We start from the raw sequence: 57,671 nt of genomic DNA, 5'->3' as shown, positions 1-57,671 counted from the left end.
ATGAGCTTGGCATTTTACGAATTGCGCACAAATTACTAACTTTGTGCAATAGAAAATATACGGAAGGTATTCCTCACCTCTCAGGAAAGGGGGGTAGTTCCACAAATATCACTTTAATATAGAAATTATAAGTTATGGAAATTGTAAAGATTGTCGGCCGTGAGATCCTCGACTCACGAGGAAACCCTACCATCGAAGTAGATATTCATCTTGCTTGTGGTGTCATCGGTAGAGCAGCTGTACCATCAGGTGCTTCGACGGGTGAAAATGAAGCTCTTGAGCTTCGTGACGGAGACAAGGGCCGTTACCTCGGCAAGGGGGTCCTCAAGGCTGTCGAAAATATCAACAACATCATCGCTCCCGAACTCATCGGCATGAGTGTCCTCGACCAACGCCTCATCGACCGAAAGATGCTTGAGCTCGATGGAACTAAGACAAAGAGCAAACTCGGTGCCAATGCCATGCTTGGCGTATCTCTCGCTGCGGCAAAGGCTGGTGCAGAGTACCTCGGCATACCTCTATACAGATACATCGGTGGCACGAACACATTTGTACTCCCCGTGCCTATGATGAACATCATCAACGGTGGCTCGCACTCTGATGCTCCTATCGCATTCCAAGAGTTTATGATCCGTCCTGTGGGTGCGGCTTCGTTCCGCGAAGGTCTTCGTATGGGTGCAGAAGTATTCCATGCCCTCAAGAAAGTGCTTCATGACCGTGGTCTCAGCACAGCCGTAGGTGACGAAGGAGGTTTCGCTCCTGCGCTCAAGGGCACAGAGGACGCCCTCGACTCTATCCTCGAAGCGATCCGCAAGGCAGGCTATGAGCCTAAGAAGGATGTAACCATCGCCCTTGACTGTGCATCGTCAGAGTTCTACAACGATGGGGTGTACGACTACTCAAAGTTCGAAGGAGCAAACGGTGCCAAGCGTTCGCGTGAAGAGCAGGTGGCTTACCTCAAGGAACTTGTCAGCAAGTATCCTATCGACTCTATCGAGGACGGTATGGACGAGGGTGACTGGGAAGGCTGGAAGATGCTCACAGATGCCATCGGTGGTCAGTGCCAGCTGGTAGGCGATGACCTCTTCGTAACCAACGTGGAGTTCCTGAAGAAAGGTATCGAACAAGGTTGTGGTAACTCGATCCTCATCAAGGTAAACCAGATCGGCACACTCTCAGAGACCCTCGATGCCATCGAGATGGCACATCGTCATGGTTACACATCGGTGACTTCGCACCGTTCGGGTGAGACCGAAGATGCAACGATCGCAGACATCGCTGTGGCGACCAACTCAGGTCAGATCAAGACGGGTTCACTCAGCCGCTCAGACCGTATGGCTAAGTACAACCAACTCCTGCGCATCGAAGAAGAACTCGGGTCTCTCGCACAATACGGCTACAAGCGAGTGAAGTAAGCAAGAGACATCGTAAGACATAGTGATCAGATGAGACGAGGAAACGCCTTCAATTTTTCGATTGAGACGTTTCCTCGTTGTATTTGTTCGAGAGGCTTTCCCGGCATTTCGCCATGAGATATACTCACACATATTAGGTATTTAGGACACGAAATAATGAGGAAGCTGTATCGATTATCATTTTTTTTGACTTACTTTGTGGATGTTGGTGTGAAGGGAAAAGGGATACTTGGCATAGGGAAAGCCGTATCCTTCCGTCCTCCTTACCCCGACATCGATAGACCCTAAATAACACATAATTTGGACAGCAACATGAATATGGAAAACGAGAAATTATTTGCTGTATTCCCTCCGGTCTCTACCCAAGAATGGATGGACAAGATCAATGCGGACCTGAAAGGAGCCGACTTTGAGAAAAAACTTGTCTGGAAGACGACCGAGGGGTTCAAAGTCAATCCCTTCTACCGAAGAGAGGATATCGCAGACCTCAAGTCCAAGGACACCTTGCCGGGAGAGTTTCCTTATATAAGGGGGATCAAGGCAAGCAACGAATGGTACGTGAGACAAGATCTTTCGATCACTGACCTCACTGAGGCCAACGCAAAGATGAAAAAGGCACTGGCTTGTGGCACAACCTCCTTCGGCCTCCACCTGAAACATGCACATATATCTAAAGAGTCTCTTCTCACCCTGCTTGATGGGATAGATGTCACGGCAGTGGAGCTCAACTTTTACTCTTGTCGTTCGGTCGTCGTCAAGCTCGCAGGCATGGTCGTAGAGACCCTGTCAGAGAAGACAAAAGACCTTGACAAATGCGTGGGTTCAATAGGCTTTGAGGTATTCAAAAAACAAATGTTGAAGGGCGTGGCGACAGACGAGTGGATCCGGATAGCCCAAGACTTGATCGTCGCAACAGCCCCTCTCAAACAATATACTTGTATCAACATCAAAGGGGTAGACATGGCTAACGCCGGGGCTTACATCCACCAAGAACTTGGCTACAGCCTTGCTGCAGGTGCTGATGTGATCGTCACCCTCGTGGAGCAATGCGGACTGTCTGTCGATGAAGTGGCTCGTAAGATCAGGTTTGACCTCGGTATCGGATCGAACTACTTCATGGAAATCGCTAAGTTCAGAGCCGCTCGCTGGCTGTGGGCACTTATCGCAAAGAACAATGGCGCATCCGATCAAACATCAAGGCTCATCATCAATGCGGAGACCAACAGATGGAACAAGACCGTCTACGATGCTTATGTCAATCTCCTCCGTACTCAGACCGAAGCCATGTCTGCAGCCATAGCAGGGGTGCACTCGTTGAATGTCTTGCCTTTCGATATTGTCTACAAGGATGCAGATGAGTTCTCTGAGCGCATCGCTCGCAACCAACAGCTCCTCCTCAAAGAGGAGTCACACTTCGACAAAGTAGTGGATCCTTCCGGTGGTTCGTACTACATAGAACATCTCACCGATGCCATAGCTCATCAAGCATGGAAGCTCTTCCTCGAAGTCGAAGACAACGGAGGCTTTGCGGCAATGGCGGACAAGGGCATCATCCAGGAGGCAATCAATAAGTCCAACACAGAGAGACACAAGGCTGTGGCGACGAGAAGAGAAGCCCTCCTCGGCACAAATATCTTCCCCAACTTCAACGAGACGGCAAACGACAGACTTGCGACATCGGATGGCAGGCACTCTTGTGGGTGTGAAAAGATGGCAAGTGTCACACCACTCGACTTGAGCCGTGGGGCTTCGGACTTTGAGGCACTCAGACTCTCTACAGAAGCTGCGACGAAGCGTCCTAAGGTATTTATGCTGACGATCGGTAATCTGGCAATGAGACTTGCAAGGTCACAGTTCTCATCCAACTTCTTCGCTTGTGCAGGCTACGAAGTCATCGATAACCTCGGCTTCAAGACTGTACAAGAGGGCGTGGATGCAGCAATGGCAGCCGGCGCAGACATCATCACGCTGTGTTCGTCAGATGATGAATATGCGGAGTTCGGTCCACAAGCCTTCGACATCATCGCAGGAAGAGTGCCTCTCGTCATCGCCGGAGCACCAGCTTGTATGGAAGAGCTTCAATCCAAAGGCATCGAACACTTCATCCATGTGAAAGTTAATGTCCTTGAAACATTGACCAAGTTTCAACAACTTCTCAATATCAAGGGCTGACTTATTTACTAACCATCAGACTATTTTCACATGAGACCAACATATAAGAACATCAACATCAACGATGGCAAGTGGGGACAACCCTCTTTGGCTGAATTCGTTGCAAAGAATAATATCGAACATAACTGGGAGACTCCCGAACAGATAAAAGTAAAGTCTGTCTATACCGAAGAAGACCTCAAGGGTATGGAGCATCTTGACTACGTGTCCGGTCTGCCTCCTTATCTCAGAGGTCCTTACAGTGGGATGTATGCCATGCGTCCTTGGACGATCCGCCAGTATGCGGGGTTCTCGACAGCAGAAGAGTCGAATGCCTTCTACCGTCGCAATCTCGCTTCGGGTCAGAAGGGACTTTCGGTAGCCTTCGACTTGGCGACACATAGAGGTTACGATGCGGATCATGAGCGTGTCGTAGGCGACGTAGGTAAGGCCGGGGTATCGATCTGTTCGCTCGAAAACATGAAAGTGCTCTTCGACGGTATTCCCCTCAACAAGATGTCTGTCTCCATGACCATGAACGGAGCTGTACTTCCCGTCCTTGCATTCTATATCAATGCAGGTCTGGAGCAAGGGGCTCAGCTGGAGGAGATGGCAGGGACGATCCAGAACGACATCCTAAAGGAATTCATGGTGCGTAACACCTACATCTACCCACCCGAATTCAGCATGCGTATCATTGCAGATATCTTCGAGTACACGTCACAGAATATGCCTAAGTTCAACTCGATCTCCATCTCCGGCTATCACATGCAAGAGGCTGGGGCGACTTGCGACATCGAGATGGCTTACACCCTCTCTGACGGTCTCGAATACCTTCGTGCAGGGATCAAGGCAGGTATCGAGGTGGACAAGTTTGCACCACGTCTATCGTTCTTCTGGGCTATCGGCATGAACCACTTCATGGAGATTGCCAAGATGAGGGCTGCACGTATGCTTTGGGCAAAGATCGTACAGAGCTTCGATGCCAAGAATCCAAAGTCTCTGGCTCTCCGTACACACTCACAGACATCAGGATGGTCGCTCACAGAGCAAGATCCATTCAACAATGTGGGTCGCACCTGTATCGAGGCTATGGCTGCCGCTCTCGGACACACCCAGTCTCTACACACCAACGCCCTCGACGAGGCTATCGCCCTCCCTACGGATTTCTCTGCACGTATCGCACGTAACACTCAGATATACATCCAAGAAGAGACCCTTGTATGTAAGGAGATCGACCCATGGGGAGGCTCTTACTATGTCGAAGCATTGACTCACGAGATCGCTCACAAGGCATGGGCGCATATCCAAGAGATCGAAAGTATGGGGGGGATGGCCAAAGCCATCGAGACCGGTCTGCCCAAGCTCCGCATCGAAGAAGCGGCGGCACGAACACAGGCTCGTATCGACTCCAACGCACAGACAATCGTAGGTGTCAACAAGTATCGCCTCGAAAAGGAAGCCCCCATCGACATCCTCGAAATCGACAATACCGCCGTACGTGAAGAGCAGATCAAGCTCCTCCAACAGCTGAGAGCCAACCGTGACGAAAACGCAGTGAAGGAAGCTCTTGCAGCCATCACCGAAAGTGTGCGCACAGGCAAGGGCAACCTCCTCGACTTGGCGGTCAAGGCCGCAAAGGTGCGGGCTTCGCTCGGAGAGATCTCAGATGCTTGCGAAGAGGTTGTAGGACGTTATAAAGCTGTAATCAGAACTATTTCAGGCGTGTATTCACAAGAGACAAAACAAGATGCCGACTTCATCCAAGCATGTAAGTTGGTCGAAGAGTTTGCGAAAAGAGAAGGTCGCCAGCCTCGTATTATGATCGCAAAAATGGGGCAGGATGGGCACGACCGTGGTGCAAAAGTCGTGGCTACGGGCTATGCGGACTGCGGCTTCGACGTAGATATGGGACCCCTCTTCCAAACCCCTGCCGAAGCTGCTCGCCAAGCGGTAGAGAACGACGTCCACATCATGGGTGTCTCCTCTCTTGCAGCAGGTCACAAGACCCTCGTACCTCAAGTGATCGAAGAGCTAAAGAAGCTCGGTCGCCCGGACATCATCGTGATCGCCGGAGGGGTCATCCCGGCCCAAGACTATGACTTCTTGTACAAGGCCGGTGTTGCAGCCATCTTCGGCCCCGGCACTTCGGTCGCAAAAGCAGCCGTCGAACTAATGAAAATCCTACTTGAGCAAGAATAACCCTCAAGCTCGAATAGTAGTTTTCCGAGAGCCTCAAAGTCTTACTCCTTTGAGGCTCTCCTTTTTGTCCTTGTCCGCCCATCCTCTCTGACATAACGGGCGTAAGGATTACCATGAGAGACCATCTGACCATCTCACTCCCAAAGCTATGAGAAACAATATTTTTTGCGACATTGCATATATGTAGAGTAAGAGAATTATTGTTTAAGGTTTTTTTTTATCTTTGTAAATGTCGTATTTCAGCCGACCTTTGATCAAAGAGGTTGCTGCATCTACACTCCTACAACTGTTCGTTTAAGTAATTCTATTATGGATAATAAAGTACAAGAGTTAGCCAACAAGATCTATCAAGAGGGCGTCCAAAAAGCGTCTTCAGAGGCAGAAGAAATCCTAACAAAGGCGCAGGCACAGAGCGAAAAAATCTTGTCTGACGCTAAAGAACAAGCAACACGTCTCGTGCAGGATGCCGAAAAGAAGGCTGCCGAGGTCAAGGAAAATGCAGAGGCCGAACTACGTCTCGGCACTAATCAGGCTATCGAAGCCCTTCGCACTCAGGTGACAGACATGATCAACGAACAAGTGATCAAGACATCGATAGACAAGGCTTTTGCAGACCCTGCGCTCCTCTATGGGATAGTAAAGGATATGGCGACCCAGTGGGCAAAAGGACAGGATGTCGTCGTGAAGACCGAAGACGCCGCAAAGTTGGAGGAGTTTTTCAAAAACGAGATCAAAGAGACTCTTGAGCATGGTATCCGTATAGATCAAGTGAGTGGCAAGGCTCACTCGTTCGAGATCATGCCTCAAAATGGCTCTTACAAAGTCGTCGTGGGTAAAGAAGCCTTTGCAGAGTACTTCAAGGACTTTTTGCGCCCCAAGCTCAGAGCGTTCTTGTTTGGCAATACTCAAGAGCAATAAACACACATCCCTATGGCTAACTATTATACCTTAGGTGCCTCCCTACCCGATCTGTTGATAGACGATACTAAGATCGACTACTCGACTGCGGAGTTTGTGGAGGAACTCAAAGGACAGGCCTCATCGTCAGACCAAAAGCAGATAGACCTCATCCTCCTCAGAGGAGACAACAGAGTGCTCGTCGCCATCCTCAAAGATCGCCCCATGCCTGCACTGTATATGCCCCTTGCCCTTGGAGAAGCTCATCTGCGCACCCTCGTGGAAGCCGTGCGTAGCGAAAGCCTCGAGGACAAGCAGGATCGCTTGCCCATCCCGGAAGGCACACCGGAATATATGGTGACTTTCGTGCGCGAGTACCTCGGGGAGAAGTATGAAAAGGGGGTGTTGTTCATCGAAGACAAGTTGGCAGAGCTGTACCAAGAGTATGTGAGAAGCAAAGCGAACACTTTCCTCAAAGGATGGTTTGAAATGAATCTCAATCTCAATAATATCTTGGCTTCACTCACAGCAAAGAAGTATGACCTCGATCCTGCCAAATACCTCGTCGGCTCCAACGAAATAGTGGAGATCATCAAATCAGGCATTTGGAGTGACATCTCGGATCTCAAGGAAGGTGAGATGATGAACGAAATCATAAAGATAGGAGAAGAGAACGAACCTATGCACAGGGAGAGACGTCTCGATGCGTTCAAGTGGAGAATGCTGGAAGAAGTCACCTTCTCGGACTCCTTCTCGATCAATGCCATGCTGGCTTATCTCCTCAAACTTCAGATACTCGAACGGTGGGTCTCACTCGATAAAGAGCAGGGCATGGCACGCTTCCGTGAGATCATTATGGGTCTGAAAAAAGAAGGAAGAGAGGAGCTTGCCGACTTTGTGCAGAGGACAAAGAAATAACAGGGTAAAGTAGCGTGCAGAAGCCGGATCATGCCACAATGCTATCTGGCTTTTGTCCATTACAGAGTCTTTATTACAGCATGGCTTCGGCGTGAAGTGAGGCGTGCAGACTTTAGAAACATTTGAAATAAAAAAACACAAGATACAATATCCAAGTAATGAAAACTAAAGGCGTCGTGAAAGGGATCGTATCGAACCTCGTCACCATCGAGGTCGACGGTCCGGTAGCACAAAATGAGATCTGTTTTGTCTCTGTACGTGGTAGGGCACTTATGGCCGAAGTCATCAAGGTCATCGGCAAGAATGCTTATGTCCAGGTCTTTGACAGTACCAGAGGAATGAAGGTCGGTGATGAAGCTACTTTTGAGCAACACATGCTCGAAGTGCAGTTGGGACCGGGGATGTTGTCGAAAAACTTCGACGGACTCCAAAATGACCTTGATAAGATGGAGGGCGTATTCCTCAAAAGAGGAGACTATACCGACCCTCTCGATAGAGAAAAGAAGTGGCACTTCGTCCCCCTTGCCAAAGAGGGAGATACTGTAGTGGCCGGCTCTTGGCTCGGAGAGGTGGATGAAAACTTCCAACCCCACCGCATCATGACGCCCTTTGCCCTCGAAGGGTCGTACAAGGTAAAGAGTATCGTGGCAGAGGGAGACTATGTCGTAGATCATGTCGTGGCAGTACTCACAGATGCACAAGGCAAAGACATTGAAGTATCGATGGTACAGCGTTGGCCGGTGAAGAAACCTATCCTCGTGCACGTAGACAAACCAAGACCATACAAACTCCTTGAAACAGGGGTGCGCATCATCGATACGATGAACCCCATCGTGGAGGGAGGTACCGGATTTATCCCCGGACCTTTCGGTACAGGTAAGACAGTCTTGCAGCACGCTATCTCCAAACAAGCAGAAGCGGATATTGTGATCATTGCCGCTTGTGGTGAACGTGCTAATGAGATTGTGGAGATCTTCAAGGAGTTTCCCGAACTCGTAGATCCTCACACCGGTCGCAAGCTCATGGAGCGTACAATCATCATTGCGAACACTTCAAATATGCCAGTGGCGGCTCGTGAGGCCTCTGTCTATACGGCGATGACAATAGCTGAATATTATCGTGCGATGGGTCTCAAGGTGCTTCTCATGGCGGACTCGACTTCTCGCTGGGCTCAAGCACTTAGAGAGATGTCCAACCGTCTGGAAGAACTTCCGGGTCCTGATGCCTTCCCGATGGACTTGTCGGCAATCATTGCCAACTTCTACGCTCGTGCCGGATATGTCCAACTCAAAAATGGTAAGACAGGATCAGTGACCTTCATCGGAACTGTTTCTCCTGCCGGTGGTAACCTCAAGGAGCCTGTGACAGAGAATACGAAGAAGGTGGCACGCTGTTTCTACGCCCTTGAGCAGGCTCGTGCCGACCGGAAGAGATATCCTGCTGTCAATCCGATTGATAGTTACTCTAAGTACTTGGAGTATCCTGAGTTCGAAGAGTACATCACCGAACTCGTGGGAGAAAATTGGATCCCCATGGTCAATGAAGCCAAGACTCGTATGCACAGAGGTAAGGAAATTGCGGAGCAGATCAACATCCTCGGTGATGATGGTGTACCCGTAGAATACCACGAGATCTTTTGGAAGTCCGAGCTCATCGACTTTGTGATCCTTCAGCAAGACGCTTTTGACGACATCGACTGTGTCACACCTCTCGAACGTCAAGAAGTGATGCTCAAGAAGGTCATAGATATCTGTAACATGAAGTTCCGCTTCGAAGAGTTCAACGAAGTCAGCGAATTCTTCAAGCGTATCATCAACATCTTGAAGCAGATGAACTATAGCGAGTTCAGGAGCGAACAGTTTGAGAAGTATGAGGCTCAGCTTGTCTCACTTCTCCAAGAGAGACTAATGGAGGAAGCTGTCGCCACTCCTGAAATGAAGTAACCTACAGAAGAGTAAAAGTTATGGCTACAAAGGCATTTCAAAAGATATATACAAAGATTTCAAAGATAACAAAGGCAACCTGTGCTCTAAATGCCCAAGGTGTGGGCTATGATGAGTTGGCAACCATAGATGGTAAGCTCGCTCAGGTCGTGAGCATCCAAGGAGATGAAGTGACCCTTCAGGTATTCGCCGGGACAGAAGATATTCGAACCAATGCCGAGGTCGTCTTCCTTGGCAAGTCCCCCTCGTTGAAAGTCAGTGAAAATCTCGCCGGACGGTTCCTTAACGCTTATGGTGATCCCATTGACGGAGGCCCTGAACTTGAAGGAGAAGAAATAGAGATCGGAGGACCTTCGGTGAACCCTGTTCGCCGCGAACAGCCATCCGAACTCATCGCTACGGGGATATCGGGCATTGACCTCAACAACACGTTGGTCACCGGACAAAAGATCCCATTCTTTGCCGATCCGGATCAACCATTCAACCAAGTCATGGCTACCGTTGCGCTCCGTGCAGAGTCGGACAAGATCATCCTTGGAGGGATGGGACTCACCAACGACGACTACCTTTACTTCAAGAACACCTTCTCCAACGCAGGTGCTCTCGACCGTATCGTGAGCTTCATCAACACGACAGAAGACCCATCCATCGAGCGTGTCCTGATCCCGGACATGGCACTTGCCGCAGCAGAGTACTTTGCGGTCGAAAAGCATGAAAAGGTGCTTGTCCTTCTTACGGACATGACCAACTATGCTGACGCTCTCGCAATCGTATCCAACAAGATGGATCAGATCCCATCGAAGGATGCTATGCCGGGGTCGCTTTACTCAGACCTTGCGAAGATCTACGAAAAGGCGGTACAATTTCCATCAGGTGGCTCTATCACCATCATTGCGGTGACAACGCTTTCGGGCGGAGACATCACTCACGCAGTACCCGACAACACCGGGTATATCACCGAAGGACAGTTGTACTTACGTCGTGACAGTGAAATAGGTAAGGTCATCGTCGACCCATTCCGAAGCCTTTCGCGCCTCAAACAACTTGTGATCGGTAAAGACACAAGAGCAGATCACCCACAAGTGATGAATGCCGCTGTACGCCTTTATGCCGATGCTGCGAATGCCCAAACTAAGTTGGAGAACGGTTTTGACCTCACAGACTACGATGAGCGTTCGCTTGCGTTTGCAAGAGAATACTCCAACAGTCTTTTGGCTATCGACGTAAATCAGAACACAACCGCTATGCTTGACACGGCGTGGAACCTCTTCGCCGACCACTTCTCTCCCGAGGAAGTGAACATCCGTCAAGAATTTGTCGACAAATATTGGCCATCCAAGTAATCCTACTCTGTCATGGCAATCAAATTTCAATACAACAAGACCTCTCTTCAGCAACAGGAGAAGCAGCTCAAGATACGTGTGCGCGCACTCCCTACTATCAAAAGTAAGGAGAGTGCCTTGCGTATGGAAGTCAAGCGAACCAAGGACAAGGCTGAGATACTTGAGCGTCAGCTGGAGGAGCACATGCAGTCCTATGACAGCATGGTAGCACTTTGGAACGAGTTCGACGCCTCACTCATCAGCGTCAAAGATGTCCGTATGTCGACACGTAAGATTGCAGGGGTACTTATCCCTGTACTCGAAGGTGTCGAGTATGATGTGCGACCGTTCAGTCTGACTGACAGTCCTTCTTGGTTCATGGAGGGGATGAGCCTCATCAGAGGTCTTGCCGAAGTGGGGATCGAAGCCGAGTTTACACGCCTAAAGCTACAATTGCTTGAGCATGCTCGGAAGAAGACCACTCAGAAGGTAAACCTCTTTGAGAAGGTTCAGATCCCCGGCTATCAAGATGCTATCCGAAAGATCAAGAGATACCTCGAAGACGAAGAATCTCTATCAAAAGCATCTCAGAAGATCATGCGTGCTAATATAGAGAAAAAAGAACAGGAGGTGCTCGACATATGATTATTAAGATGAATAAGTACTCTTTCTTGATTTTTCATAAAGAGCACTCAGATTTCCTTGTTCGGCTCAGAGACTTGGGTGTCGTTCACATACGTCAAAATAACGACACCAAGCAAGTCGAGGAGATAAAGGCTCTCCTTGCGGAGCAAAAGCAGATACGTGCCACCATCGATCGGATGAATACGATGTGGAGCAGCGCAGGTATCACGGCTGATGACCTTAAGCCCGTAAGCGAATACCTCCATGTCTCACACGACAGCTTCAGCACGGCACAGAAATATATCGAGACCATCGCGACGATTGATACAGAGATCGAGACCAACCAAAAGAAAGTCAACGAGCTCAATCAACTCAAAGGGGAACTCAAGATTTGGGGAGACTTCGATCCACAGCTCCTCAAGCGCCTTGCCGATGCAGGTCAAGAGATAAGATTTTGGAGCGTGCCTCTCCCTCAATACAAACCTGAGTGGGAAGAGCAGTACGGCGCCATCATCATCAGCGATGCCAGACGTATTGCGAGCTTTGTGACCGTCACCCCCACAGGCATGTCTCCGAAGATATCGGCTGAGAAGGTAGACCTCCCTATGCGCAGTCTATCCGACATCGAGCGAGAGATCTCTGAAATCACAGAAGAGACAGCACGTCTGAGAGAATCCCTTGTCTACCTCTCGCACGACAAGTCAGTGATGGAAAGGCATCTCTCCGAGCTCGAAGATGTCTACAACATGAGCAATGCCCTCTTGCAGGGAGAAGCCATGTTTGATGACGCCCTCATCGTCCTCGAAGGATACATTCCTGCTGAACAGTCCGAAGACCTGGAAAAAGCCCTTGATACTGAAGGATACGCTTACACACAGTTGGAAATCAAGGAAACCGATGACGTGCCGGTGAAACTCAAGAATAACTTCTTTGTTAAGGTCTTCGAGCCCATCGTCAAACTCTTCTCTCTTCCGAACTATCACGAGATAGATCCGACCCCGTTTGTAGCACCATTCTTCATGCTCTTCTTCGCCATGTGCTTTGGAGACGCAGGTTATGGACTCTTCCTACTTATCCTTTGTTCGATCTTCAAAGTGAAAGCGAAGGACAATCTGAAGCCTGTCCTCTCTCTCTTTCAGTGGTTAGGAGGAGCAGCAGCTGTCATCGGTTTTTTCTCAGGGTCGTTCTTTGGCATCGAACTCGCAAAAGTAGAAGCACTTGCGGCAGTGCGACAATTCTTCATTTCATCTGACAATATGATGATCATTGCCATTGCCGTAGGTTTGGTACAGATCATTGTCGCGAAATTTGTCGGAGCATACAAAGTCAAAGTACAGAAAGGGACAAGGCATGCTCTATCCCCTTTTGCTTGGGTCATCTTCATCATCGTGATGCTCGCCATCGTCCTCTTCGGACTGCCACAAGTCGATCTTCAGTTACCCACCTATGTCAACTACATACTTTACAGTATAGCCGGCTGTTGTGCTGTCATCATGCTATTTTTCAACAGCCCGGGTAAAAGTATCTTCTTCAACATCGGCAGCTCTCTCTGGACAGCTTACAACACAGCGTCGGGTCTCCTCGGTGACTCTCTCTCATACATCCGACTCTTTGCGATCGGACTTACGGGAGCCATACTTGGTAATGTATTCAACACCTTGGCCATCTCAATGACCGATGGGATACCGATGTATGTGCGTTGGCTTCCGATGCTGATCATCTTGCTCATTGGGCATACGATCAACTTCGGGCTTGCGATGATCGGTTCGCTCGTTCACCCTGTACGACTCATATTCGTGGAGTACTTCAACAATTCCGACTTCGAGGGTGGAGGACAAGCATATGCTCCACTGAAAAAGAATAGTCTCACACAAGATCAATAAAAACAAAACTTATAAATAACAATCAAATCTCTTATTAGAATTATGGACACAAACTTAATGTTAGCTTACTTGGGTGTTGCCCTCATGGTCATCCTTTCGGGTGTAGGTAGTAGTATCGGTATCACCATCAGTGGTAAGGCTGTCGTAGGCGGTATGAAGAAAGATCCCACACAGATGGGTAAGTATATCGGTCTTGCAGCTCTCCCATCATCTCAAGGTCTTTATGGCTTCGTAGGCTTCTTCCTCGTACAGTCAAAGATCTTTGAAGGTATGTCTACCTTGGCGGCATGGGCTATCCTCGGTGCAGGTGTTGCACTCGGCGTCCTCGCACTCATCTCAGCTATCCGTCAGTCTCAAGTATGTGCCGAAGGTATCGCAGGAGTCGCTTCAGGACACAACGTCCTTGTCCCAAGTATGGTCATGGCCGTGTTCCCAGAGCTTTATGCGATCTTGGGTCTTCTCGTTGCGATCTTGACCTTCTTGGCTCTTCCTTCTGCAGCAGTCTGATAGACAAACCATATTCGTAAAACGACTCACGAGGGTCGGTCGAAAAAACTTTCGACTGACCCTCGTGGCATTATGACGAGCCCTCAAAGCAATAAGCATACCGAAATGGATCAAAAAGGTCCTATGACTTGATGACGAAAGTCGTATGATTCGGATACTGTCCTAAAAAAGTGTGTAAGCCCCGTAGCTCTTAAATTTGTGGTAAGAACAAAAAACAAACTAAGAACAATGGAGCTTACATCATCACAAAAGTCGGCATTTATTTCGGAAATGCTGTCATCGGAGTCAGGTATTAACGAACTTATTCGTGTATTATTGAACACCTTCTCCAAGCAAGAACGTTCTCTTTTTGTCCAAGAACATAAAGGTGAACAGTGCAATGGTTTCCGTCCCCGTCGATGGCGGGGCTATGGCTGTAGCTTTGAGCTTCGCATTCCACGTACTCGTTCAGGGAATTTTCAGCCCCTGATTTTGGGCATCCTCTCCCATCAGGAAAGCGAACGCGCCCTCCTCTTCCATGAACTTTATACCCGAGGACTTTCGTGCGAAGATATTGGCACGGTGTGCGAACGCCTCTATGGTCATCACTATAGTAAACAGCAAGTCAGCTTCCTCTCCAACACGAGTAAAGCAGAGATATACGAGTGGTTAGAACGCAAATTGTCGCCCCACTATTTGGCAGTATACATTGATGCGACGTTTGCCTTTACTCGGCGAGAGGATAGTGTCTCTAAGGAGGCCTACTACACGATGCTGGGCTTGCTTCCTGATGGTAGCCGCGAGGTGCTTTGTGTGGTGAATCATCCCACAGAGGGAGCATTGAATTGGGAAGTGGAGTTGAAAGCTCTCAAAACTCGGGGCGTAGAACACATAGACCTGATTATCTCAGATGCCTTACAGGGTATTGAACGCGCTATTTGCTCGGCTTTCCCTCAGGCAGCTCATCAGTTATGTGTTGTTCATTTCAAACGACAAGCACTTAACGCCGTGTCAAAGAGGGATAAAGCTCAGATGAAGCAGGAGTTGGATGACTTATTCCCTATTCTGGATACAGGACTTACTCCCATCAAGGCATTTGAGAAATTATGTACATTTGCAGAGCGTTGGGGCAAGAATTACAGAAGTTTACTCTCTCTGTCTTCCCCTCGCAATATAGGCTACTTCACCTATCTGAGGTACCCGGAGGAGGTTCGTCGTATGATTTACTCAACGAATTGGGTGGAGCGTCTCAATCGCAACTATAAGCGCACGTTACGTATGCGTGGGGCTCTCCCCTCGGCTGATGCCGTCGTATTCCTCTTAGGATCTGTTGCCCGAGAGATGACTGAGAGAACTTATGCTAGGAGGTTGCCCTACTTTCAAGAGTGGAAGATTAAATAAATGGATAATAACAACAAAACCACAAAGTTTTTACCACAGGGGCATGCCCCTGTGGTAAAAAAGGAAAACAACTACTCTTACACACTTTTTCGGACACTACCATGATTCGTTTTCAAAGATCGTAAGACTCGTTTCCGACCCTCCAACGACTTCATTACAGGTCTTGCTGCAGCAAACCAAGATTCGAATAAAGCAGAAGAAAGATGAGAAATCGTATCGCATGGTCAAACTAGGAGAGCTAAAGCTCCATAGACGAGACCATTGAGGGGCACCGAAGCATAGTTCAAGATCAATTCGATCTAAGAAAACGTAGATTCAACATAAGGAAAAGACATTGTGTGTTATATTAGCTGAACTGCCCCCAAAAGTTCGACACAAAACTTTTGGGGGGCAGTTTATTTTTTTGTTGGGGGCTCACTGATCTGAAGCGTAGACTTTGATAACCTATTCACCAAGCATGCAAGGGCTACTGTTACCTGTTGAAAAATTTAGCAAGCAGCAATAGTTAAAAACTCGGCAGGACTTCGAGTTTTAACAAATTGACCTTGGAGAGTCAAAATATTTTTAACACCTTTGCGCCGGCTCTTGCTACCATATAAGCAAGTCTTATATGAAACACCACTATTTACTTATCAGAAAATATCCTCCAACCCTGGAAGTATGTCTGATCGTAAGCTAAAAGAATTGACCTAAAATTTGAATAATATCCGGGGAAAAAGTGCTGCTCAGGATAATCCTTGGGCTTTCTCATCTCGGTATCATGGGTATATTGTATTTGATATTAATTATATTTTCTATTTCAACACTAAAATCACATCTATGAAATGAAAACATCTGTATTCTTTTCAGGGATATTGAGTCTTTTATTACTCATATCCTCATGTCAGAAAGACAGTATTGACACTTCTTCTTGGCTCAAGATTGACGCCGATGAAGTGATACAACTGGAGTCTGGCACCAGCGAAAGGATTATCGCTGTGAATTCAAGTCAGGGGCAGTGGGCAGCCACAAGTAATGCTGACTGGCTGGAGGCTAAGCATGCCGGCGACTATCTCGTGATCAATGCAAAATCCAATGAAACCCTTAATGTACGCAAAGCTCAAATATTGGTCGTCTCCTCGGGTATCAAAAGGACTCTGCAGATAGAACAGGCTGGCTACCCCACATTAGTAGTAGAAACAGATCCCGCAGTGGTTGCTTTTGGAGAGGAGGAGGGACAGATGAGGCTCATAATCAAATCCAATGCCACCGATTGGGTCGTGCAGCAACCATCAGAAGAGTGGATAAAAGTTGTCGCTCGTCCTCGAGTAGCAGAACTTGTCGTAAAGGTCAAGGCGAATGAGACTACAAATGCTCGTACTGCTGACATCATTGTCTCAGCAGGTGGTCAAAATACTACAATCAAAGTCAAACAAGATGGTCAACTAAACTTCTACCTGCCCTTTTCGGACTGGGGTATGAGTTTTGATAATATACAGAAGAGAGAGCTTGCTCGTAAGAGTAAATTGGCAGGTACCCCCAATCCTGATGTCGGAGATAGGGGCTATACCTTCCTGAGTGTGAGCAAGTCTTTCCAGTTCATAACATACGAGTTTGAAAACTATGGTACTGATAAGTTACAAGCCACTACCCTTATAGGTGACAGGAATATCCCTTATACCAATGAATACCATGATTTTCTCGTAAGTCAAGGATTTGAGCGTATTACTCCTATGGATGGTCGTACCAAAGGTATACTCGTATATATCCATAAGGAAAAGAAGATCGACATGTCGATATATGCGATCCATGACAAAGATCTGCAGAAAGATGTATCAGTCATATTCTGTCGGCCTATAGTAGAACAACCGGCTCCGATGCCGACTCTTACTGATTTAGAGACCGGAATACTACGATTTGGCGAGGCTACAGTCCAAGATGTCGAAGCCTGGGAAAACGCCCATGGGGGTAAGTACGATGAAGAGTTTTCTAAATTGTACCGTTTACCACTCTTCTTTGTGGATGATCCATTCTATGCCAGAGGATATTTCTTCGATAATATCAGTAAGTCTCCGGATCCGGAGAAGCTTGTGGTATCAGGATATCTGTACTTCTATACAGATTACAAGCTAGGGGTATACAGACATGGAGGTATGGAGTATTTGACCAATGAATTCAAAGATTTGCTAAAGCGCGAGGGATTTGAGTTTATGTACTTCTATCCGAACAATAGGGGTTATTACTTTAAGAACACAAACAAGGAAGTAATAATCATCGTCAGAACCATAGTAATGGGGGCTCGCAGATTGATGCGGATAAACTATATCCCGATGCCGAAGACAACAAATGCGTCATTACGATCCGCTGTTCCCTCAGAATCGGAAAACAATAACAAAATAAGTACTAACATCACAAACGTAGAGCTATGAAATATTATCTGATAGTGGCTCTTATCTTAGCCACATCTCTATGTACCACTTCGTGTAGAGACGAGCAGGTGTCTCCTCCAAAGCAAGATACTGAATTGATCGTATCTCAAGATGGACTTCTGACACTTCAGGCAACTGCGACTGAGCATCGCATCTCTGTACAAACTAACATAGAAGGGTGGACCTGCATATCCAAAGCCTCTTGGCTACAAGTAAAGGCATCAGGACGTGAAATGGTACTATCCGCTTCGGCCAACATCAGCCCAGCCTCTAGAGAAACGAAGGTACAAGTTATCGCTGCTGATCAAGTGTACAGCTTCGACGTGGAACAACGTGGAACATCAGCGACTTTGGAGCTAAGCAATCAGCCCGATATGATTGATCAGCGAGGAGCAGAGATATTGGTAGATGTCAATACCAATGTAAGCACATGGTTCGTGGAGTCGAGTGAGACTTGGGTTGAGGCCATCCCAAAATATACAGACGATCAGATCTTACTCAAGATTATCGCGAATGACACTCGATACGATAGAAATGCTACTATCACTGTCACAGAGACTACATCCGGTATCAAGCAGGGATTTCAGGTTGTACAGAAAGGTATGATCTATCATATCCTTCCGTTTACAAACTATGAAGGTAGCAAGGAAGAACTTATAGAGTTCGAAACCAATCGTAAGAGTAAACTCATACAAAGACCTACGGAGTACAACCCGGTGTACAAGTTCGAGACGATCAGTCCGCTTTTCCGTAACATAGTATATACAGTAGATATAGACGAGACTATCACGAGTAGTCAGGTATTTTTCGATGCCAGGAAGATGGCTTCCGATGATGACAAGAAAGACTTCTACAAGTATCTGTCGAATGAAGGATTCGATCACGAAGGTAATGATATTTATTACTCAACAAAACACCAATCAGAGGCAGAGCTTAAATCCAACCATGTCCTTTATACATATTATCCTATAGAAAAGGGAGTCATACAGCCGATTGATGCCCTGCCACTGGAAGATATAGAGCTCAATGTCACAACAATAGATCAAATCAAGAAGTCTCAAAGTGACATGGGTAGAGAGTATGTAGCAAGTCTGTCAAAGGAAGGAAGAAGACTTGTATTTCGCTCTTCCGATGATGGTAAAGAAGAGCTACATGTATACTACTTTGCTTCCTCAGGGACATTGATTGAGGCTATTCATTACTATGAAAACATACCTAAATACATGTACACCGCAGACAACCTGAAAACTTACCTCACAAGAGAATTACGTAAGGCTATTCGTAAGGATAAGTTTAACTTCATCTATTACTCAGAGGTCAAGCTCAGATATGGCTACGTATCTTCGGATAATAAGACCGAAATGATCATAGAGCAAGTAAAGCACCCATATCCTGAAAAAGGGAAAGAATCTCCTAAGATGCTGAAGATCAAGTTTCAAGTTAATCGCAAAGTCTAACCCTATAGGATACCCAACAATATGAAACATTTACTTAAATACATCATAGCCCTGGTTGGTCTACTTACCATGGGGTTATCCGGTTGCACGAGAGACATACTTTTGGATGAGGAGAATTCTGCAGAACTCTCTCTGTCCCAAAAAGAAGTAGTTCTCAACAATAGCAATAGAGAGATCGACATCAATGTGACAACTAAAGGCTCATGGAACTGTATCACATCCTCAGACTGGCTCGAGTGTACAAAATCTGAAAACAAGATCCACTTGAAGGCGAAAGTCAATCACACAGAATACGAACGTGTGGCCACAGTCATCGTCACCATGGGTTTAGTCACAGAGCAAGTCCTTGTAAAACAGACTACGAGTACCGACAACCCCAATGGGTCAATTTACACAAGCAAAACAGAGTTTCAGATAGATCAATGGGGATCAAGATTTGTGATACCCGTGTATACCAATAGTAAGAACTGGGTGGTCTTATCTTCCGATGACTGGGTGACAGCACGTTCCAACATTGTCAAGGGTGAGATCCAAGTCACGGTAGCAGAAACAGAAGAACGCCCTGACAGATCTGCGAGTATATTAGTCAGAGATGTCAATACCGGAGACAATTTTGCAGTGAAGATTACTCAAAAAGGGATCATGTTCATCATTCTGCCATACTTGGAGTTTGGGACAAGCATAGACCCTCTCATAGACTTTGAGGTAGCTCGTAAGAGTACCGTCGTCGGGATACCCGGAGACAACTCAGGTGCTTATGGGGCTATCAATAAGGACATGTGTAAGTTTGTAACCAAGAGTAAACTCTTCACTCGTATGGAATATCGCTTCGTCGATGACAAGATGACTCAAGCCTATGCTTACAGTAATCTTTATCAGCTGGAGAGTGTATATGATGAATTTGTGGACTTTCTGATTGAGCATGGCTTTGTACCAGATGAAGGATCGGGGAGGTTCTTTAATAAGAAAATGGAGATGATGGCCGAGCTGAAGCTAAGTTACAACAGTGAGGACGTCCACATCCTGTACACTTACCTCCCTAATCAGAAGGAAGCATTTCCTACATTTGAGGAGCTACCCGGTCGTCTCTCCAATGTTCCTGGATGGGTTGACTATGACAAGGATAAAATTTATGAATGGGAAACAGCCAATGGTGGTGTCACAACCAAAAAGGATGGTGTGGTGAGTACATTCTCCAAGACTCGCACCATATATTACACATCTACCGAACCACTTGCGCCTGAAAAAAGCACCTATACTCTCAAAGCATCTGCCGATGATCAAGGACGAGAAAAGATCACAGGACTTTCACTCAAGTTCAGAGCAAGCGACACAAATAAGTTCTTCTGGGAGAAGGACGGCATTTACTATCTCACGGATGAATTTATGCAACTATGCACCAAATCCAAAATGAAATATCTGGGAAAAAGCGGAGAAGGACATATCTTCAATAACCCGGAGACCGGCAACTCATACAACATAAAAGTGGTAATGGAGTCAGGGAAGGCATCCGTCACAATGAGTGTTACACCATAATTATAACCCCAAAAGGCAATGAACAAAAAATATATTCTCTTGACACTGCTTGGAGTTTCGATGACTCTGGGTGGTTGTCGTCAGGACGATCTAGATCTTCCGGTTCAAGATCCGGAACAATTGGCAATAGAAACAATTGTGGACAATACCGAAGAAACATTACCCAATGTAATTCGTGTTCGCTTCTCTGAAGTAGAAGGAGAAAGGATAGAACATCTGCTCCAAGAACAACGAGAGTCTGCAAACAAGTCGGAAACTCACTCTATACCAATACTTGAGGAGATCAAAGCTACGCATATGGAGCGAGTTTTTCCTCATGCGGGAAAATATGAGGAACGTACCAGACGTGCCGGGTTGCATCTTTGGTATGATATCACTCTCGAGAATGAAGGCTCGGAAGCCGAACTCATGGCTGCGCGTGACAGAGCAATGGCATTGATTGAGAAGTCATCAGGTGTCACAGCTACAGAGCTTGTGTATACTCCCAAGATTCCTCAGACAAAGGCTGTAAAATTTGAGATGGGGCAAGTCAGAAGCTTGAGAAGTGCTACCACACTGCCGATGAATGATCCTATGCTACCCGGGCAATGGCACTATCATAACGATGGGAGCCTCATCAGATCCAAGGTCGGAGCCGATATCAATCTATTTGAAGCCTGGAAGAATGAGTCCGGGAAGTCAGAAGTGATCGTATCCATCGTGGACGGAGGTATCGATGTCAAGCACGAAGACCTCAAAGATAATATGTATATCAACGAGGCAGAGCTCAATGGAGTAAAAGGTAAAGACGATGATGGTAATGGGCATGTCGATGATATTTATGGCTATAACTTCTACCTTAGAGAAGGAACTATAAACCCGGTTGATCACGGGACACACGTAGCCGGGACTGTGGCTGCACGCAACAACAACGGCATCGGTGTATGTGGTGTGGCAGGCGGTAACGGTGAGATCGGCTCCGGAGTAAAGCTTATGTCCTGCCAGACATTTGATGTAGATCCCAGAGACAAGAAGTTGAAAGGTAGTGGATTTGCACAAGCCATTAAGTATGGGGCAGACAATGGAGCCGTAATCAGCCAAAACTCCTGGGGGACGCCAGGCTCAACAAGGATCCCGCTCTCCACCAAAGAAGCTATCGACTACTTCATCAAGAATGCCGGATGTGATGAGCAAGGCAATCAGTTACCTAACTCTCCGATGAAGGGTGGAGTAGTGATCTTTGCTGCGGGTAATGAAGGTACAGACTACATGGCCGCACCTGCCTCCTATAGCAAAGTAGTGTCTGTGTCTGCTATGAGTACAGACTTCCGAGTTTCTCCATATTCCAACCGCGGAGACTGGATAAGCATAATGGCTCCTGGTGGAGATATTTATCAACACAGAGGGCAAGTACTTAGCACACTTCCGAACAATGAATATGGTTACATGCAAGGCACCTCAATGGCTTGTCCTCATGTGTCTGGTATTGCAGCCCTGATTGTATCTAAGTTTGGGGGGCAGGGATTCACCGCGGACGAGCTAATCAAACGTCTCAAGACCGCCATTTCCGCCGTGGATATAAATGTGATGAACCCTGAGTATGCCGGACGTTTGGGCATAGGCTATATAGATGCTGCAGCAGCCATATCAGGAAAAGTATCCACCACTGCCCCTGAAATCGTTCGTTGGGACAAAGTCACTTCTGCTCATACAGGACTCGATCTGACTTGGTACGTAGCAGCAGATGCCGACGATCAAAAAGCATTTGGTTACAACATCTATGTGGACAAAGAGCCCTTGAGCAAAGAAAAGTTTGTCAAGGTGCATAAAGTAACAGTCCCCAAGCCCGCAGCCAAGATAGGAGATATAATAAGTTATCAATTGAAAGGTCTCAAGCCTGATACTCACTACTACTTGGCTATCGAAGCATACGACAGATGGGGTAACGTCAGCGAACCGATCTTCGAGGAGGGAAAAACTCTATCCAATCACAATCCTGTGATTACGGTCCCCGATCATCAGGCGATCCGTCTCTCCGACAATGATAGTTATGACCTCAAGCTATCCGTATCTGACCCTGACGGGCACAAATGGACTCATAAAATCGAAGGACCGTCACATGGAGTGACTGTAGAGCGCGTGAACGATCAACTCAAGCTACATTTCCGAGTTGTCGTCACACAAGGCTCATATAAGGTCAAGATTGTTGTTACTGATGAACTCGGAGGCAGAGCAGAGAAAGATATTGAGTTTGAAATATATCAAAACATGGCACCTAAGCAGATTAAATCATTTGAAAAAGCTTATCTGCCTATATCCCGAAATCCTCTGAAGATAGATCTCAGCACTTACTTCTCTGATGCAAACAAGGATATCCTCAAGTACACAGTGCGCAATATCGGTACAAGCAATGCAACAGCCATCATAGAAGATGCCATCATGACTGTCAGTGGGACAGCCCTTGGACGTACCGCTCTGGAGATTACTGCAACAGACCCCAAGGGGATGCAAGCTAAAGCCATTTTCGAGATAGAAGTGGTCAAAGACGAGCTGGTACATGTTATTTATCCGATACCGGTCAGCGCTACGTTAAACATACGTTTTGCCTCACACTTGCGTCAGGCTTTCGTTCAAATCTTCACATTATCAGGAGAAGAAGCATTGAGTCGTACAATAGCACTTCCGGAAGGCCAACCAGTCTCTCAACTAGATGTTCGTAGCTTGTCTACGGGCACTTATATCTTGCGAGTAGACGCAGAGGGTAAAGAATATCGTCAATCATTCATCAAACGCTAACATCACAAATAGTTTATGATAAAGAAATTCATATTGTTATGTCTGGGTCTCTACGCTTTGGGCACGACATTAAGTGCTCAGACACAAACCCTTCCCATTTTGGGCATGGGAAATGATATGCGCTCGGCTGGTATGGCCGGAGTAAATCCTATCCACAGCATTCATAGTAGCTTCTATTCAACCCCAACCAGCCTATTGTATGGTACCAGAAGTTTACGGTTCAGCTATCAGATAGGAGTCCGCCCTCATACAGATGCTCATCGCATCACATATCACCAAGCTTCAGCGGGATATCGCTTGGATCAATACCAAGGGTTTTACTTAGGTTGGCGTTACTTAGGAGGTATGGAGGTACCTTATATCAATGCCCAAGGTGTCACACGTGGAAGCATCCATCCACGAGACTGGGCCGTGGATTTAGGTTATACCCGTCTTTTTGGAGAGAGTTTTTCCGGTTGGGGACGTATAGGGTATCTACAATCTTACAACTCGGTGACAGCTGATGTTGTGACAGCATCTCTGGGGGCTGACTATCGTAGGCTCGGTTTTTCTGACAACTTTGGAGACTTCATGTTAGGTTTCTCTGTGGAGAATTTTGGCTCTAACGTGAAGTATGCAAAGTCTGGAGAGAGCTTCAAGCAACCCACACTCGCTAGACTTGGAAGTAGTGTAACTATCTTGAAAGGACGCAATCTCACCTTTGGAGCAGGTATCCGATATTTGTTTACAGGTAACGAAGACAAAAGGTTGATCTATAATTTCGGAGGAGAAGTATGTCCTGGAAAGATATTAAGTATTCGCAGTGGTTACATATTGTCTCCTTATGGCAATATATTGACCTTGGGGTTAGGCCTCAACTATAAAGGTATCTCACTAGATGGGGCCTATGACAAGCACAAGCTTAATGAATTTAATATGATTCGTTTAGGGCTTACTTGGTCCTTGTAGTCTAGATACACCTTTCTCGTAACCTTTTACTTTTACGTTAGCATTAAATAAAGGTTACAGTTATCGGATAATAATACATTTTACAGCACGGCATGGGGATCATCCATGCCGTGCTATTTATTTTTACAGGCTTCAATTGATAGTCATCAATATAAAGATATCCCCGAAAGCAAAAATCTTCGGGCTTAATTTCCTCATTCTACACTTCTACTATCAACTTTTTCAGTATTCCGAAAAGTAAGTCTTCTTTGTGATGAGGAAAAAAGAGTTACTCGTTGAAGTAACGTCGGGCGACACGTGGAGATAGGCGGGAGAGAATCTCATAAGGGATGGTTCCGATCTTGTCGGATATGCGTTCGATGGGTAAGGTGTCATCGAAGACCGTGATTTCTGCACCTTCGATCGCAGAAGGGGCGTCGGTGACATCGAGCATGAGGGTATCCATACAGATGTTGCCGATTGTAGGGACAAGTGTACCATCTGCCGTGCGGAAGGAGATGTTACCATTGCCGAGCTTGCGGTCTATACCATCCGCATAGCCGATCGGGATGACAGCTATACGTGAAGGACGAGACACTTTCCCCCTCCGTCCATAACCAATGGTATCTTCTGCCGGGACATTCTGCACTTGGAGGATCACGGTACGCAACCCTGCGACAGGGCGTAGTCCTTCAGCTTCGTCAGCTATGGGCGAAATTCCGTAAAGCCCGATCCCCAAGCGTACCATGTCCATGGCATGATCGGCAAATCTCGTAATACCAGCCGTATTCAGAGCATGGGTATAGAAGGGATAGGGCAACTCTGCAGAAAGTCGGTGTGAGACCCCTTGGAGCTTGGACAACTGTTGTAGAGTAAAAGCATCCTCAGTCTTGTCATCGGCCACCGCCAGATGGGTGAAGATCGAAGCCACACGTACTGAGGAGGTCTGCTGCAGCAAAGCCAAGAGGTCATCAATCATCCCGGGGTCAAGTCCCATTCGGTGCATACCGGTATCCCATTTAAGGTGTATCGGATAATGATGCTCACCAAGGGCATCCGCAACCTTGATGAAGTCTTCGAGGAGAGAGAGACTGTATATCTCGGGTTGGAGTCTGTACTCTATAAGTCGGGCAAAAGCTGAGCGTTCAGGATTCATGACCATGATAGGCATACTTATTCCCTTTTCTCTTAGAGCCTTGCCCTCATCGACGACAGCTACCGCAAGGTAATCACATCTTTGTTCCTGGAGCGTACGTGCTATCTCATAAGAGCCGACGCCATAACCAAAAGCTTTGACCATGCAGACAATGCGTGTCCCTTGAGGGACTCTCGCCTTGTAGTGATTGAAGTTGTGAACGAGGTTGCTGAGATTGACGTCGAGAATCGTCTGATGAGTCCTCTTTTCGAGCGTCCGAACGATCTTCTCGAACCTCGCAGATCTTGCCCCTTTGAGGAGGACGACCTTCCCATGCAAGTCTGTACGTGGCAAGGAGGCAATGAAGTCATCGGTACTACGATAGCACGTCGTGGGAACGGAGAAAAACTGTCTGTGCTCCTGCAGTTCGTCACCAATGGCATAGACCTCAGAGATCTCATGCCGTGCGACAAGCTCCGCCATACGAGCATAAAGAGTCGCAGGCGGAGTCCCACTCTCATGGATGTCCGACACGATGAGCACGGTAGGCCTTGCCTCAGTATTACGGCGAGTCATATAGTCGAGGGCTATGCTGAAGGAGTCGAAGTCGGAATTGTAGGTATCATTGATGAGCATCATCTCATCATTACCCTCGATGACTTCGAGACGCATAGATATGGGGTCGAGATGTGCAAACGCATCCTTGTCCGACAAGACTTCGGGACAAACTTTCTGCAAAAAAGTTATCGCCAAAAGGACATCATGTATCGAGCCCTCGTCGGTATAGGAGATGCGATAAGTCTCCTCACCCCCTCGGATGGAAAGACGAAGGAGAGTATAATCACGCTCTGTCTCGACCGAACGGACAAAGACCGGAGCACTCCGATCCTTACGACTCCAGCCGATGGCTCTTGAGAGAAGCCCCGAGTCCTCCAGTCCTTCCCGGATGAGCTCGTCATCGGCACAGTAAACTATCGTCTCTGTATCCGCAAAGAGTTTGAGCTTTTCGAGACATTTATGTCGAAGAGAAGAGAAGTTCTCCTGATGTGCCTCACCTATATTCGTGATGATCCCAAATGTAGGCGATATCATCTTCGCCAATACCTCCATCTCATTGGGAAGAGATATACCGGCCTCGATGAAAGCTATCTCGTCAGTCTGCTGTATACTCCAGAGAGAAAGCGGAACTCCTATCGAAGAGTTGTAACTCTTAGGTGAGCGTCCCACCCTCATACGAGAGTGAAGCAACTGATACAATATCTCTTTGAGTGTGGTCTTTCCATTACTTCCCGTAATCCCCACCACAGGCATCTTCAAGGATCCACGATGGGCTGTAGCTACTTGCTGCAAGGCCCTCAGCACGTCGGGCACCTCGATGAAGAAAGCCTCCGGATACTTCGCAGAATGCTGTCTCTCGGAAACGACGAAAGATCTTACCCCCTTGGCATACAGATCATCGATGTAGTCATGACCATTCCCCTTGTGCGTGACTATGGCAAAAAATAGAGTACGCTCGGGATAAGTGAGCGAACGGCTATCTGTCAGCAATATGTCTATCATCGGATCCGAGGGAAGAGTAAATGTCGCACCTAATATCGTAGCGATCGTTGATAGTGGATAAGCATTCATCGTATTTGCGCCAAAGAGGATTGTACTTGTGTGATGGACTTCTGTATCATTTCGTTGGGGCACTCTGCTCGGAAAGCCTCCAACTTCTCAAGAAGTGAAAAGTAATGAGCCCTCAGACGATCGGGATGTGTCGTCATCGGGCTATGTGCCAGGAGTTTACGAAGGGCTGACCAGCGTGTGAGGATGCTCTCTGTCGCAAGGGCATCGATATGAGTCTCGGCAAAACGCTCCATGATGTATCGTACCGCCGTGGGAGATGGGTGAACGAGGTCTTCGGCATAGAAGCGATAGTCTCGGAGCTCGTCCATCATGATCTCATACGAGGGAAAGTACCCCACCCGAGAGGACTCCTCCTGCAGGGCATCGATGGCCAAAAGGAGGACAGCCTTGCCCAGACGACTCTCATGTGCACCGTCCCGATAGTGGCAGATCGGACTGACGGTGAAGATCACTTCGCCTCCAGCCTCTTGCAGTCTTGCGACCAAAGGTTTCCAGAGAGAGACGATCTCTTCGACCGAAAGTCGGCGACGTGAGAAGTCTTTGGCCGGACGACGGTGACAGTTATTGACGACCTCCGAGGTCTTCACCTCCTCATAGATGTACGAAGTACCAAAAGTAAATACCCACACATTGATGTCCTTGAGCACATTCTTTAGATGTTCCAAGTCCTCATTGATACGACTCAGGGCAAGCCCCTTATCGTGCGAAGCATAATCCCCATGGTGCATATTGCTGTACCAAATACCATCTTGCTCGAAGAGTTCGCTCTCATCGAAAGCTTTTCCCTCCAGCACCCTCTGCAGTCCCTTTGCTATTGAGGCCGGGTTGTACATGATGCCGAAGGGAGAAGGGTGGACGGTGAAAAGGTTGTCTTGAAGGTACGCAGTGAGTTCGGACGAAAAGCACGAACCCCATAGACTGAATCTCGTCGTGTGGTCGTAGCCCTGTGCACGCTTGGGGATGTTTACCTTGTGTATCAGTTCCATCGCGGTATGGATATGTATGTTTATTTCTTGTATCCCGGATTGGTCTGCTCGAAATACTTCTGCAAGACCAATAGTGAGATGAGATCCTCTCGCTCCTTATCCCAAAACTGTCGGACATAAGCGTTGGCATTCTCTATGATCCGTTGCGCCTCATCGGGGTGGTCGATATAATAACGCACACGCTCCTCCAAGTCGGAGAAGTCGGGCTTGATCTCGACATAGTGATGGTTCGGAATCAAAGTACCCTCCATGAACCAAGTCTCACAAGTGGGCTTGGGCATGACGGCAAGAGAGTTGGACGACATGATCCACTTCAGATTGCTTGCGACATCTATCCCCTCCAGTGCCATCACAAACTTGTAGTCCAAGTGCGCCCTGAGGGTCATCTTCTCCACGATCCACTCATGCTGCGGACAACTATGCGAGACATCTCCGAGATCGCACATCGGATGATCGAAGTACATCTGCATAAATCGGATGCGAGACTCCTTGTCTTCGGTCTTTCCTCTGAAGATGACCTTGTCCATCTTCTCCGTGAAAGACTTGCGATCCTTGATGAAAGTGAAGTGCCTCACCTTATCCAGTTTCATCACGACCGAGTTGGCATTATCGGGAGTAAGAGGACGACTCTTCACTATCGAAGGCACATCGGGGACATGAGTAACATCTCCGGGAAGAAAAGCCCATCGGAGATCATCATCAAAATATCTGGTGTACTCGTAAGTATCGAAGAAGTAAACCTTATTCTCTCCCATACGATGATCACGGAGCCGAGGTGCATCGGCAGGAAGCAGAGTCGGCGTGAGAGCATTGTAATACTCGACACGTCGCATGATATAGTCCTTGTCCGGGCGTTTTGCCACACGAGCCAATAGGCTGTTGAGACGACTTCGACACCATGCTTGAGGAACCAAGAGACGAGCATAACTACGGATATAGTAGACGAATTTGGGATTCTTCCCACTGTTGAACGTATATGACAAACGTTGGCGTAACTTCATGATGTCTTGTTTTGCAAATACACAGAAGAGTCCGGCCTTGGGCTCTGACAAACAAAGATAGATAAAAAACTCCAGTGGGACAGGCCACTCCGGCACTGTCGAGACTGCATCTCGATCAGTCGAACCGCACCCCTTCGGCAGGACGGATATTCGCAATGATCATCGTCGGGACGAAGATGATCAAGTAGAGTGCTACTATCGTAATGAGGTTGGTGAGCAGTATCGCCCAAATGGAGATGTGTATCGGGACATAGTCGATATAATACTGAGCGGCATCGAGCTTGACCAACTTGAAGTGGCTTTGCAAAGCTCCGATCAGGAGGGCAACAGCATTGCCCCAAAGCAGACCCTTGAGGAGGATACGTACGGCCACATGATGAAAGACCTGTCGGAGCGAATGATTACGTTGTCCCAAGGCCTTGAGGGTGGCTATGGCTCGTACGCGTTCGAGGATGATGACGATGACACCCGTGATCATCGTCATGGCCGCGACAGTGATCATGAGGATGAGGATAAGGCGGACATTGGTGTCCAAGAGATCGACCCAACCGTACATGGCGGGATTCATATCCCTCGCGGTAAGCATGGTATATCGTTCGCCACCGGTATTGACACGCTGCAGAAGGAGGTCATAGAGATTGTCATAGACACTATCGGAGAGGCGATCATCGGAGAGTTTGACCTCTACCCCACCCGACTGCTCTTCACTCCAATCAAGGATACTTCTGACATCTCGGATATTTCCGATCGCAATGTTCTCGTCATAATCCTTGAATCCGGTGCGGTACACACCTGCGATATCGAACTTACGCACCTTCAGCCTTTCTCCGTCAAAGAAGTAAGTCATCACTGTTTGCCCCACATCGACATCCAGATAGTTGGCGACATAGGAGGAGATCAAGATGCGACTGCCTTCGTCCGATCCGAACGTAGGACACTCTCCTCTCAAAAGGTATTTTTTGAAGAATTCAGCATCATACAGACTGTCCACACCATGGATGATCACACCGCTGTACGTGGAGTCGGTCTTGATCACTCCCATCTGATCTGCAAAGGTATAGACCACCCCCTTAGGGTCGATGGGAGTTATGATCGCTCTCATCTCGCCCAACAAGGCTGAAGGCGTAAGCAGGGGCTGTGTGTATTGATTATGTGCGTTGTCGGGATGAAAGATTTTGAGATGCCCGACAAAACCGTTGATGCGATCCCTTATCTCCAGCTTGAATCCCCGGACTATGAATATCGAGAGTAGTATCAGCACCACTCCGAGCGCAATACCGATGGCCGATATACGCACGACAGGAAGACTCTTTCGTCCTCCGTCCGATCCTTCTCGATACAGAAACCTATTGGCTATAAACCGATGTAAAAATCCCATCTGACGATACTCGTTAAGTAAGACGACGGCTCATCACTCAGCCGATAAGGAATATCGCAGGACGTTTGTGCAAGCTGATCCCTGAGGCCACCTTCTTCCACTCCTTGATGGAGTGTCTATGTATCTCTTCCCCCGCCGTCGTGAGATCTACGGCCACACATAAGTGCATGGCATCAGGCAAGGTCTTACAAAGCTCTGCGATGAGTTTGTCATTTCGGTACGGTGTCTCTATGAAGATCTGAGTCTCTCCATAGGCACGCACCCTATGTGCCATATCTGCAAACAAGTTTTTACGCTTCTTGTCGTCAATAGGTAGATAACCCAAGAATGTAAACCTCTGCCCACTGAAGCCGGAAGCCATCAGAGAAAGAAGGATGGATGATGGGCCCACGAGCGGAACGACCTGTACCCCCTTGAGGTGAGCCTCCTTGACGATCAGACTACCGGGATCGGCGACGGCAGGACATCCGGCTTCGGACATCAATCCCACGTCAGTACCCGAGAGCAGAGCCTGCATCACTTCGACGGGATAAGCATACCCGTTGTGCTTGTCCACCTCATATATAGTGAGCTCAGAAATTTTGGATTCGGGCAAGACGGATTTAATGTACTGCCTTGCGGTCTTGGCATTCTCGACGACAAAGGTCGTGAGTTGAGACAAGATGCGGAGATTCTCTCCCGGCTGATAACGCTCCACAGGAGCATCTCCAAGCGATATGGGGATAAGATAAAGGCGTCCTCGGGTCATAGCTGATAGATGTGCTCCAAGGCCTCTTCCAACTCAGGGTGCAAAAATTCGAATCCGGCTTCCTCTATCTTCTCACAAGACACTCTGTTACCCTTGAGCAGGAGATCACTTGCCTCACCGTAGAAAAGACGTATGATCGGGCTGGGCACCCATACTTCGCAAGCACGACCGGTATGGAGCTGTGCCAAGGTAGATACAACATCTCTATACGTCACCTTTTCGGGTGCTACTGCATTGTAGACGCCATGTGCAAATGGATTTTGGATCACGAAGTGAAACATCCGACAGAGGTCATTGACATGGATCCAAGGCACATACTGTTTGCCTGTACCAAGGATACTCGCCACACCCATGCGACAGCCCTTCGCCATATAAGGCAGTGCTCCGAAGTAGTGGCTGAAGACGAGTCCGAGTCTTAGGATCACGACCCTCTCGGCAAGGTTCTCGACATGAAGCAACTCTGCCTCTTCCTCCCACGCAAGACAGACCTTGGAGACGAAGTCTTTGCCGGGCTTGGAGGTCTCGTACATGAGTTCGTCCTCTGTGTCCATACCATAATACCCGGTGGCAGAGACGGAGACAAATGATGAGAGACGGATGCCTTGTGCCATCAGAGCGGAAGCAATGAGAGTAATGGCATCGGCTCTGCTGGAGATGATTTCGTTGCGATAACGAGTAGTCCAGCGATGACCGAAGAGACTTGCCCCCGAAAGATGCAGAACATGATCGACCCCCTCAAGAGCCGCAGGATCGATGATACCCGTGGCGGGATCCCAATGATAGACATTAGGCCCGACAGGGCGACGACTCAAAAAACGGATGTTGTACTTCCCATCATACAGCGTAGCGAAGTGGTTGGCTATCATCCCCTCAGCACCGGTTATCAATAAAGTCTCCATATATAGTTCTGTGTTTTCTTTACGAGTTGTTAATCGTGTCTGTCAGCTAAACAACACATAAAGATAGCTATTTATTGGGGATAAATGGGACTGATGAAGCCTAAAATCACAAGAAGTAAGCACACTACCTGTCATTTATATTATACCGACCCTGAGGAGAAGAGAGCCACACCGAGATAGTCTCCCCTTCGCATGGACAAACGTATCAAGGTAAAGAAAAGAATTGGATGCCTCGTACCGAATGACCTTGATGCCACTACTTTTAGAGCACTTTCTGCCCATGTCCGAAAGGCGAAAAAAACAGTCCTTCGGTGAATTGAAATTATTTAACGAGGGTCGGAAGACCTTATTTGTAGATATGTATGTATATTTGTACGTTAAATCGAAAAGCATAGAAGATACTCAAAACACTATACTCTCTATTTTATTATGGAAAGACAAACACAGCTGGATATCATCAAGATGATACAGAGAGAGGTCATCCCTGCGACAGGATGTACCGAACCCGTAGCAGTGGCACTCACAGTGGCTTATGCCGCCAAAGCTCTGGGGACACTTCCGACACAGATCAAGCTCGAACTCAGTGCCAATGTCCTTAAAAATGCGATGGGGGTCGGCATACCGGGCACAGGTATGATCGGTCTTCCGATTGCTATCGCCCTTGGAGCAGTCATTGCTGCTCCGGAGAAGGAGCTGAAGGTATTGGATGGTTTTTCGGCTGAGCAGTTTGCCCAAGCTCGTGCACTTTTGGATCAAAACATCATCGACATCTCTCTCAAGGATGGTGATGTGGACAAGCTTTATATCGAGGCGACCCTGACATCCGCAGACGGACACAAGGCAAATGCCATCATCGAGAAGATCCACACAAGTCTGAAGAGACTTACGTTAGACAATAAAGTGTTCGAAATAGAGGCTCCTTCGACCGGAGAGGGAGAGGTGGCATGCAGTGAAGAGCATCCCGCAAATCAAGAGCAGGATATCCCATTGACCTTCAACATGGTCTACGACTTTGCGACAGAGATGCCTCTTGAGGAGATCGACTTCATCCTCGAAGCGGCACGCCTCAATCGTGGGGCTGCCGAGTATTCGCTCAAGGGTAACTACGGGCACAGCGTAGGTCGCATGATCCAGGGGCCTCTCGGCAAGAAGTATCTCGGCAACACCGCTTACACCCATCTCCTCACCTACACCAGCGCAGCTTGTGATGCCCGTATGGATGGTGCACCGGTGACGGTGATGAGCAATTCAGGAAGTGGCAATCAAGGTATCACGGCCACACTACCGGTACTCAGCTTTGCCGAACATGAAAATGTATCCGAGGAACAAAAGATACGTGCCCTCATGCTCAGCAACCTCATGGTCATATACATCAAGCAGAAGCTCGGACGCCTCTCCGCACTATGCGGTTGTGTAGTGGCTTCGACAGGAAGTGCAAGCGGTATCACTTATCTCATGGGAGGCTCGCGCGAACAAGTCGGCTTTGCGATCAAAAACATGGTCGGCAACCTCACAGGGATGATCTGCGACGGGGCAAAACCCAGTTGCAGTCTCAAGGTTACCAGTGGCGTGAGCTCAGCGATGCTCTCTTCCCTCCTTGCCATGGAGCAAAAGGTCGTCACCAGCAACGAAGGTGTCGTCGATGACGATGTCGACCGTAGCATCGACAACCTTACAAGCATAGGACGTGATGCCATGACAGAGACAGACAAGCACGTCCTTCACATCATGACACACAAAAACTGATCCAAGAATCAGATACAAAACGAAACTCACCCTTAGAGTGGCAAGTCGGACATCGACCACTCTAAGGGTGAGTTTCTTTTTCAGAAGCACTAACTGCTTCTCTTACTTCTCTTCTGACTTTTCTACCTTGGGTTTGGGCAGGATGAGATTAAGCAATACTGCGACCACCGCCGATAGACCGATGCCGGAGAGGGTGAAGTTTCCATAGTTGACCACAGCACCTCCAATACCGAGGGTGAGCGTGATAGAAACGATAACGATGTTGCGAGTGTCGGTCATGTTGATCTTGTTGTACATAAGATTGACGATACCTGTACTTGCGATTGTCCCGAAAAGTAGGAGCATGATCCCTCCCAATACTGCTTCGGGGATGCTCTTGAGTAGCGCACTCACCTTACCGATAAGGGAGAAGATGATGCCTGTCACCGCAGCGATGCGAATGACTGCAGGATCGGTGACCTTGGTGAGAGACATCGCACCGGTCACTTCCGAATAAGTTGTCACAGGAGGACCACCCATGATGCTCGCAGCCATACAAGCAAGACCGTCACCGAGAAGGGTACGGTGCAAGCCCGGATCTTTGACAAAGTCCTTGCCTGTCACGGTATTGACCACATACACGTCACCGATATGCTCTATCACAGGAGCGATAGCCACCGGTATCATAAATAGGATAGGCTCCCACGAAAAAGTCTTGGGGATGGCGAGCTTCGGAAGTCCGAACCATGGAGCATCCGCCACGGCAGACATATCCATCTTACCCATGATGGCAGCCACGACACAGCCCACAGCAATACCGCAGAAGATCGGTATCAACTTGAGTAGACCCTTGGCATAGATCGTCACCAAAACGGCTACGGCCAAAGAGATGAGCGCAAGTAGCCAATCCGTCTTTGCCATATTGACCCCCGCGGAGGAGAGACTCAGACCGATGAGTATGATCACCGGACCGATAACCACCGGAGGGAAGAGCTTACGGATGACGTTTACCCCCTGAGCCTTGACGAGGGCACTCATGATGAGATAGACAAGCCCCACTCCGAGAATGCCGAAGAGAGCCCCCTCAAGTCCGTAAAGTTCTGTCGCCTTGATGAGTGGAGCAATGAAGGCAAAACTACTACCTAAGAAGATGGGGACTTTACCCTTGGTGACCAAGTGAAAGATCAGTGTACCTACCCCGGCTGAGAAGAGTGCTGTCGAGGGATCCAACCCCACGAGCAGAGGGACAAGTACGGTAGCTCCGAAAGCTACAAATAAAAACTGCACACCCACGATACCTTTCCTGACAGGCGTGAGGGTGGAGATTGTGTCGTGTTGTTCCATTTGTTGTTATATATGTTTTAGGTGTTGTTCATTCAAAAAAATAGGGTGATGTAGTTACCGTTGTAACTGCATCACCCTATCTATTACTATATCGCTTCTTGTATCATGAGAGCCTCGATGTTTTAGGCAACCTTGACGAGAAAATAATTTTTACGACCACGTTGTACGATCATGTACTTGCCATTGATGAGGTCGTCCCCGGAGACATTGCAACGCTCATCCTGCACCTTCTCTTTATTGACACTCACACCACCACTCTTGATGAGCTTACGGAGTTCGCCCTTGGATGGGAAAAACCCGCAGTCCTCCACGAGCAGATCCAAGAGCGGAGTCTCTCCGTCGAACTTATCGGCCGAAACCTCAGCCATGGGCACACCTTCAAATACAGAGAGGAATGTCGCCTCGTCGATATCTCCCATCGTGGACTTGGTACCGGAGCCGAAGAGGATTTCCGAAGCCTTCACCACAGTCTCATAGTCCTCACGAGAGTGAACCATGACGGTCACTTCCTCAGCAAGACGCTTCTGAAGCGGACGGAGGTGAGGAGCGGTAGCCTGCTCGGCTTCGAGGGCTGCGATCTCCTCTTGGGTAAGAGTCGTGAATATCTTGATGTACTTTGCGGCATCATCGTCGCTGACATTGAGCCAAAACTGGTAGAATTTATACGGACTCGTATAACGACGATCAAGCCAGATGTTTCCGCTCTCGGTCTTCCCGAACTTACCACCATCAGCCTTTGTGATAAGGGGGCAGGTAAGCGCGTACGCCTCGCCTTGGATCTTGCGACGGATGAGCTCGGAGCCCGTGGTGATATTACCCCACTGATCCGATCCCCCCATCTGAAGTCTCACGCCCTCATGCTCATAGAGGTAGAGGAAGTCATAGCCCTGAAGGAGTTGGTACGAAAACTCTGTGAAAGACAATCCGCTGTTACCTTCGCCCGAAAGACGTTTCTTCACCGAGTCCTTCGCCATCATATAATTGACAGTGATGTGCTTACCGATGTCACGGATGAAATCAAGGAACGAAAAGTCCTTCATCCAGTCGTAGTTGTTCACCAACTTTGCTGCATTCGGCTCCTTGCTGTCAAAGTCGAGGAACTTCTTGAGCTGCTCACCGATCGCCGTCTGATTGTTACGGAGTGTGTCGATGTCGAGGAGGTTGCGTTCGGCAGATTTCATAGAAGGATCACCGATCATCCCTGTCGCACCACCGATGACGGCGATAGGACGATGACCGGCACGTTGGAGGTGCTTGAGCATCATGACACTCACGAGGTGTCCGATGTGGAGAGAGTCTGCCGTAGGGTCTATACCCACGTATGCAGATACCATTTCCTTGGAGAGTATCTCCTCTGTCCCCGGCATCATATCATTGATCATGCCTCTCCAGCGGAGCTCTTCTACAAAGTTGATCTTCATTGTCTAAGTCTATGTATTGTGATTGATTTTACTTTTTACGTATCGTACAAAGATACTCAAAAGCCCCCAATCTTGTCATAAGTTTTCGACGCCGGTGTCGAAAAACGGCATTTTGCCTCACCGAAAGGATTTTTTGATGGCAGAAAAAAAGGTCGTAGGACTCGATGACGAAAGTCGTAAGACTTGTTGCATCGAGTCGTATGATTCGATTTTGAGGATCCTATGCTTTGATTTGCACAGAGGCTGAAGAGCCGAAAGTCTGAGCAAGGACAGAATCCTTTCTGTCGCTCACCGGAATGTTTTCTGTCCCGCTCCGAAATACAGTCTCTTACCTAAATCATGGTAAACTTCGTCATGAAAGCGTTCAGTCACAAAAGTACAAGAGAAATACAGAAATATAATTCGTGGATTATAGCTATCTTTGTACAGATGTGACGCCGTTGGAGCTCACAGGTATTTTTTTAGATAACATTCCGGCACATCATGGGATGCCGGGCAAGATCTTAAAAGTCAAGTATCGTAGCACTATGATGAATGTCGTAACATGGACCGTTGATCCTATCATTGCCGAGATAATGGGTGTCCGTATAGGCTGGTACAGCATCTTCTTTGCTGTGGGGCTTATCGTCATCGGATATTGGCTGATCACCAAGATGTGGCAGCATGAGCAGTTGCCCGAAAAGTGGCTGGCTTCGCTCTTCTACTCCGTCGTGATCGGGACTGTCGTGGGAGCACGCTTGGGACATTGTCTCTTCTATGACCCCGGGTACTACCTCGCTAATCCGCTTGAGATATTCAAGACTTGGAACGGAGGCCTTGCCAGTCACGGTGGCACGATAGGGGTGATCCTCGGTCTGTGGTGGTACTCACGCAAGGTGAGCCACAAGAGCATCCTTTGGGCGTTTGACCGTGTGGCCGTGCCCACGGGTATCGTGGCGACGATGATCCGTCTGGGTAATCTCATGAACCATGAGATCTATGGTCATGTGACGGATGTGCCATGGGCGTTCAGATTCATCACAAATATCCCGGCTTGGCAGCATGGCGCAGAGCCGATATTCTCCGATCCGTCACATCCGACACAGTTGTACGAAGCCCTATGCTACCTCATCACGTTCTTGCTTTGTATGTGGTTGTACTGGGTCAAAGGGGCTCAGAAGCGTGAGGGCTTCATCTTCGGGGTCTTCATGGTCTGTGTCTTTGGGTCTCGATTCTTCATCGAGTTCCTCAAAAACAACCAAAGTGCGTTCGAAGCAGATATGACCCTCAACATGGGGCAACTCCTAAGCATCCCATTCGTGATCGTCGGTGTGGCTTCCATCGTGTACAGCACTCGTAAAACTCAATCAACGAAATAAAAACTAATATCAATCAATACAAACTCATTAGAAATATGAACTTCCTACCCAAAGTCAACGACTCGACCTATTATCTCGGAGTCAATGATCGTACCAAAGAACTTTTCGAAGGTCTTTGGCCTATACCCAACGGTGTGGCTTATAACTCGTACCTCATCAAGGATGAGAAAAACGTACTCCTTGATACGGTAGATATCTGTTACTCCGAACGCTTCCTCCAACGCTTGGAGTCGGCTCTCGAAGGTGCGCCCCTGCATTACCTTATCGTAAACCACATGGAGCCTGACCATTCGGGATCGATCGCCTTGCTTCGCACTAAGTATCCTGATGTGCAGATCGTGGGTAACAAGAAGACCCTCGACATGGTCATGGGATATTTCGGCATCAACACCAACTGCCTTGAGGTCGAAGACGGAGGTGAGCTGAACATAGGAAGCCGCACGTTGAAGTTCGTCTTCGCACCTATGGTACACTGGCCAGAGGTGATGTTTACTTACGATCCCAAGGAAAAGACTCTTTTCTCTGCAGATGCTTTCGGTTCGTTCGGTACCGTCGATGGCGGTATCTTCGACGATCAAGTCTGTCGTGAGAAGTATCTCCAAGAGGTATATCGCTACTACTCCAACATCGTGGGTAAGTATGGGACATTCACACAAAAGGCTCTTGCAAAGGCTTCGGGCATAGAGATAGACACGATCTGTTCGACCCACGGTCCGGTGTGGCGCACACACAAGGCAGAGATCATCTCTCTATACGACAGGTTGAGCCGTTACGAAGGAGAGGAAGGTGTCGTAGTGGCTTACGGCTCGATGTACGGTCACACGGAAGAGGTGGCAGAGGTCATCGGACGTTCGCTCGCTGCGCATGGCATCTCGAAGGTAGTCCTTCACAACGTATCGAAGTCTCATGCTTCGTACATCATCGCGGACGTGTTCCGTTACAGAGGACTCATCATCGGTTCGCCTACATACAATAATGAGCTTTACCCTGAGATCGACAGCTTGTTGACCAAGCTCCAAGGTCGCTTGATCCCCAACCGCCTCTACTCTTGCTTCGGTGGCTACACTTGGAATGGTGCAGCTGTGAAGAAGCTCATCCCATTCGGCGAAACCATGAAGTGGGAGTGTGTCGGCAATCCTGTGGAGATCAAAATGTCCATGAACGGTGACCAAGAAGCCGCTGCATGGGAACTTGGTCGTGTGATGGCTGAACGTCTCATCGCCGAACGAAAGTAAAACAACAAAAAACTACAGCAAAGTGAGAGTAATCATTAAATCAAACAAAGATGAAGTAGGGGTGTGGGCAGGTGACTATGTGGCTCGTAAGATCAACGAGAGCAATCCTACGGCCGACAAGCCATTTGTCCTTGGGCTACCTACGGGATCGTCCCCATTGGGGATGTATGCTCGTCTCATCGAACTCCATAAGGCAGGCAAGGTGTCGTTTCGCCATGTCATCACCTTCAATATGGATGAGTATATAGGTATTCCTCGTGACCACGAACAGAGTTATCACACCTTCATGTGGACGAACTTCTTCAATCACATAGACATCCCTGCTGAGAATGTCAACATCCTTGATGGCAACGCAGCCGACATGGAGGCAGAGTGTCTGAGATATGAGGAGAAGATCAAAGCTCTGGGTGGTATCGAGCTCTTCGTGGGTGGCATAGGCCCTGACGGACACATCGCGTTCAACGAACCGGGATCGTCCCTCGCCAGCCGTACTAGAGTGAAGACTCTTACGACAGACACAATCATTGCCAACTCAAGATTCTTCGACAACGACACATCAAAAGTACCTACCACAGCAGTCACTGTCGGCGTCGGTACGATCTTGGATGCTCGTGAGGTGATGATCTTGGTAAATGGGCACAACAAGGCACTTGCCTTGAAGCAAGGGATCGAAGGTAGCGTCAATCAGATGTGGACCATCACGGCACTTCAACTTCACCCTAAAGGTATCATCGTCTGCGATGAGGACTCTACAGTAGAGCTCAAAGTGGGCACTTATCGTTACTTCAAGGACATCGAAAGAGCCAATAACTGACAGAACAAGTCATAAAAAGAAAGAGAGGGAGTGTCAAACGTATTTGATTTGACACTCCCTCTGCTTTTATAGCGGGCCTCATCACCCTGGAAGTATTACGGTCTCACCACCTTGAGAGCAGGATTACAGTTGTAGAAGGCTTGAGGCGATACACTCTTCACAGACTTTGGGAGGTGTACCGTAACAAGCTGAGGACAAGCCTCGACAGCATAGTCTTCGATGACCTCTGTCCCCTCGGCAAATGTCAGCACCTCCACTCCTTGATGAGCGTTGATAACATTCTTGCCCACGACCTTGAGTGGCTTTAGTTGAATATGCTTGAGTCGTGCAGGTATCAGGATGGGGACATCGGTCGCTCCTTGACCTTTAGGGTATATCGTCCCCTTGTATTCTTCGAGGTGAGGATTGGTCGGATCGACAGAAATCTTACTTATCTCACCTCCCGAATCGATCAGTCTTCTACTGTCTTCTGTGCCGATATACTTGATATTGCTGCCGAGATAAACCTCCTGTACGGTCTTAGGGAGACTTTCGGGGTTGAAGTTTGATATTTGAAACCCTCCGACACTGTAAGGCACGACAAGTTTATTTCCGGACGAAGGTGCTTTGACACGAAGGACGGTGATCTCCCTTTTTTCATACGCATAGACCATGGAGTCATCCTCCCAAAGGTTGAAGTCAAGACGCTCAGGCAAGAGGAAGTTGAATCGTCCCTTGTCGTCAGCTTCATAAAAGATTTTGTTGGTCGCATCCGAGACATACCATCGACCATCGAGGAGGACATAGTTCCATGCATGCCCAAAGGGGTTACCAAGGGTGTTGAACCTCGCCAACCCATTCACAACAGGTGCCGAGATACCCTGAGTGTGACAGAATACCTTCAGAAGGTTCGAGTACCCTTGACAGATTGCGTTTTTGTACTTGAAGGTAGTGTAAGCACTGTTATAGTCCGGTATCTTAGGATCATACACATGTCCATACTTAACATGCCGGCCGATCCATTTGAAGAGGACTTGATGCTTTTCCTTTTGGGTCTTCGCCCCATGTTCTTTTACAAGAGCATCGGTGAAAGCCTTTATCTCCTCCAACTGCTCTTGAGTGATCTGCGTCTCTCCAAGAGGTAAGACTTCTTTAAAAGTCTGACTACTGAGGAGAGCCAGTACACGTTCGGCAGGAGACCCTTTGAGTTCGACAGAATTATCAGGCTTGGGGAAAAGCAAAGTCTCCTCAACATCTCCCCCCTCCTTCTCCACAACCGAGGGAGCAGACTGACAAGCATTCAATAACAAAGCTCCGACAAGGAGCATCAACCATTTTGACTTTCTCATAATAGTATTCAGATGATTTGTGGGCGCAGATCTCATGCTTTTGGACATGCGCGGCACCGTGTTACAATTTATCTTATCCTCCCTATTCAACAAGAAGGACATGCAAATTTAATAAAAACACAGAGATATAACAAGATCGACATCTCACCACAGGATCGCGATGCAGTACACAGGTCGACATCTGAAAAAAGCTATAAGGTCGGTACATAACCGCAAGCCCCACTCCACTGTAAGGATTTTATCGTCCGAAAGAATGCCGCCTTTTTCACAACAAGTACCAGGAGCCCTGAACACATGAGAAGAGGTGACTCATACCTACATGTAGTTAAAATGCAGGTCGATGCTTGCCAAACACGATGATTTACTTTATTTTTGTGCAGTGACCGTAATGGTCTTATGAGTTAATAATACAAAAAGACAGAAACAATGATCAAAAATCTACTATTCAGCCTCGTGCTGACATTCGGTTTCATTGCCGCAGGTAATGCATACGCTCAGACTCCCGTAAAGAAGGAAGAAACAAAGAAGGAATGCTGCAAGGATAAGAAGCATGCCGAAAAGGGAGAAAAGAAAGACTGCTGCAAGGACAAGCATCACGCCGACAAGGGTGAAAAGAAAGACTGTTGCAAGGACAAAAAGCACGGCGAAAAGAAAGAGTGTTGCAAGAGCAAAAAGCACGCTGAAAAGGAAGAGTGCTGCAAAGACAAGAGTGCTTGCGAAAAGAAAGAATGTAGCAACCCGGCAGAATGTAGCAAGGACTGCGGAAAGAAGTAATATCATCTCCGCATAAAATCCTTGGATACAGAAGGAACAAACAGGGTGTGTCAAAGTAAAAAACTTGGCACACCCTGTTTTGTATGGTCTCGGCATACATGTAAAAGAGAAAACGAACATCGTACATGAGGTCGTAGTTTACCCACCATTTTTTAGGTGGACAAGGCAGAGGTCTTTGCAATAAAATCCCGACAATTCGTCTCCCCCTCTACTCGACCGTACAGAGCAGACCATCTATTTCGTGAGACTTCGCAGGGCAGTCGTCGATCCGCTTTTGATTTTCGACAACGAGTGACTGCGAGTAAGACAAATAATACGTACCTTTATGCCCGGAAAAATACTAACCAAACATATATCCAATCACTATGTACGGAAAGATCCAAGAACATCTCCAAAATGAGATCAAAGAGATCCGCAACGCCGGTCTCTACAAAGAAGAGCGCATCATCATCAGTGCTCAGACCGCTGAGATCAAAGTCAATGACAACGGTCAAGAAAAAGAAGTCCTTAACTTCTGTGCCAACAACTACCTCGGTCTATCAGACAACCCTCGTCTGATCGACGCAGCAAAGAAGGCGATGGATACCCACGGCTTTGGTATGTCATCTGTACGCTTCATCTGCGGTACACAAGACATCCACAAGCAACTTGAGAAGGCCATCTCCAACTACTTCAAGACAGAAGATACCATCCTCTATGCCGCTTGCTTTGATGCCAACGGTGGTGTATTCGAGCCGCTATTCACCGAAGAAGATGCTATCATCTCTGACAGTCTCAACCACGCATCCATCATCGACGGAGTCCGTCTCTGTAAGGCTAAGAGATACCGTTTTGCAAATGCTAATATGGAAGAGCTCGAAAAGTGCCTCCAAGAAGCACAAGCACAGAGATTCCGCATCATCGTCACCGACGGTGTCTTCTCTATGGACGGTAATGTCGCACCTATGGACAAGATCTGCGACTTGGCAGAGAAGTACGATGCCCTCGTGATGGTAGACGAATGTCACTCGGCAGGTGTCGTGGGCAAGACCGGTCGTGGTGTTGCCGAACAGTACAATGTCTACGGCCGTGTAGACATCCACACCGGCACACTCGGAAAGGCTTTTGGTGGAGCAGTAGGTGGATTTACGACAGGTCGCAAGGAGATCATCGAGATGCTCCGCCAGCGTTCACGTCCATACCTCTTCTCAAACTCGATCCCACCCGCAGTCGTAGGCGCAGGTATCGAGATGTTCAAGATGCTCGAAGAGAGCAACGACCTTCACACCAAGCTGATGGAAAACGTTACTTACTTCCGTGACAAGATGACTGCTGCAGGTTTCGACATCAAGCCTACACAGTCAGCCATCTGCGCTGTCATGCTCTACGATGCACCTCTATCACAGAAGTATGCAGCTCGTCTCCTCGACGAAGGTATCTACGTGACAGGCTTCTACTACCCAGTTGTACCAAAGGGCGAAGCTCGCATCCGCGTACAGCTTTCTGCGGCTCATGATCGCAAGCACCTTGACAAGGCTATCGAAGCCTTCATCAAGGTTGGTAAAGAGCTTGGCGTGATCAAGTAAGGATAAACACAAAACACAAAAAAGAACCCTAAAAGCCAAACAAAAACTTTTAGGGTTCTTTTTTTATACAGATTCTCAGAGTCGCACCCCTTATCGCTACGGAAGTAATATCATCTATCACAAGCAACTATCATCAGGAGCTATCATAGGCTGAAGGGGGCACACTCATTCATCTCTACCTCTACATGCCACTCATTGCCCTCCTAACTTGCTATACTATCTGTGACATTGGCTTCGAACAAAAGTGTATCACCCATCTCAGTACAGGCAGATAGATTGGAACTGTGAACGAAGAAAAAGAGGGTGTGCCAAAAGTCCAATTTTGACACACCCTCCGGCAAAATTCATGATTTATTAAAGGAACTAACTGTTCATCACCATTCCCGTTCGTTAGGTAGAGGATTACGTACAGTCATGTCTGTGGTTGTAGTGCCGGCCCCCGGAGTAAAAACTTGGAATGTGTTTAGCCCTGTATGCTCAGGGACTTTGTAATTGTAGTTGAATGTAATCACATTACCTCCGGAGGGAAGAGAAAATGGGTAATTTGATCGTATCAAGGTCTTCTTCACAAGACTCCCATCTTGCTTGGTGTACTCCACCACAAAGGCATAGTGCATGGTTTGGCTTGGCAAGAAGGTTGCAAACTCCGCTGTAAGCATCTCAGTACTGCTGTCATACTTAAGAATAGGATTACCATCCTTATCTCTCAGATCCTTATTCACTTTGGTAACGGAGAATTTACCTAGATGGTGCTTTCCCTGCCCATTCTGCATTGCTGTGGTAGTAGGGATCTTGAGCACGACTCTACTCAGATCAAAATCATCGCTGGAAGCAAGACCGAGGAGTTTCTTGGGAGACTTACATCTCAACCTCACCTTCTGCGTGACTCTCTGAAGACGGACTGTGAAGCGATCCGAGTTGTTACCGGAGAAGAATGTGGAATAGGACGCATATGTATCCCATGGCACAGGTTCTTGATATATGATCCCATGAGGATTTGGATTGTTGGCATCGACTTTCCTATTGACGAGTATAGCGTTGTTCGGAGTTGTCTCCGGTTGATAGGATGCATAGGTTATATACTCGTTGTCGTAGAAAAAGTCCACAACAGCAAAATTACTATTGTCCATTGTAGCCGGCTTATCAAAACCTCGATACACATCTTGTCTGAGCTTCTCAAGGAGTATGGCATTATCCGAGCTTCCGAGTTGATAAGACACAGGAGCCGGAGAAGGGACTTTGAATTCTCCGTTGGCATCCAGCTCATGCCATCTCGTGACGTGAGTAGTCGTCTTGTTTGCAGAGAATGTGAGCGTATTGTATGGTGTATTTGACTTGTAAATAGGCACCTTAGGGTTATCGTTGAAGAAGTAGTTAAGGAAGATCTTTGTCTTCAGTTTCAGATTGAGATTACGAGAGTAAGTCTTACCATCCGCATCTCGGGCAAAGAATATAGCCTCTGCCGTGTGAGGGGTATCAGGCCCCCAACCCATCTTTGGAGAGGTGACATAGATCTTCTTAGCAGCCTGATCGATACGGTACTCCCACCCTCTTGGGAGAGCAGCATATACAGTCGTAAGTTTGTCCGACTTCTCAAATGGGAACTCGATTTCTTCAGCAATTTCCTCAAACATCAAAGAACGAGTAGGCTCATCAAATCGTGCAGAAGCATCTGCACCGTTGAGGAGGGACTTCTCGGGCTTGATGTCAAACAAAGTCTGCTCCTTACCGGGCAATCTTACATCTCCGATAGGCAGTGTCGTATGGATCACAACAGTTCCATCCGGCTCGATCGTAATCCCAGTGATGGGGCTATTGACGCCATCATTCCCCTTTTCACCTTGATCGCCCTTGTCTCCCTTGTCTCCTTTATCTCCCTTAGAGCCATTAGCTTTGATTTTATTACCGTTGGCATCCAAGATGAAGACAGGGGGCTTGCCATCTCCGTAAGAGATCGTCCAATAGAAGTTCTCGTCTGTAGGATTGTCAGGGTCTTGCATAGCACCAATTTTAGGTGTTTTGCCATCTTGTCCTGTAGCAGGTACACCGGTATCTTTGCCGTTTACGAACCAGTTTCCATTAGAACCTATTTCGACCTGGGGTGTCTCTCCATCTTTGCCATCCTTGCCGTCCTTACCATCACGACCGAATGGTATATAGATCTGCTTGGTACCTATGGTTACCTTTACACCTATCGTATCTTTGCTATGATCAGGCTTGGTGACAATATCATACTCAAGGGCAGAAATGGGCTCTTTATTCTCGAGGATCTGAATGATTTCCCTTATGTTTGAAATGTTTTCATTGACCTTATTTACCTGCTCATTCAGTGCCTTGAGGCTACCTGCAAGTGCATACTGGCGACTGTATAGTGTATTGACATCCTCCTTGTAACAGCTCCCGACAGTCATCGAAAGGAGCAAGGATAGGATTGTCAGAATAGATATCTGTTTTATTTTCATGACTTTATTTTGATGCTTGGATATACTGATTCAATTGCGATATGTTTCTCTTTGCGACCTCACTCTTGTCGCTGACAGAGTCGAAGTACTGTTGTGCCGATCTGTGATCCCCCCTTGTAGCGAGGGCAATCCCCAAAGCATTGATCACAGCAGGAGTCTTTTGCTTTACCTCAGAAAGGATACGGATGGCATCATCATAGAGTCCGGCCTCCACTTTTGCCACCCCTTGAAGTGTAAGAGCAAGGTCACTGCCTCCATAGAGACTGTCCAATATCTGTATCACCTCTCTGTACTCGGGCGTGTCCTTGGCATACAACTGAGCCACGGTATAGATCTCTTCGGGACTGAGGCTGGTCGGATCGGTCTTGATACGCTCTTTGGCTTCGGAGGGATGAAAGCCTCGGATATCATAAGAAACAGTATATCTGCTCAAGCGTAAAGAAGGATAGATCTCCCTAAGCATTTGTGAATAGCCTGCCACAGCCTTCATCTCAGCCTTACGGACATCTACATCTGTCCCTGACAAGATGGTCAGAATAGCACTCTTATTAGGTAAAGAGCTTGCTTGGACAGCAGACTTCAACCCCTCCCAGTTCTCTTCTGCCACACCGATCTTGAACAACTCTCTCGGGAGCATAGCTCGGCCTTGCACATAGTCGACAAGAGACTTGGCACGCCCTTCAGCAAGCCTTAGATTATGCTTCAATTCACCTTCGGGAGAGGCATAGCCATCGATAACAATGCCACGTATCGTGAGGTCAGAGTCATTGAGGAAGCGTTGGAGTTCGTTTTCGATACGATTGAGTTCCGCCTTATTGTTCGCAAGATTCGGCTCAATGTTTGTTTTGTTGAGTGGATAGGTGAGTGAAATGGTTGCCGAGTGTGCCCTCTGCTTTGGGACGATCTTGGCCACTGCATCGGGATAGAAGACCTCATACTTAGGTTTGCTCACAACGGGAGGAGCCGCAGGAGCAGGAGGAGTCGCTACTCGTGTGCACTTCTTTGTCCTGTTTTTATGTCCGAATTTATAGAGCACAGACACAGCAGGTTGCCATGAATAGTCGTCGTATGCCCTCTTGGCAGACAGCACACCGTCGATGGCTCTATCCATCTCCCAGATGAACCTGTTTGTCAGCTCCAGTCCCCATCTCGAAGAGAGATTAAAGCGCACGGATAGGTCTCCTCCGGCACCGAAAGTAAGTGCTTTATTGACATTCGGAGCGACAGTCTTACCTCCGGCATCCTCCACTACCGTCGACTTGAAATGGCTGAAATAAAGCCCAGGTTTGAGCAAGAGCATCACAGGCTGATCATGACGAGCAGCTGAGAGTGAAAATAGACGGTTGAGGTTAAGAACTGCATTGACAGAAGTCTGCACCATACGGATATCACTTCTGATCTTGTCGAAACCAATACCTTTCATGCTTATGTCATTACTATTGATCCCCTGCTCACCAAATATGTCTTTAATGGGCGTGTACACAATCCCATCTATCATGGTGTAGGGATAATAAACATAGCTGTCATGCAGACCCAAGATGTAACTGTGTTGGTAACTTGATGCCGAAGCTGAGTTTTGACCATACCCCACATTCATCTCCAAGCCAAATATCGGCAAAAACTGACGCCCAAACTTGAGCTGTCCTCCGAGCCCGAAGTGAAACTTCTTATCTGAAATCGAATATAGATCTCCGAAGTAATATGGCGAGAAGAGCTCTCCACCGATATACCAATACCCTCTCGAATCTTTCGAACAACATTTCGTCGTGGTAGTGACTTCCCCAGCTTTCTGAGCGAATGATAGAGTGATATTGCCACTCAGAAGCAGGAGCCCACACAAAAGTATCCCTCTTATGTGAGACCATTTTTTAGTCATCTTTCTCATCGTTTTTTAGTCTTTTTTGAGGTAGTAAGATAAATTATTATTGAGTTTTTCATTTCTGCCCTAATTCCAAAATACAGTGCATTTGTTTTTCATTTCCGGCACAAACAGATTGGCAAAAGCTATACAAATATAACATATTATATTGTAAATCAACCAATAAAAATTATTTTTAACAACCCAAATATACAATAAGGCAATGAGAGAGCATCAGAAGAAGCTAAGGAGAATATCACTGATGAAATGCACTATTGAACCTGCATTCAGAAAAAAACATCATATAAAACTTGTCTATATTAAAGGGATTGTCTAACTTTGCGCCGATGAATCTTTAGCTCAGTTGGTTTAGAGCACTACCTTGACAGGGTAGGGGTCGGCGGTTCGAGTCCGCCAAGGTTCACTTAAACGAAAAAGAGAGAAGCTCGACTGAGCTTCTCTCTTTTCGTTTATTATACTATCAGACCGTCGTCATTCGTCTTGGAATGATATACAGCAGTTGTCCAAAGAATCGATAATGGCGAGTGAGTCCACTCGTACGCCCTGTGCCCTGAGAGCTTGCCCACCGTCTTGAAATGCTTTCTCAATAAGGAAGCCCATACCGACGACTGATGCTCCAGCCTGTTCGATAAGACTCTTTGCACCCAAGGCTGCGTTTCCAAAAGCCAAAAAGTCGTCTATAAAAAGGACTTTGTCTTCAGGCGTCAAAAAACTCTTGGAGATACATACGGTATAGTCTCTGTCCTTCGTAAAAGAGTGTACGACAGTGGAGATCATGTCTTCCATTGTCTTGGGTTGCTTCTTCTTGATGAAGACGACAGGCAACTTCATCACATATCCGGTCATGATGGCGGGGGCGATACCGCTGGCCTCAATCGTGACAATCTTATTGACCCCGGAGTCCTCGTACAGTCTCTTGAACTCTAATGCAATCTCATACATCAGATCGGGATCCATCTGATGGTTGATGAAGTTATCGACCTTTAGGATACCGCCGGGGAAGCATTTACCGTCTTGCTTGATGCGTTGTTTAAGAAGTTCCATAATGTATCGGATGTCTTATTATTTTCTGAAGATAGTGTTGGAGATGATCGCTACAAGACCACCGGTAGAGATCCCTGATGAGAAGATGCCACGGACACCTTCGGGAAGGGCTTTGACAATCTCGGGAACCAACTCTACGCCGAGCCCCATAGAGAGACTGAGAGCTATAACCATGATGGCTCTACGGTCGATTTCTTGAGAAGCCAAGATGCGGATACCTGCAGCCGCAACAGTGCCAAACATGAGTAAGGTCGCCCCGCCAAGTACCGGATCGGGCATCATGGAGAAGATCACTCCGACTTGTGGAAATAATCCAAGAATGACAAGCATAGCTGCGATGAAATAACCGACATAACGACTGGCTACACCGGTAAGCTGTATGATACCATTGTTTTGGGCAAAGATGGAGTTGGGGAAAGAGTTGAATACCCCGGCGAGGAGAGAGTTGAAGCCATCTGCCATGACTCCTCCCGATACCCTTTTGAGATAACTGTCGCCACTGATCTTGAGACCGGAGATCATCGAATTGGCAGTAACGTCTCCGGAAGCCTCAATGGCTGTAATGAGATAAATGATGCCAAGGGCGATGAAGTGTCCCCATTCGAACTTAAAACCGTACTTAAATGGGAGAGGAGCATTGAGCTTCCAGGTCTTAGCTCCTTCAATAAGCGAGTAGTCCACCATGCCAAGGGACATGGCTACGATATAACCGACAATGATACCAAGGACTATGGAGCTCATGCGAAGGTATTTGTTGTTCATCTTGTTAAAGAACAAGACCGAAACAAGGACAGATCCAGCCACAAGCAGGTTGTGCCAATGCCCAAATGTGCCGTCTCCCATGGCATCAAAACCACCGCCACAAGCGACAACTCCGACCTTGATCAGAGATAACCCGATAAGAAGAACAACGGTGCCCGAAACGATGGGTGTAACGATGTGCTTGACATACTTGAATATCCGACTTACGATCATTTCAATGGGAGCAGCCGCAATGGTACAACCAAAAATAAGTGGCAATCCTCCTGCAAGTCCGGCACTGATAATAGGACTGATAAACGAAAAACTTGTCCCCTGCACACACAGAAGTCGTGCCCCTATCCCCCCGACGCCTCTACATTGGACGAACGTGGAGATACCTGACACAAAGAGTGCCATAGAAATGAGGAATGCCTTGGTCTCAGGATCAAGCGAAAGAGCATCCGCAATGATGAGAGGTGGTGTGATGATCGCAACAAAGATGGCCAAAAGATGCTGAAGCGCAGCAAAGAGGGCATCCTTAAAGGGTGGTCTGTCGTCCACCGAATAGATCAGATCAGTAGATGGTGTTTGGTTCATAAGATAGAATTAGGATAGGTATAATTTTATTGTGTTTTTATCGTCTTTAGGTCTGTCGGAGATCCTGCTTGCTTTTACTTTGTGTCACAAGATAAACTCCGACAAAGATGAGCAAGATCGCAGGCACCCTACTCCAATGCCAGACATCCATGCCGACGGCTATAGACACGACCCCGGCAATGAGAGGCTGAATATAGATATACATACTGATGACAGTAGGACGGAGTCTCTTCTGAGATATGGGGATCAATAGATAGGCGACGAATGTTGCGAACACGACAACATAGCTCAAACTAAAGAAAAACTCAGGTGACTTGCTTCCCAAATCGGACTTGAGCACCAAAGGAAAGAAGAAAGGTGTCGTGAGGACAAAAGCGAAGGTAAACATCCACTTCATCAAAGTAATGGGATGGTACTTATTGATGACATCCTTGAAGAGTGTAAGATAAATGGCATAGGCCAAGACGCTTATGGCCACAAGGATGATACCAATAGTGTGTACCCCTCCACTTTCGGTACCTTCAGAGCTATTGGAGAGGAGAGCAAGCCAAACAGCACCGACAGCACCCAAACCCACGCCGACTCCCTTGAGTGGAGTGAGTGGCTCTTTTATAATGAGGGTCGCCATGAGGAGAGTAAAGATGGGTCCTGTGGTATTGATGAGAGCGATATCAAGTGGCGTCGTGTACTCCAATGCTACAGCAAATAGGACTTGGTTGATCCCGACGGCACACAAACCGGCAAAAAAGAGCTTGATGAGATCTTTCTTTGAGACCTTCTCACGAGGAAGAAGAAGAGACACGAGCCAAAAACAAATCATTGCTCCCGTAAATCGAAAAAACGAAATAGCCAGCGGATGAATCCCCTCAGGCCCTACGAGAGTCTTGGCAATAGGGATATTAACGGCAAAAGCGATGTTTGCTCCAAGGATGGCAATATGCCCTATGGCTTTCGTCTTATCGATATTAAGAAGGCTCATAACTCTTGTGATTAACTAAAGGTAAAAAAACAACTATTTGAAAATCCCCTTGATGATAATGTCGGTGGATCCAAGGTTGGATCGGATATATGCTCCGGCTTTCGCTCCGATGCTCTGTCGGGCGTTTTCATCAAAAAGGAGATTGAGGTATGCGATCACGTCTTCTGTCGAGTTGACAGAAAATGCCGCGCCACAAGCTAAGAGAGCTTTGGCCTCCATAAACTTATGATGGTTGGGGCCAAAGAGTATAGGACAATCATACACCGCAGCTTCGAGAGTATTATGAATACCCCTACCAAATCCCCCACCGATATAAGCCATATCGGTGTACTTATAGAGTGACGACAACAGCCCCATACGATCGACAATGAGGACTCGTGTCTCCTTCAAGGCTTCGACTGTCGGGCTCTCTGTGTGCAGAGCGACATTGATACTATTGGGTACGGTATCTCTTATGCTCTTTATGTGCTTTTCCGTAATCTCGTGTGGCACGATGATCACTCGCCACCTGTCATCATGGATCAGAGCAGGGAGATAAACCCTCTCGTCCTCCTCCCATGAACTTCCGACCATCATGACTTTTTGTCCTTGTGCGTGTGCTTCACCAACGAAAGCCTCGACAAAGGCATCATCTTTGGCATTGTTCTTGATGTCCCATACTCTATCGGTACGAGTATCCCCAGCTATAGACAAACCATCTACACCAATACTTTTCAGGAGCTTGAAAGAGTCCTCATTCTGGACAAAGATCCAAGAATAACAGCGCAAAGCATCTCGAAAGATCCTCCCATAAAACTTGAAGAATATCTGTGTCGGACGGAAGATTGCAGAGATCAGATAAGTCGGGATCCCTTTTTCTTTGAGGTAGAAGAGGGTATTGAGCCAGATCTCATACTTGATGAATATCGCCTTCTCGGGCGAAAGGATATCAATGAAAGGCCTGAGATCCGATGATGTGTCGTAGGGGATGTAGGTGACAATATCTGCCAAGGGATAGTCCTTACGTACCTCATAGCCGGACGGTGAGAAGAAGGTGAGACAGATCTTGTACTCGGGGTGTTTCTCCTTGAGCTTTTCTATCAAAGGTCTCCCCTGCTCAAACTCTCCGAGGGATGAAGCATGGATCCATATATAACGATCACCGGGCTTTCGTTGTGCTCTGAGCTTGTCGAGCAGTCCTTTTCGACCACTTGTCATCAGTCCAGCCTTGCGATGACGCGAGGCTATAAGACGAATGACACCAAAGTAAGCCTTCAGTGTCATATCATAGATGTTCATCGAGAGGGATCTCATAAGTTATAGAGTGTCCTTTTCTTTGCTATTTCAGGCCACAGTAATAGTTGCTATACTGCGTTGTAGACGAGCGATGGTTTCATCTTTGCCCAAGAACGCGATGATATCGTTGATGTGCGGACCTTTGGACGCTCCGACAAGAGCAAGGCGCAAAGCATTCATCACGGCCCCCATGCCATATCCATTAGCCTCGATCCATTCTTTTATCTTAGTCTCTATATTGGCCGAGCTAAAATCAGATAACGCACCCAACATCTCACAAGCGGACTTCATCTGCGCAGGCGTTTCCGCTTTCCAACGCTTCTGGACTGTCTTTTCGTCATAAGTCACAGGAGCTTCAAACAAGAATGCGACTTGTTCGACCACATCAGGAAGCAGAGTGATACGGTCTCTTATCAACTCAAGTGCCGAAGAGAGACGCTCCGGAGCAGGATTCAATCCCGCCTTCACACAATAAGGCATACAAGCCTCCACAAGGGCGGGCAATGAGTACTCTTGAATATATTTGTGGTTGAACCACTTACCTTTTTCATAGTCAAACTTCGCACCACTCTTGCTACAACGGCTGAGGTCAAACTTCAAAATAAGTGTGTCCATAGACATCATCTCGGTATCGTCACCGGGATTCCAACCAAGAAGAGCCAAGAAGTTCACGACAGCCTCGGGAAGATAACCACTTTCTCTGTAACCCGAACTGATAGCACCATCGGGAGCGACCCATTCGAGAGGGAAGACCGGGAAGCCGAGACGATCACCGTCACGCTTGCTCAGCTTGCCATTACCTTCAGGCTTTAGGAGCAGAGGCAGGTGTGCAAACTGTGGCATGGTATCTTCCCAACCAAGAGCTCTGTACAACAGCACATGCAGTGGCGCAGAAGAAATCCACTCTTCACCACGGATGACATGAGTCACTTCCATGTGGTGGTCGTCCACGATATTTGCCAAGTGATAAGTAGGCAGGTCATCTACCGTCTTGTACAAGACCTTGTCATCAAGTACCGAAGAGTTGATACGCACCTCACCACGGATCAAGTCATTGACAATGACATCTTCACCCGGCTCGATCTTCAAGCGGACAACGTAAGGCACTCCGGCTTCTTCCAACTTCCGGCACTCCTCTGCAGAGAGGGAGAGAGAATTTTTCATCCCCAATCTTGTCGAAGCATCATACTGGAAGTTATCTACCTCCTTGCGCTTATTTTCGAGTTCTTCAGGGGTATCATAGGACTTATATGCGAGGCCATCATTGAGCAGTTGCTCGACATACTTACGGTACAAGTCTCTGCGTTCGCTCTGACGATAAGGTCCGAACTCACCTCCATAGGAGACACCCTCATCAAACTTTATTCCCAACCATTCCAAAGAAGAGATGATGTATTCCTCCGCTCCCGGCACAAAGCGGGTAGAGTCCGTATCCTCGATACGAAGGATCAGGTCACCTCCATGTTGTTTGGCAAAAAGGTAGTTGTACAAAGCCGTACGCACCCCTCCGATATGAAGAGGTCCGGTAGGGCTTGGAGCAAATCTCACTCTGACTTTACGCATATTTTCTATCATGATGTTTCTACTTGTCTAAAATAGCATTTCTGAACCTTATCCCTCGAAGCCATCTTCATCCAGCATCACCCCTCCGGCATCTTCGCCCTCAAACTCCTCCTCATCATCATACTCTTCGTAGTAGACAGATCCCATGAGGTTTTCGTCATCCATCTCTTCGGATATACCCAAGTGCAGATTACGACGAACGATAGGAGAGACATCGTGGAAGTTATTCATTGTGATGCTTGACCATATCAAGTCCTTGAGGGTCTGTACCCCCTTACCTGTGACGGCAGAGAAAAATACCGTCGGCACACCGTCCGGTAAAGTCGGGCGAAGCATATCCTCCAGCTCCTCATCGATGAGGTCGGCCTTGGAGATCCCCAGCACCTTGTTCTTTCCCATGAGCTCGGGGTTATACTGCTCCAGCTCATTAAGGAGGATGTTGTATTCCTTTGAGATATCGTCGGTATCGGCCGGTATGACGAAAAGTAGGACAGAGTTACGCTCTATATGGCGTAGAAATCTGATCCCCAATCCTTTTCCCTCTGCCGCACCCTCGATGATACCCGGGATGTCCGCCATGACGAAAGAGCGATCATCACGATAAGTGACGATACCGAGGTTCGGCTCAAGAGTCGTAAACGGATAGTTTGCAATCTTTGGCTTGGCTGCCGAGACTACAGACAAGAGGGTAGACTTCCCCGCATTGGGAAATCCGACAAGCCCCACATCGGCAAGAAGCTTCAACTGAAGTACCACGACGATCTCCTCGTAGGGTTCTCCTGGTTGGGCATAGCGAGGAGCCTGGTTGGTCGCAGTCTTGAAGTTGGTATTTCCGAGACCACCCTTTCCCCCCTTGAGCAGGCGGATGACCTCTCCATCACTCTTGACGTCACAGATATAATCCCCGGTCTCGGCATTGTAAACGACCGTACCGCAAGGGACATCTATGTAGACATCTTGTCCATCTTTTCCGGACGAATTCTTTGCACTTCCCGGCTCGCCGTGAGTGGCAAAGATGTGCCGATCGTACTTCAGGTGCAGGAGTGTCCAATAGTTACGATTACCACGGAGATAGACATCACCTCCACGACCTCCGTTACCTCCATCCGGGCCACCCTTGGGGATGTACTTCTCGCGGCGGAAGTGGGACGATCCCCTTCCACCCTTTCCGGAACGGCAATATATCTTGACGTAGTCTACAAAATTGGACTCTGCCATAAGCTTATGATTGTCATTAAGATTTAGGACATCCCAACAGACTACCCGGTCAGAAGAGACGTCTCAGACTTTTCTATTCAGTTTTTGTTCAAGGGCACTTATGATCCCCTGAGATATTTCGTTGATATCCCCTACTCCATTGATAGGGATATGCTTACCCATAGCACGATAATACTCCATCACCGGTATCGTACGAGACTTATAGACTTCGAGACGTTGGCGCACAGCCTCCTCGTTGTCATCGGATCTACCCGAGACCTTGCTACGATTGAGTATGCGTTCCACCAAGAGTTCCTCTGGCACCTGCAAGTCCACCAAGGCATCTACCCTCTGCCCACGCTTCTCGAGCATCTTATCCAGAGCCTCAGCCTGCACTACCGTACGAGGGAATCCATCGAAGATCACACCATCCTGATGATCCAGCTTATCCAAGACATGTGCCAATACTTCGATGATGATGTCATCGGGGACGAGCTGTCCGCCATCGATGTATTTTTTGGCTATCCTTCCTGTTTCGGTATCCAGGGCTATTTCCTGCCTCAGCACATCTCCTGTAGATATGTGAAAGAGATTGAAGTGTGATTTGATCGCATCACTTTGGGTCCCTTTGCCAGATCCGGGCGCACCAAAAACAACTATGTTAAGCATAAAATGATATTGGATATTAAGATATGACCAATACGCCTGCTCCTGTCGGACTCAGACTATTCTTCACAGACCTTATATATATCTTTGAGCATACGACCATGTCCATCGTAGTCCAATCCATGTCCGACGATGAAGTCGTTGGGGATCTCCATCCCTATGTAGTCGGGACGGATATCCACGACCTTGGGCGCATCAGGCTTGGAGAGCATCACAGCGATCTTCACCTCCTTTGCCCCACGCTCCATATACAGTTCTCTCACTTTATGAAGGGTAAAACCGGAGTCCACAAGATCCTCGATAATGACGACAGTGCGACCGTTCATATCCACTTCGGGGGGTATCTCTTCTGTGAGCACTCCCGTGGACTGCATACCTTGATAGGAAGAGTACTTGGCAAAGGCCAACTGGTACTTGTCATCCAACTCTATCATGAGTTCGGCAGCAAAAGTAAATGCCCCATTGAGTACACAGACAAACAATGGGTCTTTGTCCGCGAGGTCTTTTCGGATCTCACGAGCGACACGGACGATCTCCGGTCTCAATCTATCGTATTCTAAGTATAATTCAAATTCTCGGTCCTTTACTTGAACTCTTTTCATATCCCTTCTGTTTTAACAAATAAAATGAAGTTTGACAAAGGTACGAAAACTTAGCTAAGATAACAGCAGGCTAATTTATTATTTTAACAGAACATTAATCAGAGTCATTATGGGTAAGATTGCAAGAACATTTTTGATTGTATTCACTGTATGTGGTTTGTTCAATATATTTACTACATTTGGAGCTAACCCTGATAAAAGAACAAAACAAAAGAATATGGAACGAGAGATTTATGTAGCCGGCGGATGCTTCTGGGGCGTCGAGCACTATTTCAAGATGATTGATGGAGTGACATACACCCAAGTAGGCTATGCCAACAGTATGATAGACAACCCCACCTACCGCGAAGTGTGCTCAAGCAGGACGGGAGCAGTCGAAGCCGTACACCTCAAATACAACAGTGAGAAGGTAGCCCTATCCTTCCTCTTGGATATGCTGTACAAGATCATTGATCCGGTATCACTCAACAAGCAAGGTGGTGACATAGGCACCCAATACCGTACCGGCATATACTTCACAGACAAGAGTGACCTCAACATCATCCAAAACAGCATCAAAGAGCTACAAAAGAAGTACACCAAGCCCATCGCCATAGAGGTCGATGCGCTCAAAAACTTCTTCTCTGCCGAGGACTATCACCAGGACTACCTGGATGCCAACCCCGGAGGCTACTGCCATGTCCCAAGGGAGATGTTTTATGTCGCAAAGACAGCCAAGTGCACACCCGAATACTTTGAGAAGGACAAGAAGTTCAGAGCAGAGAAGCCCGGCATGACAGCACGCGAAGTGGCGATCTCCAAGCTCACCCCACTCCAACGTCAGGTAGCACTGGAGAACGGAACAGAACGACCATACCAAAACGAATACTGGGACTTCGAGGGCGAAGGCATCTATGTCGACATTGTGAGTGGCAAGCCCCTCTTCTCATCTTTGGATAAGTTCCCCTCCTCATGCGGTTGGCCGGCATTTGCCAAGCCCAT

At 47.7% G+C, this 57,671-nt stretch carries 42 protein-coding genes and 1 tRNA gene (1 of these 43 only partly in view); 24 read left to right on the top strand and 19 right to left on the bottom strand.

All coding sequences use genetic code 11. The features are described from left to right. The first annotated feature begins 134 nt into the window (after positions 1-134). From eno to EL262_RS00415, 16 genes are all read left to right on the top strand, one after another. The gene (eno, locus tag EL262_RS00490) at positions 135-1,415 is read left to right on the top strand and encodes a phosphopyruvate hydratase (protein ID WP_025838642.1); all 1,281 of its coding nucleotides are present in this window, start codon (positions 135-137) and stop codon (positions 1,413-1,415) included. A 312-nt stretch (positions 1,416-1,727) separates the two neighbouring features. Continuing rightward, a complete protein-coding gene (gene mutA, locus EL262_RS00485) occupies positions 1,728-3,587 on the top strand; it encodes a methylmalonyl-CoA mutase small subunit (protein ID WP_025838640.1) in 1,860 nt (619 codons plus the stop codon). Between the two features lie 30 nt (positions 3,588-3,617). Further along, positions 3,618-5,768 (top strand): methylmalonyl-CoA mutase, encoded by a 2,151-nt coding sequence (gene scpA / locus EL262_RS00480; RefSeq protein ID WP_036848787.1) that lies wholly within the window; start codon positions 3,618-3,620, stop codon positions 5,766-5,768. 309 nt (positions 5,769-6,077) lie between these two features. Further along, complete coding sequence (locus EL262_RS00475; RefSeq protein ID WP_025838636.1) at positions 6,078-6,686, top strand: hypothetical protein; 609 nt, start codon at positions 6,078-6,080, stop codon at positions 6,684-6,686. A gap of 12 nt (positions 6,687-6,698) precedes the next feature. Next, a complete protein-coding gene (locus EL262_RS00470) occupies positions 6,699-7,583 on the top strand; it encodes a DUF2764 family protein (protein ID WP_025838634.1) in 885 nt (294 codons plus the stop codon). A gap of 158 nt (positions 7,584-7,741) precedes the next feature. Next, complete coding sequence (locus EL262_RS00465) at positions 7,742-9,526, top strand: V-type ATP synthase subunit A (protein WP_025838632.1); 1,785 nt, start codon at positions 7,742-7,744, stop codon at positions 9,524-9,526. Between the two features lie 20 nt (positions 9,527-9,546). After that, a complete protein-coding gene (locus EL262_RS00460; protein WP_025838630.1) occupies positions 9,547-10,869 on the top strand; it encodes a V-type ATP synthase subunit B in 1,323 nt (440 codons plus the stop codon). 12 nt (positions 10,870-10,881) lie between these two features. Next, entirely contained in the window at positions 10,882-11,493 is a 612-nt protein-coding gene (locus tag EL262_RS00455) for a V-type ATP synthase subunit D (RefSeq protein ID WP_025838628.1), read from the top strand. An 8-nt stretch (positions 11,494-11,501) separates the two neighbouring features. Then, a complete protein-coding gene (locus EL262_RS00450; RefSeq protein WP_159100533.1) occupies positions 11,502-13,355 on the top strand; it encodes a V-type ATP synthase subunit I in 1,854 nt (617 codons plus the stop codon). 42 nt (positions 13,356-13,397) lie between these two features. Beyond that, positions 13,398-13,862, top strand: coding sequence for an ATPase (locus EL262_RS00445; protein ID WP_025838623.1), 465 nt, complete (start codon positions 13,398-13,400; stop codon positions 13,860-13,862). A 228-nt stretch (positions 13,863-14,090) separates the two neighbouring features. Then, a complete protein-coding gene (locus EL262_RS00440; RefSeq protein ID WP_025839650.1) occupies positions 14,091-15,242 on the top strand; it encodes an IS256 family transposase in 1,152 nt (383 codons plus the stop codon). Positions 15,243-16,066: 824 nt separating this feature from the next. After that, on the top strand, positions 16,067-17,650 hold the full coding sequence (locus EL262_RS00435; RefSeq protein ID WP_078735914.1) for a BACON domain-containing protein: 1,584 nt from the start codon (positions 16,067-16,069) through the stop codon (positions 17,648-17,650). After that, positions 17,647-19,107, top strand: a complete 1,461-nt coding sequence (locus tag EL262_RS00430; RefSeq protein ID WP_078735915.1) for a BACON domain-containing protein — start codon at positions 17,647-17,649, stop codon at positions 19,105-19,107. The genes EL262_RS00435 and EL262_RS00430 overlap by 4 nt, the downstream gene beginning before the upstream one ends. Before the next feature lie 21 nt (positions 19,108-19,128). Beyond that, positions 19,129-20,643: a BACON domain-containing protein gene (locus tag EL262_RS00425; protein WP_078735916.1), complete on the top strand. Its 1,515-nt coding sequence runs from the start codon at positions 19,129-19,131 to the stop codon at positions 20,641-20,643. An 18-nt stretch (positions 20,644-20,661) separates the two neighbouring features. Continuing rightward, positions 20,662-23,418, top strand: a complete 2,757-nt coding sequence (locus EL262_RS00420; protein ID WP_078735917.1) for a S8 family serine peptidase — start codon at positions 20,662-20,664, stop codon at positions 23,416-23,418. Positions 23,419-23,433: 15 nt separating this feature from the next. Further along, positions 23,434-24,366: a PorV/PorQ family protein gene (locus EL262_RS00415; protein ID WP_025839004.1), complete on the top strand. Its 933-nt coding sequence runs from the start codon at positions 23,434-23,436 to the stop codon at positions 24,364-24,366. A gap of 268 nt (positions 24,367-24,634) precedes the next feature. On the opposite strand, the gene EL262_RS00410 is transcribed toward EL262_RS00415, so the two are convergent. The 6 genes from EL262_RS00410 to EL262_RS00385 all read right to left on the bottom strand — a co-directional run bounded on the left by EL262_RS00410 (position 24,635) and on the right by EL262_RS00385 (position 32,121). Continuing rightward, on the bottom strand, positions 24,635-27,109 hold the full coding sequence (locus tag EL262_RS00410) for a bifunctional UDP-N-acetylmuramoyl-tripeptide:D-alanyl-D-alanine ligase/alanine racemase (RefSeq protein ID WP_025839002.1): 2,475 nt from the start codon (positions 27,107-27,109) through the stop codon (positions 24,635-24,637). After that, entirely contained in the window at positions 27,106-28,095 is a 990-nt protein-coding gene (locus EL262_RS00405; RefSeq protein WP_025839000.1) for a GSCFA domain-containing protein, read from the bottom strand. The genes EL262_RS00410 and EL262_RS00405 overlap by 4 nt, the downstream gene beginning before the upstream one ends. A 20-nt stretch (positions 28,096-28,115) precedes the next feature. Continuing rightward, entirely contained in the window at positions 28,116-29,096 is a 981-nt protein-coding gene (locus tag EL262_RS00400; RefSeq protein WP_025838997.1) for a glycosyl transferase family 90, read from the bottom strand. A gap of 115 nt (positions 29,097-29,211) precedes the next feature. Beyond that, positions 29,212-30,474, bottom strand: coding sequence for an ABC transporter permease (locus EL262_RS00395; protein ID WP_078735918.1), 1,263 nt, complete (start codon positions 30,472-30,474; stop codon positions 29,212-29,214). A gap of 37 nt (positions 30,475-30,511) precedes the next feature. Continuing rightward, complete coding sequence (locus EL262_RS00390; RefSeq protein ID WP_078735919.1) at positions 30,512-31,222, bottom strand: SAM-dependent methyltransferase; 711 nt, start codon at positions 31,220-31,222, stop codon at positions 30,512-30,514. Further along, complete coding sequence (locus EL262_RS00385; protein ID WP_025838991.1) at positions 31,219-32,121, bottom strand: TIGR01777 family oxidoreductase; 903 nt, start codon at positions 32,119-32,121, stop codon at positions 31,219-31,221. Before EL262_RS00385 ends, EL262_RS00390 begins: the two co-directional genes overlap by 4 nt. A gap of 429 nt (positions 32,122-32,550) precedes the next feature. On the opposite strand from EL262_RS00385, the gene EL262_RS00380 reads away from it, so the two are divergent. Next, positions 32,551-33,867, top strand: a complete 1,317-nt coding sequence (locus EL262_RS00380; protein ID WP_078735920.1) for an L-cysteine desulfidase family protein — start codon at positions 32,551-32,553, stop codon at positions 33,865-33,867. A 102-nt stretch (positions 33,868-33,969) separates the two neighbouring features. Here the strand turns inward: EL262_RS00380 and EL262_RS00375 are convergent, their stop codons facing one another. Both EL262_RS00375 and tyrS read right to left on the bottom strand, forming a co-directional pair. Beyond that, positions 33,970-35,190: a uracil-xanthine permease family protein gene (locus tag EL262_RS00375; protein ID WP_036848059.1), complete on the bottom strand. Its 1,221-nt coding sequence runs from the start codon at positions 35,188-35,190 to the stop codon at positions 33,970-33,972. A 122-nt stretch (positions 35,191-35,312) separates the two neighbouring features. Next, a complete protein-coding gene (tyrS, locus tag EL262_RS00370) occupies positions 35,313-36,605 on the bottom strand; it encodes a tyrosine--tRNA ligase (protein WP_025838989.1) in 1,293 nt (430 codons plus the stop codon). A gap of 533 nt (positions 36,606-37,138) precedes the next feature. On the opposite strand from tyrS, the gene lgt reads away from it, so the two are divergent. From lgt to nagB, 3 genes are read left to right on the top strand one after another with little or no spacing between them, the layout of a single operon-like run. Further along, the gene (lgt, locus tag EL262_RS00365) at positions 37,139-37,969 is read left to right on the top strand and encodes a prolipoprotein diacylglyceryl transferase (RefSeq protein WP_036853909.1); all 831 of its coding nucleotides are present in this window, start codon (positions 37,139-37,141) and stop codon (positions 37,967-37,969) included. Between the two features lie 35 nt (positions 37,970-38,004). Continuing rightward, a complete protein-coding gene (locus tag EL262_RS00360) occupies positions 38,005-39,204 on the top strand; it encodes an FprA family A-type flavoprotein (RefSeq protein WP_078735921.1) in 1,200 nt (399 codons plus the stop codon). Positions 39,205-39,226: 22 nt separating this feature from the next. Next, entirely contained in the window at positions 39,227-40,018 is a 792-nt protein-coding gene (nagB, locus tag EL262_RS00355) for a glucosamine-6-phosphate deaminase (protein WP_025838987.1), read from the top strand. Between the two features lie 95 nt (positions 40,019-40,113). Here the strand turns inward: nagB and EL262_RS00350 are convergent, their stop codons facing one another. Next, positions 40,114-41,346, bottom strand: a complete 1,233-nt coding sequence (locus tag EL262_RS00350) for a transglutaminase domain-containing protein (protein WP_159100546.1) — start codon at positions 41,344-41,346, stop codon at positions 40,114-40,116. Positions 41,347-41,772: 426 nt separating this feature from the next. Between EL262_RS00350 and EL262_RS00345 the strand changes: the two genes are divergently transcribed. Then, positions 41,773-42,120, top strand: coding sequence for a hypothetical protein (locus EL262_RS00345; protein WP_025838985.1), 348 nt, complete (start codon positions 41,773-41,775; stop codon positions 42,118-42,120). Positions 42,121-42,485: 365 nt separating this feature from the next. Then, on the top strand, positions 42,486-43,685 hold the full coding sequence (kbl, locus tag EL262_RS00340; RefSeq protein ID WP_025838983.1) for a glycine C-acetyltransferase: 1,200 nt from the start codon (positions 42,486-42,488) through the stop codon (positions 43,683-43,685). Positions 43,686-44,059: 374 nt separating this feature from the next. On the opposite strand, the gene EL262_RS00335 is transcribed toward kbl, so the two are convergent. Both EL262_RS00335 and EL262_RS00330 read right to left on the bottom strand, forming a co-directional pair. Next, positions 44,060-46,147 carry a PL29 family lyase N-terminal domain-containing protein gene (locus EL262_RS00335; RefSeq protein WP_078735923.1) on the bottom strand — a complete coding sequence of 696 codons (2,088 nt, stop codon included), beginning with the start codon at positions 46,145-46,147 and terminating at the stop codon, positions 44,060-44,062. A gap of 4 nt (positions 46,148-46,151) precedes the next feature. Further along, a complete protein-coding gene (locus EL262_RS00330; RefSeq protein WP_126464321.1) occupies positions 46,152-48,023 on the bottom strand; it encodes an OmpA family protein in 1,872 nt (623 codons plus the stop codon). A gap of 331 nt (positions 48,024-48,354) precedes the next feature. On the opposite strand from EL262_RS00330, the gene EL262_RS00325 reads away from it, so the two are divergent. Further along, positions 48,355-48,429, top strand: a tRNA-Val gene (locus EL262_RS00325). 68 nt (positions 48,430-48,497) lie between these two features. Here EL262_RS00325 and xpt read toward each other — a convergent pair. From xpt to EL262_RS00285, 8 genes are all read right to left on the bottom strand, one after another. After that, positions 48,498-49,070, bottom strand: a complete 573-nt coding sequence (gene xpt / locus EL262_RS00320; RefSeq protein ID WP_025838977.1) for a xanthine phosphoribosyltransferase — start codon at positions 49,068-49,070, stop codon at positions 48,498-48,500. Positions 49,071-49,088: 18 nt separating this feature from the next. Then, on the bottom strand, positions 49,089-50,408 hold the full coding sequence (locus EL262_RS00315; protein WP_025838975.1) for a nucleobase:cation symporter-2 family protein: 1,320 nt from the start codon (positions 50,406-50,408) through the stop codon (positions 49,089-49,091). Positions 50,409-50,454: 46 nt separating this feature from the next. Further along, complete coding sequence (locus tag EL262_RS00310) at positions 50,455-51,387, bottom strand: DMT family transporter (protein ID WP_051522794.1); 933 nt, start codon at positions 51,385-51,387, stop codon at positions 50,455-50,457. Positions 51,388-51,420: 33 nt separating this feature from the next. Then, positions 51,421-52,665: a 3-deoxy-D-manno-octulosonic acid transferase gene (locus tag EL262_RS00305; RefSeq protein WP_223191291.1), complete on the bottom strand. Its 1,245-nt coding sequence runs from the start codon at positions 52,663-52,665 to the stop codon at positions 51,421-51,423. 45 nt (positions 52,666-52,710) lie between these two features. Further along, entirely contained in the window at positions 52,711-54,237 is a 1,527-nt protein-coding gene (gene gltX, locus EL262_RS00300) for a glutamate--tRNA ligase (protein WP_025838971.1), read from the bottom strand. 36 nt (positions 54,238-54,273) lie between these two features. Beyond that, positions 54,274-55,443 (bottom strand): GTPase ObgE, encoded by a 1,170-nt coding sequence (gene obgE / locus EL262_RS00295; protein ID WP_025838969.1) that lies wholly within the window; start codon positions 55,441-55,443, stop codon positions 54,274-54,276. A gap of 63 nt (positions 55,444-55,506) precedes the next feature. Beyond that, on the bottom strand, positions 55,507-56,091 hold the full coding sequence (locus tag EL262_RS00290; RefSeq protein WP_036848085.1) for an adenylate kinase: 585 nt from the start codon (positions 56,089-56,091) through the stop codon (positions 55,507-55,509). A gap of 56 nt (positions 56,092-56,147) precedes the next feature. Next, a complete protein-coding gene (locus tag EL262_RS00285; RefSeq protein ID WP_025838968.1) occupies positions 56,148-56,690 on the bottom strand; it encodes a phosphoribosyltransferase in 543 nt (180 codons plus the stop codon). Between the two features lie 217 nt (positions 56,691-56,907). On the opposite strand from EL262_RS00285, the gene msrA reads away from it, so the two are divergent. After that, positions 56,908-57,671 carry the 5' portion of a peptide-methionine (S)-S-oxide reductase MsrA gene (gene msrA, locus EL262_RS00280; protein WP_234983442.1) on the top strand. The gene runs 238 nt beyond the window's last position, so only the first 764 of its 1,002 coding nucleotides appear in the window; the start codon lies at positions 56,908-56,910; its stop codon lies beyond the right edge, outside the window.

It is taken from the genome of Porphyromonas cangingivalis (assembly GCF_900638305.1).
GTDB lineage: Bacteria > Bacteroidota > Bacteroidia > Bacteroidales > Porphyromonadaceae > Porphyromonas_A > Porphyromonas_A cangingivalis.
This window is presented reverse-complemented; position numbering and strand designations above follow the sequence as displayed.

Bases quoted from the DNA above. Each gene is read 5' to 3' on its own strand.
- EL262_RS00420 (WP_078735917.1), top strand. From the start codon at position 20,662: ATGAACAAAAAATATATTCTCTTGACACTGCTTGGAGTTTCGATGACT.
- EL262_RS00350 (WP_159100546.1), bottom strand. From the start codon at position 41,346: ATGAGAAAGTCAAAATGGTTGATGCTCCTTGTCGGAGCTTTGTTATTG.
- EL262_RS00465 (WP_025838632.1), top strand. From the start codon at position 7,742: ATGAAAACTAAAGGCGTCGTGAAAGGGATCGTATCGAACCTCGTCACC.
- lgt (WP_036853909.1), top strand. From the start codon at position 37,139: ATGATGAATGTCGTAACATGGACCGTTGATCCTATCATTGCCGAGATA.
- eno (WP_025838642.1), top strand. From the start codon at position 135: ATGGAAATTGTAAAGATTGTCGGCCGTGAGATCCTCGACTCACGAGGA.
- EL262_RS00335 (WP_078735923.1), bottom strand. From the start codon at position 46,147: ATGAAAATAAAACAGATATCTATTCTGACAATCCTATCCTTGCTCCTT.
- gltX (WP_025838971.1), bottom strand. From the start codon at position 54,237: ATGATAGAAAATATGCGTAAAGTCAGAGTGAGATTTGCTCCAAGCCCT.
- EL262_RS00405 (WP_025839000.1), bottom strand. From the start codon at position 28,095: ATGGAACTGATACACAAGGTAAACATCCCCAAGCGTGCACAGGGCTAC.
- EL262_RS00440 (WP_025839650.1), top strand. From the start codon at position 14,091: ATGGAGCTTACATCATCACAAAAGTCGGCATTTATTTCGGAAATGCTG.
- EL262_RS00450 (WP_159100533.1), top strand. From the start codon at position 11,502: ATGAATAAGTACTCTTTCTTGATTTTTCATAAAGAGCACTCAGATTTC.
- EL262_RS00390 (WP_078735919.1), bottom strand. From the start codon at position 31,222: ATGACCCGAGGACGCCTTTATCTTATCCCCATATCGCTTGGAGATGCT.
- kbl (WP_025838983.1), top strand. From the start codon at position 42,486: ATGTACGGAAAGATCCAAGAACATCTCCAAAATGAGATCAAAGAGATC.
- EL262_RS00380 (WP_078735920.1), top strand. From the start codon at position 32,551: ATGGAAAGACAAACACAGCTGGATATCATCAAGATGATACAGAGAGAG.
- EL262_RS00470 (WP_025838634.1), top strand. From the start codon at position 6,699: ATGGCTAACTATTATACCTTAGGTGCCTCCCTACCCGATCTGTTGATA.
- EL262_RS00430 (WP_078735915.1), top strand. From the start codon at position 17,647: ATGAAATATTATCTGATAGTGGCTCTTATCTTAGCCACATCTCTATGT.
- EL262_RS00460 (WP_025838630.1), top strand. From the start codon at position 9,547: ATGGCTACAAAGGCATTTCAAAAGATATATACAAAGATTTCAAAGATA.
- xpt (WP_025838977.1), bottom strand. From the start codon at position 49,070: ATGGAACTTCTTAAACAACGCATCAAGCAAGACGGTAAATGCTTCCCC.
- EL262_RS00455 (WP_025838628.1), top strand. From the start codon at position 10,882: ATGGCAATCAAATTTCAATACAACAAGACCTCTCTTCAGCAACAGGAG.
- EL262_RS00385 (WP_025838991.1), bottom strand. From the start codon at position 32,121: ATGGAGACTTTATTGATAACCGGTGCTGAGGGGATGATAGCCAACCAC.
- EL262_RS00330 (WP_126464321.1), bottom strand. From the start codon at position 48,023: ATGACTAAAAAATGGTCTCACATAAGAGGGATACTTTTGTGTGGGCTC.
- EL262_RS00410 (WP_025839002.1), bottom strand. From the start codon at position 27,109: ATGAATGCTTATCCACTATCAACGATCGCTACGATATTAGGTGCGACA.
- obgE (WP_025838969.1), bottom strand. From the start codon at position 55,443: ATGGCAGAGTCCAATTTTGTAGACTACGTCAAGATATATTGCCGTTCC.
- EL262_RS00290 (WP_036848085.1), bottom strand. From the start codon at position 56,091: ATGCTTAACATAGTTGTTTTTGGTGCGCCCGGATCTGGCAAAGGGACC.
- EL262_RS00445 (WP_025838623.1), top strand. From the start codon at position 13,398: ATGGACACAAACTTAATGTTAGCTTACTTGGGTGTTGCCCTCATGGTC.
- scpA (WP_036848787.1), top strand. From the start codon at position 3,618: ATGAGACCAACATATAAGAACATCAACATCAACGATGGCAAGTGGGGA.
- EL262_RS00310 (WP_051522794.1), bottom strand. From the start codon at position 51,387: ATGAGCCTTCTTAATATCGATAAGACGAAAGCCATAGGGCATATTGCC.
- EL262_RS00415 (WP_025839004.1), top strand. From the start codon at position 23,434: ATGATAAAGAAATTCATATTGTTATGTCTGGGTCTCTACGCTTTGGGC.
- EL262_RS00395 (WP_078735918.1), bottom strand. From the start codon at position 30,474: ATGGGATTTTTACATCGGTTTATAGCCAATAGGTTTCTGTATCGAGAA.
- EL262_RS00305 (WP_223191291.1), bottom strand. From the start codon at position 52,665: ATGAACATCTATGATATGACACTGAAGGCTTACTTTGGTGTCATTCGT.
- EL262_RS00360 (WP_078735921.1), top strand. From the start codon at position 38,005: ATGAACTTCCTACCCAAAGTCAACGACTCGACCTATTATCTCGGAGTC.
- EL262_RS00475 (WP_025838636.1), top strand. From the start codon at position 6,078: ATGGATAATAAAGTACAAGAGTTAGCCAACAAGATCTATCAAGAGGGC.
- mutA (WP_025838640.1), top strand. From the start codon at position 1,728: ATGAATATGGAAAACGAGAAATTATTTGCTGTATTCCCTCCGGTCTCT.
- EL262_RS00315 (WP_025838975.1), bottom strand. From the start codon at position 50,408: ATGAACCAAACACCATCTACTGATCTGATCTATTCGGTGGACGACAGA.
- EL262_RS00285 (WP_025838968.1), bottom strand. From the start codon at position 56,690: ATGAAAAGAGTTCAAGTAAAGGACCGAGAATTTGAATTATACTTAGAA.
- EL262_RS00425 (WP_078735916.1), top strand. From the start codon at position 19,129: ATGAAACATTTACTTAAATACATCATAGCCCTGGTTGGTCTACTTACC.
- EL262_RS00400 (WP_025838997.1), bottom strand. From the start codon at position 29,096: ATGAAGTTACGCCAACGTTTGTCATATACGTTCAACAGTGGGAAGAAT.
- EL262_RS00345 (WP_025838985.1), top strand. From the start codon at position 41,773: ATGATCAAAAATCTACTATTCAGCCTCGTGCTGACATTCGGTTTCATT.
- EL262_RS00435 (WP_078735914.1), top strand. From the start codon at position 16,067: ATGAAAACATCTGTATTCTTTTCAGGGATATTGAGTCTTTTATTACTC.
- EL262_RS00375 (WP_036848059.1), bottom strand. From the start codon at position 35,190: ATGGAACAACACGACACAATCTCCACCCTCACGCCTGTCAGGAAAGGT.